Raw genomic sequence first — 44,338 nt, 5'->3', positions numbered from 1 at the left:
CAACGAGCGCCGAAGGCGATCGTAGGCGGAGCGCGGTCGCCCGACTTGCGGGCGACCGGTGGTTGGGTGGGGGCGACGGCCTACCCGTGAAGCCGCTGCCCCCACCCTTCCCGCTGCGCGGGCCCCTTCCCTCCCCCTGCGGGGCAGGGGGAGGGACTCACCGATTTACTCTGCCGCCCGCAATCCGCGCTCCAGCGCCTCGTCCACCGAGAAGCCCTCGGCCTGGAGCCGCCACAGCGTCTCGAAGGCGCCGCCGCGGCGGCGCAGCTCCGCGGGATGGCCGTCCTCGACGATGCGGCCGTCCACCAGCACCACGATGCGGTCGAAGCCCGCCAGCGTCGACAGCCGGTGCGCCACCGCCAGCACCGTGCGCCCCCGCATCAGGTCGTTCAGCGCCCGCTGGATCTCGATCTCGCTCTCGGTGTCGAGCGCCGAGGTCGCCTCGTCCAGGATCAGGATGGGCGCGTTCTTCAGGAACGCCCGCGCGATGCCGATGCGCTGGCGCTGACCGCCGGACAGCTTGACGCCGCGCTCCCCCACCGGCGTGTCGTAGCCCTGCGGCAGGTCTCGAATGAAGTCGTCGCAATATGCCGCGCGCGCTGCCAGCCGCACCTCCTTGTCGGTGGCGTCCGGCCGGCCGTAGCGGATGTTCTCCAGAACCGAGCGGTGGAACAGCGAGATCTCCTGCGGCACCGTGGCGATGGCCGCCCGCAGGCTGTCCTGGGTGACGGCGGCCACGCTCTGCCCGTCGATCAGCACCCGCCCCTCCTGCACGTCGTCGAGGCGCTGCACGAGGCCGACCAGCGTCGACTTGCCGGCCCCCGACGGCCCGACGATGCCGATGCGCTGCCCGGCCGGGATGCGCAGGGTGAAGTCCTCGAACACCGGACGGCCGTCGGGATAGGCGAACCCCACCCGCTCGACGCCGATGGCGCCGCCCAGCCCGATCAGCGGCGGCGCGCCCGTCGCGTCCGCCACCGCGTGCGGCTGGCCGATCACCCGCAGCGTCTCGGCGATGGCGCCGAAGTGCTGCGTCGTGCCGACCAGCGCGAAGGCGAGGTCGCGCGAGCCGTGCAGGATGCGGAAGGTCAAGGCGCTGACCAGCACCACGTCGCCCGCGGTGATGCGACCCTCGGTCCAGGAGAACACCGCCCACACCAGCATGCCGCCGGCCATCGCCCACAGACAGAGGTCGTGGACGACGCGGGTCTTCTCCAGGTAGAGCCAGCTGCGCCGCTGCGCCGCGGCCTCGGCGGCGAACCGGTCGGCCAGCCGCCGGCGCTCGCGCGCACGGGCGGAGAAGGCCTGCACCACCCAGACGTTCGACACCACGTCCACCAGCTCGCCGGCCACGGACGAGGCCCGGTCGGCGTAGGTCCGGTGCAGCGGCCGGCCGCGCACGCCGATGACGGCGATGCCGCCGGCGACCACGGCGGTGAACACCACCAGCGCCGCCGCCATCCGCCAGTCCACCATGCTCAGCACGATGACCGCGCCGATGAAGTCGGTGACGGGCGGCAGGATGTTCCAGGTGAAGGTGCCGATCAGCGCCCCCGCCGCCCCCGCCGTGCCGGTGATGCGGTTGCCCAGCGAGCCGGCGAAGTGCTCGGCGAAATAGCGCATGGGGTGGCCGGTCAGGTGGGTGAACAGGTCGAGGCGGATGTCCACTCCCACCCCGACGATGGTCCGGCAGCCCAGCCAGCCGCCGAGGCGCCACAGCAGGTTCTCGACGCCGATCAGCGCCACGAACATGGTGAGCGGCCCCCAGACGGCGGCGGCCGAGCGCTCCGGCGCCGCCATGGCGTCGACCAGCAGCTTCATGCCGTACTGCACGGCGACCGCACAGCCGGCGGCGCCGACGACCAGCACCAGCAGCCCGCCGAAATGCCAGGGCCAGCGGCGGACATAACGCAGGAAGAAGAGGATCGGCCGTTGCGGGAACGGTGCGGCGCGGGGCGTCGGAACGGCATCCATGGCGAAGGCCTCGTTGCGGATCAGGCGACGCGAAGGGTCTGGAGGCGCCGGGTCTCGATGCGGTGCTGCAGGCGCCGCAGCGCCTCGGCCAGCGGCCGGTGCACGGGGCGCTGGCCGTCCTCGCCGCAGTAGCCGAGCAGCCCGACCGGGCAATGCCGCTCGTTCGCCCAGCCGGGGTAGTCGAGGATCGGGTAGAGGCAGATGCCCTCCACCGGCACGCCGGCCTCGACGGCGGCCAGCACCTCCCCGGTGACGTACTCCAGCCAGGGCACGCGGGCGTCGCCCTCGGCGCCGGTCTCGGCCACCAGGATCGGCCGGCCGAAGCGCTCCCAGACGTCGGCCAGGATGGCGCGGAACGGCTTGTGGTGCGGGTCGCCCCGCCCGATGGTGCCGCCGCCGAGGAACCACTGGTTGTCGGAGTAGTGGTTGACGCCGATGACGTCCAGCAGCTCCGGCCGGCCGCCGAGACCGGGCCACAGCTCGCCCGCCGTCATGTCCCAGGACTGGTACTGCGCGCGGGTGTAGGCCGCCGCCTCCCCTTGGTCCTCCGGCCGCTCGGGCCGCGCCGCGACGTGGATCACCGGATCGACGTGCACGAAGCGGGCGCGCGGGTCCGCGTCGCGCACCGCCTCGATCCCGGCGATGGCGGCGCGGACCAGCTGGTGCTTCAGCTCCCAGCCGCGCCCCTCGGCGTTGGGGTTCATCATCGCCCGGTCGCCGCCGGCCCAGGACCAGTAGGCGATCTCGTTGACCGGGCAGAAGAAGGGCACGGCGTCGGTTTCCTCGCGCACCAGCCGCGCCACCGCACCGGCGAAGCGGGCGAAGCGGTCGACGAACTGCGGGCGCCAGACGTCGATGCCGTCCGGGAAGCCGTAGTGGCAGAGGTCCCAGATCACCTGCACGTCCAGCTCCCGCGCCGCGCGCAGCATCGGCAGAAAACTGGACCAGTCGTAGCGGCCGGGCGCCGTCTCGATCAGGTGCCAGCGCACGCCGTCGCGCACGGTGCGGATGCCGTGGCGGAGCATGCCGCGGTAGTCCTCCGCCGCCCAGCGGTCGTGGCCGGTCGCCGCGATCAGGTCGAGGCGCCGGCCGTCGTGCCGCCGGTGGGTGGAGCATTCGAAGCCGCCAAGGAACAGGCTCCGAAACAAGGTCGGCGTGAGCATCCGATGTCCCCCCCCGGATGGTTTTCGTCGCCTACTCGGCCGCGTTGACCCGCGTCCGTTGCACCGGGACGCTGCGCGCCAGATCGGACAGCTTCGCCGCCGCCTCGTGCAGGCTGCGGCCCTCCGCCTCGGCCTTGGCGATGCGGCCGTAGAGCGCCAGCGCCTGCGCGACGACCTGGTCCATGTTGTAGTAGCGGTAGGTCGCCAGCCGCCCGACGAAGTGCACGTTCGGCGTGGCGTCGGCCAACGCCTGGTACCGGCGGTACAACTCGGCGTTCTCCGGCTTCGGCACGGGGTAGTACGGGTCGCCCTCGGCCGAGGGGAACTCGTAGGTCAGGCTGGTCTTCGGGTGGGTCTGGCCGGTGAGGTGCTTGTACTCGGTGATGCGGGTGTAGGGCACGTCCTCGGCCGGGTAATTGACCACCGCCACCGGCTGGAAGGTTTCCCGCTCCACCGTCTCATGCCGGAACCGGAGCGAGCGGTAGGGCAGCTTGCCGTAGCGGCAGTCGAAGAACTCGTCCACCGGGCCGGTGAAGATCAGGTTCTCATGCCGGATCTCGCGCGCCACCTCGCGGTAGTCGCAGTTCAGCAGGATCTTGATGTTCGGGTGGTCCAGCATGGACTCGAACATGCGCGTGTAACCGTGCAGCGGCATGTTCTGGAAGCTGTCGCCGAAATAGCGGTCGTCGTCGTTGGTGCGCGTCGGCACGCGCGCGGTCACCGCCTTGTCCAGCTCCGAGGGGTCGAGGCCCCACTGCTTGCGGGTGTAGCCGCGGAAGAACGTCTCGTACAGTTCCCGCCCGACGGCGCCGACCACCACGTCCTCCGAGGTGCGGACCTCGGCCACCGGCTCGGCCCTGGCCTTCAGGAACTCGGCCACCCCGGCCTCGTCCAGGTCCAGGCCGTACAGCGTGTTGACGGTGGTGCGGTTGATCGGGATCGGCACGAGGCGCCTGTCCACATGCGCCAACACCTTGTGCTCGTAGGGCCGCCACCTGGTGAAGCGGGAGAGGTAGTCCGCCACCGGCTGTGAATTGGTGTGGAAGATGTGCGGGCCGTAGCGGTGGATGAGGATCCCGTCGTCGTCGTAGTGGTCGTACGCGTTGCCGCCGATGTGCGGCCGGCGGTCGATGATCATCACGCGCTTGCCCAAGCCCCGCGCCAGCCGCTCGGCCAGCACCGACCCGGCGAAGCCGGCGCCGACGATCAGGTAGTCGAAGCCGGCCCGCGTCACCGGCCGCGGCGGCGCGGCGGTGCGGCTCAGATCACGCATTCGATCAGTCCTTTCATCCGGCCCCAGGTCGAATCCCAGGACATGTCGCGCAGCACCGCGTCCACCCGGGCCAGCCACTCCGGCGACGTGCGGTCCACCGCCAGGGCCTTCCCGCAGGCGGCGACGAACGCGTCCGGCGTGGCGGCGATGTGGACGAGGCCGGTGTGCCCATAGGTCCGCACCACGTCGCGGACCGGCGTGGAGACCACCGGGCGGCCGGAGGCGAGGAACTCCGGCGTCTTGGTCGGGCTGATGAAGCGGGTGGACTCGTTCATGGCGAACGGCATCACCGCCACGTCCCAGCCGGACAGGTAGCGCGGCAGGTCGGCGTAGCCGCGCATGCCCGGATAGTGGATGTTCGCCGCCCGCGGCAGCGTCGCCGGGTCGATCTTCACCACCGGGCCGAGCATCACGAACTGCCACTGCGGCCGCAGCGCCGCGGCGGCGGCCAGCAGGTCGATGTCGAAGCGCTCGTCGATCACCCCGAAGAACCCCAGCCGTGGGCGCGGCAGCCCGGCCTGGTCCTCCGGCTCGTCCACCGCGCCGCGCGCCCGGGCGAAGTGGGCGACGTCGACGCTGGAGGGGAAGGCGTGCACGCTGCCGTGCAGGTCGCGCTTGGCCTCGTACAGGCTGACGCCGCCGGTGAAGACCAGATCGGCGCGCCGCATCAGCGCGCGCTCGCGGTCGATCAGGTCCGGCGGGGCGCCGCGGAAGGCCGACAGCTCGTCCATGCAGTCGTAGACCACCGCCGCCGCCGGCAGGTGGTCGGAGACCGCGAGGCTCATCGGCGTGTAGTACCAGAGGATCGGCCGCTCGATGCCGCGCTCGGCGAAGAAGCGTTCGAGCAGGCTGCGCTGCGCCGCTTCCGCGTCCATGCCCTGCGGGATGCGCGGCACCACCAGGGTGATGCCCACGTCGGTGCCGTAGGTGTCGATGGACGGCGCGGCGGCGTCGGTGGGGACCGGCTCCTCGACGAAGAACAGGCGATATTCGCGGGCGAAGCGGGTCATCAGGTGCTGCGGGCGCTGCTGCACGAACCCCCAGCGCAGGTGCGAGAAGCAGACGAAGTCGCGCGGGCGCCGCGATGCGTCCAGCATGTCGAAGGCCCGCACGGCACCGCCGACGGTCAGGTCCTCGCTTTCGGTGTATTTCATACCCCGGGCCTCTCTGAGCCGTTGATCCTCGCCTTTTTCGGCCGAGACCGAACGCGCGCCTCGCCGTTTGCTTACGGCGTCGGGGAACAGCGGTTACTCCCAAGGGTTCCCGTTGGCGGCGGTGCCGATGCGGGTTAACCCGCGTTTCCCAAGGGGATGGGGACGCTCCTCCACCGGTGGTGGCGTCCCCCGGGAATCCGCCTGGATTTCCGGGATTCCACAGCGGCCGGCAACGGCCGGCGGGTCATCGGCGGGCGGTTCTCGCCCGCAGGTTTGCGTCGCGGCGCACGCCTTCCGGCGTAGCACCTAATCGCCATCCCAATGGTCTGGGACAAATCGGAGACATGCCCCCGCTTCCCCCAACGCGATGTCGACCCGGCGGCACCGTGCGGGGATACTCGCGCGCGTCGCCCGCCTCTGCCCCGTCCCCTGCCGAGGATCCCCCGCGCATGCCGACCAGCCCCACCGCCCTGCGGTCTCCCGACGTCGTGACGATCTCCGCCGGCACCCTGACGCTCGACGTGGCGCCGCAGGTCGGCGGCTCCATCGCGCGCTTCGCGGGCGTGAGCGGCGGCCGGCCGATCGACTGGCTGCGCCCGGCCACGCCCGAGGCGCTGGCCGCCCGCGACCCGCTGGGCATGGCGAGCTTCCCGCTGATCCCCTACTGCAACCGCATCCGCGACGGCCGCTTCACCTTCGAGGGGCGCGAGGTGGCGCTGCCCGCCAACTACCACGCCTCGCGCCACGCCATCCACGGCGACGCCTGGCAGCGCCCGTGGACGGTGGTCGAGCACGGCCCGGCCATGCTGACGCTGGCCTTCGTGCACGAGGGCGAGCGGAGCGGCGGCGCCTGGCCCTTCCCCTACGTGGCGCGGCAGATCTTCGAGCTGACGCCGGCAGGGCTGACGGTGCGCATGGCGGTGGCGAACACCGGCCGGACGACGATGCCGCTCGGCCTCGGCCATCACCCCTACCTGCCGCGCACGCCGGAGACGACGATCACCGCCACCGTCGACGCCATCTGGGCCACCGACGCCGAGGTGATGCCGACGACGCTGAAGCGCACCCGGGAGACCGAGCGGATGGCCACCGGCCTGCGCGTCGCCGACGCGGAGATGGACAACAATTTCGTCGGCTGGGACCGCACCGCCATCGTACGCTGGCCGGAGCGGAACGCCGCGCTGCGCCTGAGCGCCGACGCGCCGCTGGATTTCCTGGTGGCCTACACGCCGGCGCATGAGGACTTCTTCTGCCTGGAGCCGGTCGGCAACTGCACCGACTGGCCGAACCTGACGCACCTCGGCACCGCCCAGGTCGGCGGCATGGTGCTGGCGCCGGGCGAGACGACGGAGGTGCGGTTCCGGTTGGAGCCCACCTGCCCGTAAGGCTTAACCGCCGGATCATTCCGGTAAGTGAGACTGACCTGACGCCCCCCAATCACTAGGTGTGGGCCGGATGTTCGTGGAGGTTGTAAGTGGGTAAGGAAACGGTTCTCGTGACGGGGGGCGCCGGCTACGTCGGCAGCCACGCGGCGTTCGCCCTGCTCGACGCCGGCTATCGGGTCGTCGTGGTGGACGACCTGTCCACCGGCCACCGCGAGGCGGTGCCCGCGGACGCCGTGTTCGTCCGGGCGGACGTCGGCGACCGCAACGCGGTGGCGGAGGTGCTGCGCGGCCTCGACGTTTCGGCGGTGATGCACTTCGCCGGGTCGATCGTGGTGCCGGAATCGGTGGAGAAGCCGCTCGACTACTACGCCAACAACACCATGAACAGCATGGCGCTGGTCCGCACCTGCATCGAGGGCGGGGTGAAGGCGTTCCTGTTCTCCTCGACCGCCGCGGTGTACGGCGCGCCCGACCGCGTGCCGATCGACGAGACCATGCCGACCAAGCCGGTCAACCCCTACGGCGCCTCCAAGCTGATGACCGAGCGCATGCTGGCCGACGCCTCGGCGGCGCACGGGCTGCGCTACGCCTGCCTGCGCTACTTCAACGTGGCGGGCGCCGATCCGGCCGGCCGCGCCGGCCAGTCGTCGCGCGTCGCCACGCACCTGATCAAAATCGCCTGCCAGACGGCGCTCGGCCTGCGCCCGCGCATGTCGGTGTTCGGCGACGACTACCCGACGCCGGACGGCACCTGCATCCGCGACTACATCCACGTCACCGACCTGGTGGCGGCGCACGAGCAGACGCTGACCCACCTGCTGGGCGGGGCGGACTCGTTCATCGCCAACTGCGGCTACGGCAAGGGCTACTCGGTGAAGCAGATCATCGAGACGATGGAAAAGGTCCTCGGCCGTCCGCTGCCGGTGGACATCGCCGGCCGCCGCGCCGGCGACCCGCCGGAACTGGTGGCGGACTCCACCCTGCTGCGCAAGACGGTCGGCTGGGCGCCGAAGCACGACGACCTGGAACAGATCATCCGCAACGCGCTGGACTGGGAAGAGTCGCTGATCCGCAGCGGCCGGCTGGTGCCGGCGGAGTAATGCAGCCCCTCTCCCCCTGAGGGAGAGGGGTTTGGGGAGAGGGGGGCGCCGGCAAAGCCGGCCACGTTTCTTTCCCCCTCTCCCCAACCCCTCCCCCGCGAGGGGGGAGGGGCTTTTGCGTTCACACCACGTCCATCTCCTCGCTGGGCAGGAAGCCGCCGACCTGCCGGCGCCACAGTTCGGCGTAGCGGCCGCCGCGCGCCAGCAGTTCGGCGTGGCTGCCGGCCTCCAGGATGCGGCCGCGCTCCATGTAGAGGATGCGGTCCATCCCGGTGATGGTGGACAGCCGGTGCGCGATGGCGATCACCGTGCGGCCCTTGAACAGCTCCCACAGCGCGTCCTGGATCAGGTGCTCGGTCTCGGAATCGAGAGCGCTGGTCGCCTCGTCCAGCACCAGGATCGGCGCGTCCTTCAGGAACGCGCGGGCGATGGCGATGCGCTGGCGCTCGCCGCCGGACAGGCGGATGCCCTGCTCGCCCACCACCGCGTCATAGCTCTGCGGGCGCTGCAGGATGAATTCGTGGCAGTGCGCCTTGCGCGCGGCGTCGAGCACCGACTCCTCCGTCGCGTCGGGGACGGCGTAGGCGATGTTGTCGCGGATGGTGCGGTGGAACAGCGCCGGCGCCTGCGGCACCTCGGCCACCGCGGCGTTCAGCGAATCCAGCGTCACTTCGGCGATGTCCTGCCCGTCGATCAGGACGCGGCCGGCCAGCGGGTCGTACTGGCGGCGCAGCAGCTTGACCAGCGTGCTCTTGCCGGCGCCCGAGGGGCCGACCAGCGCCACCTTCTCGCCCGGACGGATGGCGAGGGCGAGGTTGTCGAACACCGGCGTGCCGTCGCCGTGGGCGAAGCGCACGCCGCGGACGTCGATGGCGCCGGCCTCGACCTCCAGCGGCCGGGCGTGCTGACGGTCCACCACCTCGTGCGGGCGGACGATCACCGACAGGGCGCCGGACAGGTTGCCGAGGTTCTCGAAGAACCCGAGCATGCGGGTGGACAGGCTCCACACGTTGTTGCCGACGACGCTGGCCAGCGAGAACACCATGGCGAAGTCGCCCACCGTCATGCGGCCGGCCATCGCCTCCGACACGGCGATGCCGATCAGCGCGATCTGGAACACCAGCAGCGCGTTGAACAGGATGAACCACTGCTTCACCAGGAACCAGCGCAGCGCGTTGGAGCGCTCGGCCTCCTGCCCCAGCGCCTCGGACAGACGGCCGTGCTCGTGCTCGCGGCGGACGAAGGCGCGCACCAGTTCGATGTTGGATATCACGTCCACCATGTGACCGGTGGAGGCCGAAACCTGCTCGGAGAACGCCTTCGACAGCACCATGCAGCGCCTGGCCAGCCCCGCCGACATGGCGAGCTGGACCGCCGTCCATCCCACCAGCAGCACCGCGAAGAAACCGTGCGCCGCCCCCAGCAGGTAGAGGCTGACCGACAGCACGATGACGATGCGGATGATGTCGTTGGTCAGGATGTCGACCAGCTGCAGCGCGCTCTGCCCCGCCTGCTTGACCTTCTGGCCGAGGCTGCCGGCGAAGTTCTCCTGGAAATAGCGCGGCGAGTGCTCGGACAGGTAGGAGAACAGGTAGGACTGGATCTCGAAGCGCAGCGACGGCGAGGTGAAAATGTCGGTCACCTCGCGCGCCCGGTTGAACAGCGCCGAGCCGACCCACAGCCCGCCCAGCGCCAGGAACCAGAACAGCGCCCCGCCCTCCCAGCCGCGGCCGGCCGACAGCGCGTCCACCAGCGCCTTCAGCGCCACCGGCTCCATCACCATCAGCCCGATGCCGCCGGCCGCGGTGACATTGAGCAGAATCACCCGCCCGAGGAAGCGGCGGCGCACGAACGCCCATAGGAAGCGCCAGGGCGAGGCGGGCACGCCCTCGGGCGTCAGGTCGGTGTAGCGGATCGGCTCGGGGGCGAACACGCGGGAGGAACTCCGGCGGACGGGGACAGGGAGGGCAAGATCGCGCCGCAACGCCGGTTTGTCACGCTCTCCTGAGGTGCAAGGGCCTTGCGCCCGCCGCATGGCCGGGCCCTACGCCTCCGGCGCGTCGGCATCTCCGAGGGCTTCTCCGGGCATCACCTCCTCCACCCGCACACCGGCCTCGCGGCAGACCGCGGCGAGGCGGTCCGAGGGCAGCGTGTCGGTGACGAAGGTGTGGACCTGCGAGATGTGGCCGATGCGCACGGGCGCGGTGCGCTCCAGCTTCGAGCGGTCGGCGACCAGGATGACGTGGCGGGCGTTGGCGATGATCGCCTGGCTGACCCGCACCTCGCGGTAGTCGTAGTCGAGCAGGTCGCCGTCCTCGTCGATGGCCGAGGCGCCGACGATGGCGTAGTCCACCTTGAACTGGTTGAAGAAGTCGGTGGTCGCCTCGCCGACGATGCCGCCGTCCGCGCGCCGCACCACGCCGCCGGCGACGATCACCTCGATGTGCGGCTCCGGGCGCAGGCGGTTGGCGACGTTGATGTTGTTGGTGATGACCACGAGATCGGAGCGGCCTTGCAGCGCCCGCGCCACCTCCTCGGTGGTCGTGCCGATGTTGATGAACAGCGACGAGCCGTCGGCGATCAGCGACGCCGCGCGCTCGCCGATCCGGCGCTTCTCGTCGTGGGCGATCTGCCGGCGCGCCTCGTAGCCGAGGTTCTCGACGCCCGAGCCGGCAATGGCGCCGCCGTGCACGCGCTGGAGCAGCCGGCGCTCGCACAGGCCGTTGAGGTCCTTGCGGATGGTCTGCGGGGTGACCGCGAAGTGCTGGGCCAGGTCGTCCACCAGCACCCGGCCGGACGCGCGCGCCAGCGCCAGGATCTCGCTCTGACGGGGCGTCATGGGGTCCATCGGCGGTCCTTCTTATCGTCATCCCCGCGAAGCGCGGCCGTTGCACACCCTCCCCCTGCCCCGCAGGGGGAGGGAGGGACCCGCTCGAAGAGCGGGAAGGTGGGGGCAGCGGCGCGCACGAGAATCAACGCCTGCCGCGTACGCCGTTGCCCCCACCTTCCCACGCCTGCGGCGCGGGCCCCTTCCTCCCCCAGCGGGGCTGGGGGAGGGATTGGCAAAGCTCCCGCCTTCGCGGGGATGACGATAAAGAGAATGCGCACCGGGGAGCAAACCGTTTCGCGCCACGCCGCGCACGCAACGAAAAGCCCCCTTCCCTCGCGGGAAGGGGGCCTGACGCGTCAACCGGTCAGTGCTTCTTGAAGCTCTCGTTCAGCTTCTGCTCGGCCTCCAGCGCTCCGGCCGGAAGCTGGTGGGCGATGCCCTTGTGGCAGTCGATGCAGGTCTGGCCCTGCAGCGCGCCGTTCAGGTGGCGGTCACGCGCCCGGCTGCGCTGCTGCGTCACGTCCATGGTCTGGAAGTTGTGGCAGTTGCGGCACTCGCGCGAGTCCGTCTTCTTCATGCTGGTCCAGACGTTGTTGGCCAGCCGCGGGCGCTGTTCCTCGAACTTCTCGCGGGTGTTGATCGAGCCCAGCGCCCAGTGCAGCACCTCGTTCGACGCCTGGATCTTGCGCACGATCTTGTGGACCCACTCCTTCGGCACGTGGCAGTCGGGGCAGGTGGCGCGGACGCCGGTGCGGTTCGAGTCGTGGATGCTGCCGGTGTACTCCGCGTAGACGTTGTTCTTCATCTCGTGGCAGGAGACGCAGAACTCCTCGCGGTTGGTCATCTCCATGGCCCAGTTGAAGCCGCCCCAGAAGACGATGCCGGCGACGACGCCGACCAGCAGCAGCCCGGCCAGCGAATAGCGCGCGGACGGGCGCCACAGGGTGGCCCACAGGCGGCGGAGCGCACCGGGCCGGCGGCCGGCGATGGTTTCGGTGGTCATGGCCTGGGTCTCCTCAGCGCGCCGCGTTGGCCGGCGTGAAGCGGTTCTCGACCAGCGGCAGCGCGTCGGTCTGCGGCACGTGGCACTGCGTGCAGAACCAGCGGGTGCCGGCGATCTGGTCCAGCCGGTTGCCCTGGCGGTCCTGGTAGTGCGTCTCGCTGACCTTCGGCGCGTTCTCGCGGGTGTTGTTCGGCCAGTCGTGGCAGCGCAGGCACTGGTTGACCTTCAGGTCGATCTCGTAGCGGTCGACCTTGTGCGGGATCAGCGGCGGCTGCTGGCGATAGGCGCGGTCGAGCGGCTTGCCCTCGCGCACGGCGTGCACCTCGGGGGCGGCGTTGTTCTCCTCGATGGCGAGTTCGCCGCGCAGCGAACGCACGTCGCCGGCCCGCAGCGAGCCGGGCATGAGGGTGGCGGCCACCAGCACCAGGCCGACCGCCGCGGCAATGAGCTTCAGTCCAGTCTTCACGGTAGGTCTCCTTGACGAAGGGGTGCCGCTCCGGCGGCCGGACCTTGCCGGCCGACGCCGAGGACGAACACGCTCTGCGGGCATACATCGACGCAGCGGCCGCAGGCCGTGCAGTCGCGGGAAAGGATGAGGTCGCTGTCGGGGTTCTTCAGCGACGGGGTGATGACGTGCGGCTCGGGGCAAACCGCAAAGCAGTCCTGGCAGTGGTCGCAGGCGGCGCGGCGCGGCGCGCCGACCCGCACCCGGCCCCAACGGCCGATCAGTCCGTAGAAGGCGCCGACCGGGCACAGCGCGCCGCACCAGCCGCGCGGCGCCACCGCCAGATCGAACAGGAAGACGGCCGCCACCACGCTCCAGGCGAGCCCCCAGGTCAGCGAAGACCCGAAGACCAGCGCGCGGTGCGTCATGGTGACCGGGTTGACCAGCTCCCACGCGATGCTGCCGCCCACGGCGGAGGCCAGCAGCGCGCCGGCCAGCACCACGAGGCGCAGCCGCCGGTCGAGCCGCACGCCGTCGCGCCAGCCGAGCCGGCGGCGCAGCGCCGCGGCGCCGTCGGTGACGACGTTGACCGGGCACACCCAGGCGCAGAACAGCCGCCCGCGCAGCAGCGCGTACGCCGCCAGCACGATCGCGGCGCCGAGCAGCGCCGCCGTCTCCGGCACATGGCGCGCGACCAGCGACTGCAACACGATGAACGGGTCGCTCAACGGCAGCACGCCGAGCGTCAGGCTGGTCGCCAGCGTCCCCTTGACGATCCACACGCCGAGCAGCGGGCCGCCGAGGAACAGCGCCAGGAAGCCCAGCTGCGCGGCGCGGCGGGCGAGCAGCCAGCGGTGCGCGGCGAACCATCCCTTCGCCCGGATCGCCGCGGGCCCCGGCCGACGACGCGCGCTCATGGCCGGAACTCCCGGCCAGGGGCGCGGGGTAGCTCGGGCGGGGTGTAGCCGCGGTCGGGCAGGTCGATGATGCCCTCGACGAACGGCTTGTCGCCGTGCCGGGCCTTCTCCTCCCAGCCCAGCCCGTAGTGCGCGCCGATGCGGCCCTTCGCCAGCGCGGCGGGCAGCACCTTGATGGCGGCCTCCTCCAGCACGCAGGCGTGCTCGCACTTGCCGCAGCCGGTGCAGGCGTCGGTATTCACCACCGGGATCAGGTGGGCGTGCCGGCCGGTGCGTTCGTTGTGCCGCGTCTCCAGCCGGATCGCCTTGTCGATCAGCGGGCAGACCCGGTAGCAGACGTCGCAGCGCAGCCCCAGCACGTTCAGGCAGGTCTCGTGCCCGACCAGCACGGCGCTGCCCATGCGCGCCTTGTCGATGTCCTTCAGCCTCTTGTCGAGCGCGCCGGTCGGGCACGCGACGACGCAGGGGATGTCCTCGCACATCTCGCACGGCACCTTGCGGGCGTCGAAGTACGGCGTGCCGGCGGTGGCGGCGGCGCCCAGGTCGGCGAGCCTCAGCGTGTCGTACGGGCAGTCGCGCACGCACAGCCCGCAGCGCACGCAGGCGGACAGGAACTCGGACTCCGGCAGCGCGCCGGGCGGACGCAGGGCGGTCGCCGCCAGGGTCCGCGACGGTGCCGCCGCCCAGCCGAGCAGCAGCGCCAGGAACCCCGCCCCGCACGCCCCGCGGGCGGCGTCGGCGAGGAACCTGCGGCGGTCCACGGCTGGTTTGTCCGATGCCATTGCGAATGTCCTCTGTTTCCCTCCCCTGCCTCCGGCGGGGGAGGGTCAGGGTGGGGGCAGCGGCGTGTCGGGGAGGCCGCTGCCCCCACCCTTCCCAGGCTTCGCCTGGGCCCCTTCCCTCCCCCTGCGGAGCAGGGGGAGGGCGTCCCGGGTTCCTACGCCTTCACCACCTTGACGGCGCACTTCTTGAAGTCCGTCTCCTTGGAGAGCGGGCAGGTGGCGTCGAGCGTCAGCTTGTTGACCAACTGGCTCTCGTCGAAGAACGGGATGAACACCACGCCCTTCGGCGGCTTGTTGCGGCCCTGCGTCTCGACGCGGGTGAGCAGCTCGCCGCGGCGGGTCTGCAGCTTCACCGGCAGGCCGCGGCGCAGGCCGCGCGCCTTGGCGTCCTCGGGGTGCATGAAGACCACCGCGTTGGGCACCGCCTTGTGCAGCTCCGGCACGCGCCGGGTCATCGAGCCGGTGTGCCAGTGCTCCAGCACGCGCCCCGTCACCAGCCACATGTCGTACTCGGCGTCCGGGCTCTCGGCAGGCGGCTGGTAGGGCAGCGCGAAGATGTTCGCCTTGCCGTCCTTGTTGCCGTAGAACTTCACGCCCTCGCCCGCCTTGACGTACGGGTCGTAGCCCTCGCGGAAGCGCCACAGCGTCTCCTTGTTGTCCACCACCGGCCAGCGCAGGCCGCGGGCCTTGTGGTACACCCCGTAGTCGGCGAGGTCGTGGCCGTGGCCGCGGCCGAATCCGGCGTACTCCTCGAACAGCCCCTTCTGCACGTAGAAGCCGAAGTGCTTGGACTCGGTGTTCTCGAAGCCCGGCTGCAGCTGGTCCAGGCCGAACTTGTTCACCTGACCGTTCTGGTACAGCACCTCGAACAGGGTCTTGCCCTTGAACTCGGGGTTCTTGTCCAGCAGTTCCGCCGGCCACACCTCGTCGGTGGTGAAGCGCTTGGCGAACTCCATGAGCTGCCAGAGATCGGACTTCGCCTCGCCCGGCGCGTTGACCTGCTGGCGCCACACCTGGGTGCGGCGCTCGGCGTTGCCGTAGCCGCCCTCCTTCTCCATCCACATGGCGGTGGGCAGGATCAGGTCGGCCGCCATGGCGGAGACGGTCGGGTACGGGTCGGACACCACCACGAAGTTGTCGGGGTTGCGCCAGCCCGGATAGATCTCGTCGTTGATGTTCGGGCCGGCCTGCATGTTGTTGGTGCAGAGCGTCCAGTAGCAGTTCAGCTTGCCGTCCTTGAGCATGCGGCTCTGCAGCACGGCGTGGAAGCCGATCTTCTCCGGCACGGTGCCTTCCGGCACCTTCCAGATCGTCTCGGCCGTCTTGCGGTGCTCGGGGTTGGTCACCACCAGATCGGCCGGCAGGCGGTGGGCGAAGGTGCCGACCTCGCGCGCGGTGCCGCAGGCGGAGGGCTGGCCGGTCAGCGAGAACGGGCTGTTGCCCGGCTCGGAGATCTTACCGGTCAGCAGATGGATGTTGTAGACGAGGTTGTTGGCCCAGGTGCCGCGGGTGTGCTGGTTGAACCCCATGGTCCACAGCGACATCACCTTGACCTTCGGGTCGGCGTACAGCTCGGCCAGCGCCTTCAGCTGATCGACCGGCACGCCGGAGATCTGGCTGGTCTTCTCGGCCGTGTACTCCGACACGAACTGCTTGAACTCGTCGAAGCTGATCGGCGACGACTTGTTCGGGTCGGCGGCGTCCTTGGCGTCCTTCTCCAGCGGGTGGTTCGGGCGCAGGCCGTAGCCGATGTCGGTCACGCCCTTCTTGAAGTTGGTGTGCTTGGCGACGAACGCCTCGTTCACCCGGCCGGTCTGGATGATGTGGTTGGCGATGAAGTTGAGGATCGCCAGGTCCGACTGCGGCTTGAAGATGATCGGCAGGTCGGCCAGCTCGTAGGACCGGTGCTCGAAGGTCGAGAGCACGGACACCTTGCAGTCCTTGTGGCTCAGGCGGCGGTCGGTGATGCGCGACCACAGGATCGGGTGCATCTCCGCCATGTTCGAGCCCCAGAGCACGAAGGCGTCGGCGTTGTCGATGTCGTCGTAGCAGCCCATCGGCTCGTCGATGCCGAAGGTGCGCATGAAGCCGACCACGGCGGACGCCATGCAGTGCCGGGCGTTCGGGTCGATGTTGTTGGAGCGCAGGCCGGCCTTCATCAGCTTGACGGCCGCGTAGCCCTCCATGATCGTCCACTGGCCGGAGCCGAACATGCCGATGGAGGACGGGCCGTTCTTCTTCAGCGACGCCTTCCACTTCTGCGCCATGATGTCGAACGCCTCGTCCCACGAGACCGGCGTGAACTCGCCGTTCTTGTCGAACACGCCGTTCTTCTTGCGCAGCAGCGGCTTGGTCAGGCGGTCCTCGCCGTACATGATCTTGGAGAGGAAGTAGCCCTTGATGCAGTTCAGGCCGCGGTTGACCGGCGCGTCGGGGTCGCCCTGGGTGGCGACCACCTTGTCGCCCTTGACGCCGATCAGCACGCCGCAGCCGGTGCCGCAGAACCGGCACGCGCCCTTGTCCCAGCGGATGTCGTCCGGAAGACGGCCGGTCGGCTGAGCGACCGCCGTCGAGACGGGCAGCCCGGCCACCGCGGCGGTCGCCGCCACCGCATTGGCCTTAACGAAATCTCGCCTGGTGAACTTCATGAGGGCATCTCCTCAGACAGGTCGTCCGTCTCGCAGTGGTGGTAGACCAAGGCCGCCGACACGACGCCTTCGATCGCGGGGAATTGGCTCAGAGTGAGCGACGCCGGGACGCCGTCGGCGTCCTCGACGGTGACCACGAGGCGGCCGTCCGCCACCTCCTGGTGGATCTCGACGCCGGGCAGCGCCGCCAAGCCGCGCTTGGCGGCTTCGAGCCGCTCCGGCACGGCGTGGACCAGCACGCCGCAGACGTTGTGACCGGCCGGCGGGGCTGCCGCCTCCCGGTCGATGAAGCGCGTCAGCCGCATGCCGCGACCTCCCTCTCGTCCTGGTGCATCTCTTGGTTCGGGCGGACCGAAATCGCCTTGACCGGGCACGGACCGACGCAGGCGCCGCAGCCTGTGCACGAGGCGCCCGTGATCTCCGGCAGCCAGCGCCCCCGCCCCAGCGGGCGGAAGCGGATCGCCCGCGCCTCGCAATGGTCGCCGCACACCCGGCAGTCCACGCCGTTGACCGACAGGCAGCCGGCGCCGATGTCCGCCTTCAGGCCCCACGGCGCCCGCTCCCCGTCGCGCACCAGCGCGCCGGTGGGGCAGGCGTCGACGCAGGCGCTGCAGAACGTGCAGGACCCGGCCGCGAAATCGACGCTGGGGTAGCCGGCGCGGTCCTGCGTGATGATCTTCTCGGGGCAGGCGCGCTCGCACCGGCCGCAGCGGTCGCAGTCGTCGGCGAACGCGTCGGTCGTCCATGGCGGACGCACGGCGTCGGGATCGCCCCGGAACCGTCCGCGCAGGAAGTTGAACCGACTGACCGCGCCCATGGGCGAAACTCTCCCGTTCGCGGCCCGCGCCCCTTTCGGGTGCAGGCCGCGTTGACCCCGTTTCTCGTACCGTGATTCGTCGCCCAGGTTGTGCCGATGGCTCCACCGACACGCTTAGGCTTGAGGGACTATGGGCGCCGCCCAACCGCCCCAACCTTGACTTCGGTCAAGATCGCACTGGACGGTTTGTCGCACGTAAGCCGAAATACCTCAGCAAATCCGTCGAGTATTGCCGCCGCCCGATCAGGCGACGCGGCCTACCGCTCGCCCCCGCTCTGGCGCATCATGGCCGGGACAAACCGACCGCGACGGGAAGAAGGAATGGCGACCAGGATGCCCCACGACACAGACCTCGACCGCCGCCTCGCCGCCGGCGCCGCGGTGGCGCGCGAGGCCGGCCGCCTGGCCCGCCGCTACTTCGAGCGCCGCGCCGACCTGACCGTCGAGGTCAAGGGTCCGCAGGACCTCGTCAGCGTCGCCGACCGCGCGGTGGAGGAGTTGATTCGCGCCCGCCTGTCCGCCCTGTTCCCGGAGGACGCGGTGGTCGGCGAGGAGGCCGGCGGGCTGGCGGCGGCGCGGGTGTGGGTGGTCGATCCCATCGACGGCACGCAGAACTTCCTGCGCGGCCTGCCCTGGTTCGGCGTGGTGCTGGCACTGATGGTGGACGGCCGCACCGAGTTGGGCATCATCTACGACCCCAACACCGACGAGCTGTACACCGCCCGGCGCGGCGGCGGTGCCTTCCTGAACGGCGAGTCGATCCGGGTGTCCGGCTGCGCGCAACTGGACAAGGCGGTGATCGGCGTCGGCCACTCGCCACGCCACGCGCCGCACGTGTTCCTGGAGCCGTTCACGGCGGTGATCGAGGCCGGTGCGCAGACGCGCAACCTGCTGACCGCGGCCCTGCAGCTGGCGCACGTCGCTTGCGGGCGCCTGGACGCGACCTGGGACCCGTACCTGCTGCCCTGGGACGTGCTGGCGGGAATTCTGCTGGTGGAGGAAGCCGGCGGCGCGGCGGCGCCCTACCAGCTGCGCCCGGACTTTTCCGGCGGCGCACCGCTGCTCGCCGGAACGGCGGCACTGGTCGACGCGCTGCGCCCGCTTGTCACGGACCGCGCCGACAAGGAGTAGAAACGCGAGATGCCGGGCCCGCCGAAGCGGACCCGGCACGTTCTCGAGACCGCCGAATTAGGCGAGTTCGATGCGCTCGGCCTCGGGGCCCTTCTGGCCCTGACGCACGGTGATGCGCACGCGCTCACCGTCCTGCAGGCCGCTCAGGCCGGACCGCTCGACCGCCTTGACGTGCACGAAGACGTCCTTGCCGCCGTTGTCCGGAGCGATGAAGCCGAAGCCCTTGGTCACGTTGAACCACTTCACCGTGCCGTCGACGACTTCGCCGCCGCCGCCCTGGTCGCCGTAGCGGTCGTAGCCGCCGCCGCCGTAGCCGCCGCCACGCGACGGACGGTCGCCGTAGCCGCCACCGCCGCCGCCACGCGACGGACGCTCCTGCGCGGTCGACTTATCGACCGAGTGCAGGGCGGCGACCTGCGGGCCCTTCGGGCCGCGCGACAGGTCGCACACGACGGTCGTGCCCTCGGGCAGCGAGTCGTGACCGGCGAACTGCACGGCCGAAGCGTGCAGGAAGGCGTCCGGCGAGCCGTCCTCCGGCGTCACAAAGCCGAAGCCCTTCTCCGGGTTGTACCACTTCACAGTGGCGGTGATGTTGCGCTGGGTGATCTCGGGAGCAGAAGCGCGGAAACCACCGCGCTGGGGACGATCGTACATCGGGGTCTCGTAAAACGTAAAAAGATGCCGCAGCCGCTATGGATGGGCTGAACAACAATGCCTGTCGACAGCACCCGATGCAATCGTAATCGCGCCCTAGGCACAAAGAACATTCGAGGGTACGCCCCCTCTCATACCGGTGCATGGCCGCTGCATGGCGGCGATGGTGCTTGACCCGAGCGACGTTCGGCGTCATACCGACATCGAAACGGACGCCCGCCGCTGCGGCGGGGTGTTCCATGCGTGTCGTGATCGCGCGGAACCGCGGCCGGGATCCCTCCCGCCGCCGGTGCAAATCCGAGACGTACCTGCCCATACGGCCCGACCGGCACGCGCACGGTCCGGGGCCTAAGAAAGCGCGATCCGCTCAGCCGATTACGCAGACCCATCGCCCCCGCGCCGCGGGGGCACGGCGGTGCGCGCGACCCAAGGACACCATGACCTCCTTTTCCGACCTTTCGCTCCGTTCCGAGATCCAGGCCGCGCTGGCCGCCCAGGGCTACGTGACGCCGACGCCGATCCAGGCGCAGGCCATTCCGCCGGCGCTGCTCGGCCGCGACATCCTGGGCATCGCCCAGACCGGCACCGGCAAGACCGCCGCCTTCACCCTGCCGATCCTGCAGCGCCTGTCCACCGCCACGACCGGCCGCGGCGCGGCGCCGCGCACGCTGATCCTGACGCCGACGCGCGAGCTGGCCATCCAGATCGGCGACAGCATCGCCAACTACGGCGCTGGCCTGAGCCTGCGCCACGCGGTGATCTTCGGCGGCGTCGGCCAGAGCCCGCAGGTGGATGCGCTGCGGCGCGGCCTCGACATCCTGGTCGCCACGCCGGGCCGCCTGATCGACCTGATGAACCAGGGGCACGTGAAGCTCGACCGGCTGGAGGTCTTCGTCCTCGACGAGGCCGACCGCATGCTCGACATGGGCTTCATCCACGACGTCAAGCGCGTCATCGCCAAGCTGCCCAAGGAGCGGCAGACGCTGTTCTTCTCGGCCACCATGCCGAAGGAGATCACCGACCTCGCCAACCGCCTGCTGAAGGAGCCGGTCCGCGTCGAGGTCACCCCGGTCGCCACCACGGCCGAGCGCATCGACCAGAGCGTGATCTTCGTGCCGGCGACCGACAAGCGGCACCTGCTGCTGGAGATGCTGGGCAAGGACGCCGGCATGGACCGCGTGATGGTGTTCACCCGCACCAAGCACGGCGCCAACAAGGTGACCGAGCATCTGGTCAAGGGCGGCATCACCGCCGCCGCCATCCACGGCAACAAGTCGCAGAGCGCCCGCCAGACGGCGCTGGAGGGCTTCCGCGCCGGCACCGTGCGCGTGCTGGTCGCCACCGACATCGCGGCGCGCGGCATCGACGTGGACGGCGTATCGCACGTGGTCAACTTCGAGCTGCCGAACATCCCCGAGAGCTACGTGCACCGCATCGGCCGCACCGCGCGCGCCGGCGCCTCGGGCATCGCCATCGCCTTCTGCGACGACGGCGAGGAGCGCGCCTACCTGCGCGACATCGAGAAGCTGACCCGCAAGCCGCTGACCGTGCTCGGCACTCCGGCCTACCGCCGCCCGGCCCCAGCCGAGGCGCACGCCGGCTCCCGGCACAACCCGCCGCCGCATCGCGCCGAGCAGCACCGCGGCGAGCGCCGCGGCCCGCAGCCGCCGCGCCCGGGCCGCGCCGAGCAGGCCCGCCCGGCCCGCGCCGAGCAGCCCAAGCAGGCGAACAAGCCGGCAACCACGCAGGCCCGGCCACCGCGCAACGACCAGCCGCGCCAGGACCGTCCGCAGCACGCCCGCGGCGCCGCCCCGCGCGGCCGCGGCTCGGCGTTCGGCGACTTCGTGTCGGCGATCAACGGTCCGCGCTCGTCCGACAAGCGCTGAGCCCGGTGTCCACGCCCGTACCCGACTGCGAGAGCTGCGGAGCCTGCTGCGCCTATTCGTGGACGTGGCCGGCGTTCGTCGGCCCGCGCGACGGCGACGGCATCCCGCGGCACCTCGTGGAGAACGGGCGGATGCGCTGCGACGGCGACCGCTGCACGGCGCTGCGGGGGATCATCGGCGAGGAGGTCACCTGCGTCGTCTACGACGACCGCCCGCTGGTCTGCCGGGAGTTCACCGCCGGCAGCGACGCCTGCCACGCCGTCCGCGCCCGGTTCGGGCTGGACGGCGCGGCCGGCGGGTAACCGGCGTCAGTTCGCGGCCGCCGCCCGGCCGCCGCCGGAGCCGGCCATGCCGTTGTTCATGGCCCAGATCGCCGCCTGCGTGCGGTTCACCGCGCCGATCTTGCGCAGCAGGCTCTTCAGGTGGACCTTCACCGTGGCCTCGGTGATGCCCAGCTCGTTGGCGATCTGCTTGTTGCCGTGGCCGCTGGTCAGCCGCGTCAGGATCTCGATCTCGCGGTTCGACAGCGTGCGCCCGCCGATGCTGGTGGAGCCCGGCGAGCCCGGGCTTTGCGCCAGGATCTGCGCCATGTCGCGCGGGTACACCTTGCCGCCGGCCAGCGCGTAGCGCACCCACTGCGCCAGCGCGGTCGCCGAGGTGTCGGCGGTCAGGCAGCCGTCGGCGCCGGCGGCCAGCGCCTCGCGCAGCGTGGCGCCGCTGATCGTCGTGGCGAGCAGGAGGATGCGCGAGTCGGCGAACGCCGCGCGCAGCGTGGCGACGTCGTCGCCGACCGCCTGGCAGCCGGTGGCGTCGAACAGGATGGCGTCCGCAGCCGGGGCCGAACCCTGGGCAGCCTGGCGGGCGTTCGCGGCTTCGGCAGTCACGTCGAAACCCTCCTCACCCAGAAGGTGTCGCAGACCGCCCCGCTGGAGCCCGTTGGCCCCGATGATCATGACCGTCGGCACGTCTCACTCCTCTATCAGCATCGCTGGATGGGGACAGACTATCCGTTCTTGCGCCGCGGGCAACGAACCGGACGGCGAACCGGGGCACGCAGCCGCGATGCCCAGATCGGGGGACCTTCTCCAAATGTTCCCGGAAAACATCCTACCAAAGTAGTGCTTGCGCACTTTGCTGCGCTGCAACATACTCCGGGTGTTCGCCCTTCTTGGGCGTTTCCTCCCTAGACTACGGGCCGCCGCGCACGCGCAGCGGCCTCTTTTTTTGCCCAAACCTCAGTCCGCCAGGACGCGGTAGGCGATGTACCGGCGGGCGAGCGGGGCCGGCAACGGCAGCGGCCGCAGCCAGACCGGCGGCCGGCCGATCCACAGCCGCGCCAGCACGCCGCGCGGCTGCCCGCCCATCAGCCGCTCGACGCCCGCGCCGCTGCTGCGGCACAGCAGCACGTGCGTCACCGCGCGGCGGCGGGCGACCTCGCGCGCCTCGGCGTCGCTGCCCAGGAAGAAGCGGACGGTGTCGAGGATGGCGTCGGCGCCGCGATGGTACGGGCCGGCGACCGCAGCGCCGCCGGTGCGGTAGGCGATCTCCGGCCCGTCGAAGAGGTTGGTCATCAGCGTGGCGCCGGAGTCGGTCAGGAACGGCGCCACCTCGGCGTAATTGCACGGGCGTGGCGCGCCCAGCCCGACCGTCCCGCCCATCGGCGCCGCGATGGCCGCCGCCACCGCCCAGGTGCCGGCCGCCGAGACCACGAACACCGCCCTCCCCGCCAGCCGCCGCATCCGGCCGCGCTCCGCTCGGCACCACAGGAGCAGCGCCGCCAGCCCCTCCACCCAGGGGATGACGCTCACCGCCTCCAGCATCGCCACCTCGCGCACCGCCAGCACGCTGGAGACGAGGTAGACCGCCAGGAACAGCGCCAGCACCGCATGCCGCCGCGCGTCCGCGCCGCGGCGCCGCAACAGCACCAGCGCGGTGAAGATCACCGCCGGAAAGAACGGTCCCCAGTCCAGCACGAAGGCCAGCCGCTCGCCCCAAGTGGCGACGCTCAGCGCCCGGTCGGCCTGCACCGCCTCGGTCAGCAGCCGCTTCACCAGCGGGTCGACTCCGTCGTACGGGTGGACCAGCATGCCGGGGAACGCCGCCAGCGCGACTCCGGCCACCGCCACGCCGGCCACGGCCAGCGCGCCGAGCCGCCGCCGCGGAGTCGCCAGCACGCCGCGCGCCGCCGCGCGGTCGACGAGCCCCACCGTCATCAGCGACGCCAGCGCCAGCGCCGCGTGGAAGGCGGAGATGCGGTCCACCTCCAGGTCACCCAGTCCCCACGGCCCGCGCTCGGCCAGCAGCGCCAGCGGCAGCAGCGCCGCCAGCGCCGCCGCGTAGGCCAGCAGCGCGCGCGGCCGCTGCGGTCCGCAGAGTGCCCACAGCAGCCCGAGCGCCGTCCCCGCCGTGGCGGCGAGCAGCACGCCCTCGACCGAGGTCCACAGCGCCACCGTGACCGCCAGCGCCGCCAGGACCGGCGGTCCCCGCCGATCCGGCCCCACCGCGTGGCGCAGCAACGCCGCCAGCGTCGCCAGCAGCAGCAGCACGAGCAGCCCGTGATGGTCGGCCGCGCCGGCCGAGAACACGGTGTCGGCGCTCACCTGCAGGGCCAGCAGCAGCACCGCGCCGACGAACCAGCGGTCGTTCAGGACGGGCCGGGTCGCCACCGACAGCACCGGCACGCACAGCAGGTGCAGCAGCGGCCCCATCAGGACCGCCGCGCGCAGCAGCGCGTCATGATACGAAAGTACCAGGCCAGCCAGCCCGGCGCCGGCCAGCAGCAGCAGGTCCACCGGGTGCGTCCAGTGCAGCGACTGCCCGTAGGGCGCGTTCAGCCGGCTCAGCAGCGGGTCGAACCAGCCGCCGCGGTCGTGCAGTTGCTCGACCCGCATGACGCGGGCGTAGCTGTCGGCGTCGTAGAGCTGCGTCCAATTGCCGTCGGCGGCCAGCGGGCTGATGCCGAGCAGCACCAGCGCCACCTGCGCCGCCGCGACGATCAGCAGGCCCAGCGCCAGCGCCGCCGGCGCGTGCAGCAGCGGCCGGGCGGCGGCGGATTCGGCGGACGGCACCGCAGTGCTGGCCATGGCTGGGCTCGCGAAGGGAAGGTCGCGCAGCTTCAGCAAGGATCACGCCATGGCCAGCCTTGCCCCTCCCCCGCCTCCGGCGGGGGAGGATGGGTGGGGGCAGCGGCGTTGGCGGTGGGCGCTGATTCTCGTGCTGGCCGCTGCCCCCACCCAACCCTCCCCCAGCGGGGCTGGGGGAGGGCCAAGTCCGGAAAATCGGGAAACCCCGCCCCACCCTTCCCGATCCCGGGAAGCCGCGCTCAGCCGCCGGCCGGCACCACACGGCCGCCCGACGCCGGATGGCGGCCCGGCGGAACCGGCAGCGGCAGACCGGCGCGGGCCATGGCGCGGTCGACCACGTCGGCCGGCGCCTGGTCGATCAGCTGCAGCAGCAGATCGTCCACCTCGCGCTCGTCGATCTCGGCGCACTCGGTGAAGACCTCGGCGATGACCTCGGCCTGGTAGGTGGCGCGGCCGGCGTCACCGCCGTCGTAGCCCAGCTCCCGCGCCACCGCGATGGCGATGCGCACCGGCACCTCCAGCGCGCTGGGCAGCCGCGCCTTGCGGAACAGCGCCTCCAGGCCGAGCGGCCCGCCGTCCCAGGCCAACAGCCGCACCGCCTCCACCGCGATGCCGGCGCGCACCGACATGCCGGCGACGAACAGGCGGAACTCCCCGGCGCACAGCGCGCGGCAGAGCAGAGACCCGGTCAGCCGGTGGTTGGCGTCCAGGTGATGGGCGACCAGGTCGACGTCGTCGATCTCGTGCACCAGGGGCTGGAGCAGCAGCATGGTCGCCGCCTCCCGCCCGCGCTCCACCAGCTTGGCCGCCAGATGCGGCGACAGCTTGTGCGACGTGACCAGCGAGGCGCGGATCTCCTCCGACACGAAGGCGATCAGCCGCTCGACCAGCGCCATGGACAGGTCCGGGCGCGCCGCGATGGCCTCGGTCACCGCGCGCACGCCGCCGAAGCGGTCCACAGCGGTGTGCAGCGCCGGTTCCGGCACCGCCGCACCGGCGTTGCGCAGCAGGCGGGTGACGACCACCACGTTGCCGACCTCGACGATGGCGTTCGCCACCTTGGCCGACACGGTGCGCCGACCGGCGATGGCGAGCTGCTTGTGGGCGTCGCTCTCCGCGACGATGCGCAGCAGGAACTCGTCGCCCAGCGCCTCGGCGTGGCGCAGCACCGGGAAGGCCACGGCGCCGACGTCGCGGGCCAGCTGCTCGGCAAGGTCCTCGGTCAGCAGGGTGCTGTTGTTGATCTGCCAGGCGACCGCCTCGCGCACCGTGGCCTCGGCGTCGGCGGCGAAGCAGTGCAGGATCTCGGTGGCCAAACCGCGCTCGCCCTCCGTCAGCGCGCCGGCCTCCAGGTCGTGCACCAGCTTGGTCATGGTGACGATGCGGGCGGCGGCGGTCGGCGCCGCCGAGAGGTACGCGACGTCCTCCGACGTCAGGGCGTAGACGGTCACGGAATCTCTCCGTTCCCCCATTCCAGGCTGGCGGAGTCGTAGCGGATCAGGTCGCACCACGCGCGCTCCAGCCGGCGCAGCGTGCGGTAGGTGGCGTCGAACTCCTGGGCGTCAGCCTCGGTGCGGATCATCGCCTCGCTGCGCACCGCTTCCAGGCGGCGCAGCTCCTCGACCAGCCGCAGCCCCTGCGGCGACAGCTTGAGACGCGCCGTGCGGCGGTCGCGGGCGCTGGCGGCGCGGTCCACGTAGCCGGACTCGACCAGATGCTTGAGATTGTAGGAGGCGTTGGAACCCAGGTAGTTGCCGCGCTCCAGCAGATCGCGCACCGACAGCTCCTCGTTGCCGATGTGCATGAGCATCAGCACCTGCACGGCGCTGAGATCCTCCACGCCGATGCGCGCCAGCTCGATGCGCACCACGTCCTGGAAGCGGCGGTTCATGCTCTCGATGATGCGCGCCAGATCGTAGCAGACTCCCTTCCCGGCAAAGCGTCCCGGGCGGGCGGGTTCGACCGGCAACGTTTCGACGGCGGCGGTGCTCATCGGTGGCTCCTGGTGCTGCTCCGGCAAAGGGTTCGGCGGGTCTCCGGGACGGGCGACGGCCCGGAAACGCTGCCTCGACCGGTTTGCCGCAGATTCATTTCAAATTGTTGGGACATATTTCGGCCATCGGCGCCCGTCCGGCCCAAGGCAGCAAGGGTCCGCAAAATTTCCAACGTGCGCCTGCACGCGCATTGCTGGCGAAAGACGGAAGCCCGCATTCCGGCGACCGCCGACCGACTTGGTAAGTCATCGTCTTTCCTTTTGCGACACGCGTCGAAATGGGTCAGCATTACGAGACTTAAACGCGTCAACGGCATTCTGTCTACAATAATAAAATAACGTTCAGCGCAAATACTTATGCCGTGAAATTCCGTGATTTTGGTCGGCAGATGTTTCGGATATCAAAACATTGACGAGGGATAGAACGAAGCTCCCGCGAATCACAGACATTTCGAATTCCGAAACAACCCGCAAATGCATTGCACCGCATATCCATACGATTGCACAAGTATACGGATCACACTATTTTCCGTTGACCTTTGGCAACGGTGGTGCCTAGCGTCACCGACTTGGACTGTCCGTCGGCGACACCCGAAAGGCTTCGCACCTCCATGACGACCGCCTCCCCCTCTCGCGAGCCGGCGCCGTTGCGCGGCACCCTGCGGCAGATCGGCCACGGGCTGCTGTTCGCCGCGGTGCTCAACTGCTTCGCCAACGCGCTGATGCTGATCGTGCCGCTGTTCACCATGCAGGTGTACGACCGCGTGATGACCAGCCACAGCACCGACACGCTGGTCATGCTGCTGATCGTCGCCGTGGCCGGCCTGATGCTGGCCGGCGTGCTGGAGTACATCCGCGGGCGGACCTTCCAGATCCTCGGCGGAATCGTGGCGCGGCGCCTCAACGTGCCGGCGCTGCAGGCCGCCGTGGTGGACGCGCTGGGCGGCGGCAAGGGCACCAGCCAGACCATCCGCGACCTGAACGAGCTGCGCACCTTCCTCACCGGCTCGGCCATCGCCGTGCCGCTGGAACTGATCTGGGTGCCGCTGTTCCTGGCGGTGCTGTTCCTGCTGCACCCGGCCTACGGTGCGGTGGCGTGCTGTGCCGCGGTGCTGCTGATCGTGCTCAGCGTGATCACCGACCTCGCCACCCGCCGCCCGCTGGCCGAGGCCAACGAGGCCGCCGCCCGCACCTTCGCCGAGGTCGGCGCCACCGTCCGCCACGCCGAGGCGATCGAGGCCATGGGCATGCTGCCCGCCGTGTCGCGCCGCTGGCAGGAGTCGCAGGCACACATGAGCGACCTGCTCGACCGCGGCTCGTCGCGCGCCCGCGCGCTGGCGGCGGTGACGCGTTCGCTGCGCCTGATCCTGCAGATCGGCACCATGGCGATCGGCGTGCTGCTGGTGCTCGACAACGCCGCCTCGCCGGGCAGCATGATGGCGTCGGGCATGCTGATGAGCCGCCTGCTGCATCCCTTCGAGCAGCTGATCGACGGCTGGCGGCAATGGGTCTTCGCGCTGTCCGCCTACGGCCGCGTCCGCACCATGCTGACCAACAGCGCGTCCCGCCGCGAGACCATCCCGATGCCCCGCCCGGAGGGGCGGCTGAGCATCGACCGGCTCGGCTACATCCCGCCCGGCGCCGACCGCCCGGTGCTGCGCAACGTCTCCTTCGCGCTGGAGCCCGGCGAGGTGCTGGGCGTCATCGGCCCGTCGGGCGCCGGCAAGTCCACCCTCGCCCGCCTGCTGGTCGGTGTCTGGGAGCCGACGGCCGGCGGCATCTTCCTTGACGGCCACAGCACGTGGCTGTGGGAGCGCGAGAGCTTCGGCAAGCACGTCGGCTACGTGCCGCAGAGCGTGGCGCTGCTGGAGGGCTCGGTGCGCGAGAACATCGCCCGCATGCAGGAGGGCGACCCCGCCGCCGTGGTCGCCGCCGCTAAGCTGGCCGGCATCCACGAGATGATCGGCCGCCTGCCCTACGGTTACGACACGCCGCTCGGCGACACCACCGGGGGCCTCAGCGGCGGCCAGCGGCAGCGCGTGGCGCTGGCCCGCGCGCTGTACGGCAACCCGCGCCTGCTGGTGCTGGACGAGCCCAACTCCAACCTCGACAACCTCGGCGAGGAGGCGTTGATGCAGGCCATCGCGCGGGCCAAGGCGGACGGCACCACGGTGGTGATGATCACCCACCGCCCCTCCATCGTCTCGGCGGTGGACAAGCTGCTGGTGCTGAAGGACGGCATGGTCGAGCAGTTCGGCCCGCGCGCCGAGGTCATGCGCACCGTCACCCCCGCGGCGCCCAAGCCCGCCGTCCGCCTCGTCCGCGCCGGAGAGCAGCCATGACCATGGCCCTGACCGACGAGAACGTCCTCGACCCGGCGCTGCGCCGGGTGATGCTGTCCGGCGTCCTGGCGGTGGGGATCGGCTTCGGCGGCTTCCTCGGCTGGGCCTGCCTCGCCGACCTCGACGCCGCCGCCATCGCCTCGGGCATCGTCGTCGCCGACAGCCAGCGCAAGACCATCTCGCACCTGGAGGGCGGCATCCTCAGCGCCATGCTGGTGAAGGAGAGCGACGTCGTGCGCGCCGGCCAGCCGCTGCTGCGCCTGGACGACACCCAGGTGTCGGCGCTGATCGCCCAGATCCAGACGCAGCACTGGGCGGCGCAGGTCCGCCTCGCCCGCCTGCGGGCCGAGCAGGCCGAGGCCGCGTCCTTCGAGGTGCCGGCCGAGGTCGCCGCCGCGGCCGCCTCCCACCCGGCCGCCGCCGACTCGGTCGCCAGCGAGCGCGGCCTGTTCGCCGCCCGGCGCGAGCGCAACGACGGGCTGCTCGCCGTGCAGCGCAAGCGCATCGCCCAGCTGCGCGAGCAGATCGCCGCCGTCGACGCGCAGAGCGCCGCCAGCGCCGAGCGCCTGACGCTCACCGAGGACGAGCTGCGCATGGTGAAGACGCTCGTCGACAAGGGCTACGAGCGCCGTCCCAGGCTGCTGGAGATGCAGCGCCTCGTCTCCGACCTGAAGGGCCGGCTCGGCGAGCTGAAGGCCAACCGCGCCCAGGCCGAGCAGGGCATCGCCGCCGCCGAGCTGGAGATCCTCGACGTCGCCAACACCCGCCGCTCCGAGATCGCCGACGAGCTGCAGAAGACGCAGGCGGTGCTGGCCGACCTGACCGAACGGCTGCGCGCCGCCGGCGACGTGAAGCGCCGCCTGACCGTCACCGCGCCGCAGGACGGCCGGGTGGTCGCCGTGCACTTCCTCACCCCCGGCAGCGCCATCCCGAGCGGCGCGCCGATCCTGGAGCTGGTGCCGGAGCACGACGACCTGGTGGTCGAGGCCTCGGTCAGCCCGACCGACATCGACAGCGTGCGCGCCGGCCAGCCGGCGCACGTCCGCCTGACCGCCTACAAGCAGCGCAAGGTGCCGCCGGTGGACGGCGTGGTGATGTCGGTCTCGCCCGACCAGCTGAAGGACCAGCGCACCGGCGCCCCGTACTTCGCCGCCCGCGTCCGTCTGCTGCCCGAATCGCTGGCGAAGCTGGAGCGCGTGGCGCTCTACCCCGGCATGCCGGCCGAGGTGATGATCACGTCTGGCGCCCGCAAGGCCATCGACTACTTCATCTCCCCCATCACCGACAGCATGCGCCGCTCCTTCCGCGAGGAGTGACCGCCCTGAGAGCCCCTCTCCCCTTGCGGGAGAGGGGTTGGGGAGAGGGGTGCGCCGGCGCAGCCGGCCCGAAACCTTCCGCAATGCCCCCTCTCCCCAAACCCCTCTCCCGCAAGGGGAGAGGGGCTTTTTTTGCCTCTTTTAAAATCCCCTCTCCATTACCGGCCTGCATGTCCTCATCCGGTCACAATCATTTCAAAAACCGAAACATCCAATAAACATTCCGACACCGAACCCGAAATAGCTCAGAAACAGCGCACTCCCTAACAGCGAAACATCATCGATACTTGTGAGACATTTGGCGGTCACAGGTCATATGAGGCGATTCTCCTCTTGAGATTCTTCTACCTCCAACGAAGAATGCCTCTCGAAAGAATTAGAACACTCGCCTCCCCCACATAGCCAATAAGGAAACACGACCAATGGCCACGATTCCGGGCGCGTCCTACGACATGCACGTCGGCACCGACGGCAAGGACCACATCAACGGCGGCAGCGACGCCGACCTCATCCTCGGCATGGACGGCAAGGACCATCTCCAGGGTGGCAGCGGCAACGACCTGCTGTTCGGCGGGGCCGGCGACGACCACGTGCAGGGCGGCAAGGGCGACGACGTGCTGACCGGCCTCGGCGGCAAGGACCACCTGCAGGGCGGCGCCGGCAACGACACGCTGGCCGGCGGCGACGGCGACGACAAGCTGGACGGCGGCAAGGGCAAGGACTTCCTGGTCGGCGGCGACGGCCACGACAAGATCGAGGGCGGCAAGGACGACGACCACCTCCAGGGCAACGCCGGCAACGACACGCTGGACGGCGGCAAGGGCGACGACTTCCTCTCGGGCGGCGCCGGCCACGACAAGCTCAGCGGCGGCGACGGCGACGACACCGTGTCGGGCGGCGACGGCAACGACACGATCGACGGCGGCAAGGGCGACGACTTCCTGGTCGGCGGCGACGGCAACGACAAGGTCAACGGCGGCGACGGCAATGACAACATGCAGGGCAACGCCGGCAACGACGTCCTCGACGGCGGCAAGGGCGACGACTTCCTGTCCGGCGGTGCGGGCGACGACACGCTGATCGGCGGCAAGGGCGACGACACCATGCAGGGCGGCGACGGCCACGACACCTTCGTGTTCAGCGGCGGCGGCGGCCAGGACGTGGTGCTGGACTTCAAGGCCGGCGAGGACCTGCTGCAGATCTCCCGCAACATCAACGGCCTGCACATCCGCACCGCCGAGGACCTGGCGTCGCGCGTCAGCGACGACCACGGCAACGCGGTCATCGACCTCGGCCACGGCGACAGCATCACGCTGGTCGGCGTCAACGCCACCGACGTGCAGCACAACCCGAACCACTACTTCACCATCGGCTGACCCTGACGCCGGCGGCGCCCCCCGCGCCGCCGGCTTTTTTTTGAACAGGCACCATGACCCAGATCGCAGCTATTCGAAGCACCGAGGCCGTGGCGGCCGCCAGCCTGCACGCCCTCGGCGGCGGCTTCCTGCTGGCGGTCTGGGAGTCGCACGGAGCCGAACCGCCGTCCCGAATCACCCCGTCGGTGAACGGCGGCACGGCGCCGCTGCCCTACACCACGCTCACCGTCCGCACCTCGTGGGGGAGCCAGCGCAGCTACGCCGTGCTGCGCTGGCCCGGCGGGCGCGGCACGGCCGGCTTCCACGACCAGTCGGGCCGTCTGCTGGCCGAGGCCCAGGCCGGCGCCGGCCTGCCCGACTTCGACCCGGCGCTGCTGCTGGGCGGGCTGGACGCCCCGGCGCGGCTGCGCGTCGCCCGCCTGATCCTCGATTTCTGCCGCTCGACCGGTGCGCTCAAGCAGGACGCCGGCTTCGTCGCGGCCTGCCGGCGCGTGGTGCACGAGCTGTCGCCGCGCCCCTCCACGCTGACCGCCACCGCGCTGCTCACCGATACGCTGCTGCTGTGCGAGGGCAGCCTGTCCGCCAGCTTCGGCGCGGTGCTCGGCGTCGTCGCGCTGACCGGCGACACGCTGTCCCCCGTCGCCGTCGCCGCGCACGTCGGCACCGCCGCCGATTCGCGCGGCCGGCTGCCGCTGCACGTGGTGCTGGAGCGCGCGCTGGCCCGGCCGGAGACGCTGGTGGTGCTGATCGGCCGCAACGGCCTCGCCTGCCGCACGGTGACCGGCGCCACCGCCGCGCTGCCGACCCTGCTGGAGCACCTGGAGCAGCGCCGCGGCCTGCCCGCCGCCCTGCGCCAGCACCTCACCCGCTGCCTCGCCGAGCGCGGCCGCACCGAGGCCGCCGCCGGCGCCACCGCCTACGAGATGCAGGTGCTGCTGCCGCAGCCGAAGCGCCAGCTCGCCGATCCCGACCGCCCGGTGGGCGCCGCGGTGGACGTGGCGGTGCCGACGCCGGACGGCGGCCTGTTCCTCGCCGGCTGGGTGCACGACCCGCACGGGCTGGGCGCCGGCATGACCATCGTCTCCCCCTTCGGCGAAGAGCGCACCCTCGACGCCTTCCCGCACCGCTTCCCGCGCGAGGACGTGGCCAAGCTGTTCCGCACCGGCCCCGGCGAGATGCACGGCTTCGCCGCCTTCCTGCCCGGCCTGCCGGAGCCTGGCCCCGCGGTGCAGGTGCGTTGCGAGCTGCGCCTCGGCGGCGGCGGGAAGATCGCCCTGGTGCCGCCGCCCAGCCCGTCCTCGCCCAAGGAGGCGTGCGCGCTGGTGCTCGGCAGCGTCCCGCCGGCCTTCGTCACCGACGAGTTGATCGAGACGGTGCTCGCCCCCGCGGTGGCGCCGCTGCACGCCGCCCACCTCGCGGCCCGCACCGCGCCGACGGCGATCCGCTTCGGCACGCTGCCGGAGCGCCCGGCGGTGTCGGTCATCATCCCGCTATACCGGAACCTGGAGTTCCTGCGCTTCCAGCTCGGCGCCTTCGCCACCGACCCGGCGATGGCCGGGGCGGAGCTGATCTTCGTCCTCGATTCGCCCGAGCAGGCCAAGGAGGTCGAGCACGCGCTGCGCGGCCTGCACGGCCTGTACGGCCTGCCGATGCTGCTGCTGGTCAACGGCGCCAACCACGGTTACTCCGCCGCCAACAACGCCGGCGTCGCGGTCGCGCGGGCCAAGACGCTGCTGTTCCTCAACTCCGACGTGGTGCCCGACCGACCCGGCTGGCTGCCGCAGCTCGCCGCCGCGCTGGAGGCCCGCTCCGCCACCGGCATGGTCGGCCCGAAGCTGCTGTTCGACGACGAATCGCTCCAGCACGCCGGCCTGCTGTTCCAGCAGGACTTCGAGGGCCGCTGGTACAACCACCACTACTTCAAGGGCATGCCGCGCGACTTCGCGCCGGCCACCGTGGCGCGCGCCGTGCCGGGCGTCACCGGCGCCTGCCTGATGATGCCGAAGCCCCTGTTCGAGCAGGTCGGCGGCTTCACCGAGGACTACGTCATCGGCGACTACGAGGACTCCGACCTCTGCCTCAAGGTGCGCAGCCTGGGCCGCGAGATCCGCTACGTGCCGGAGGTCGAGCTGTACCACCTGGAGCGCCAGTCGATCACCCGCAACGCCGGCTACACCCGCGGCGTCGCCGCCCACTACAACCGCTGGCTCCACGCCGGCCGCTGGAGCGCGCTGATGAGCGACCTGATGTCCCGCGACTGGCCGGCCGACGACGCCGCGCCGGCCCCCGCCCCCCACAAGGCCAAGAAGCGGAAGGGCCGCCGATGAGCGCGCTCCCCTCGGGCAAGGTCGTCCTGCTGCGCGGCGCCCAGCGCAACGCGCCGCCCATCGAATGGCTGTGCGAGCAGGTCGCCCGCAACCGCTTCATCCCCGTCCCGCCGTCCGAACGCTGCTTCGTCGGCGACGGCGACTTCCGCGCGGTGGGCGCCGAGTTCCTCGGCCACTTCGTCCGTCTGGGCGGCCTGAAGCCCGCCGACCGCGTGCTGGAGATCGGCTGCGGCATCGGCCGCATGGCGCTGCCGCTGACGCAGTACCTGACCGGCGCCTACGACGGCCTCGACATCGTCGCGGACGGCATCGCGTGGTGTCGCGAAACGATCACACCGGCCTACCCGGAGTTCCGCTTCCACCACATCGACGCCGCCAACGCGCTGTACAACCCCGACGGCCGGCTGGACGCGGCGCGCGCGGCGCTGCCGATGCGCACAGGCGTCTACGACTTCGTCATCCTGACCTCAGTTTTCACACACCTGCGCCAAGCCGAAACCGAGCATTACGTGGCCGAGATCGCCCGCATGCTGCGCCCCGGCGGACGCTGCTTCGCCAGCTTGTTCCTGGTCGATCACGCCGCCCGCACGGCGCTGAAGGACGGCGCCACCCGTCCGGTCTTCGTGGACGGCCCCGGCCCGGAGTTCATCGCCGATCCGGACGCGCCGAACGGCGCGGTGGCCTACGACGAGGGCTTCTTCCTCGGGCTGTGCGCGGCCAACGGCCTGCGCCCGGCCACGCCGATCGTCCGCGGCGGCTGGAGCGGGCGGGAGAACGCCGAGAGCTACCAGGACCTTCTGGTGCTCGAAAAGACGGAGACGGTTCGATGAGCGCGCCCCGCGTTCTCTTCATCGCCCACAACCACCCGGCGCTGCACCCCGGCGGCACCGAGATCTTCGCGCACGACCTGTTCCGCGCGCTGAAGGCGGACGGCGTGCCGGCGCTGTTCCTCGCCTGCACCAACCAGACGCACCGCCAGCCGAAGCCCGGCACCAGCTTCCAGACGCTGGGCCGCAGCGCCGACGAGGTGATCCTCTGGGCCGGCCACTTCGACCATTTCTACCAGAGCCAGATCGACCTGCACGGCATCGTGCCCGACCTGTCGAACCTGCTGCGCTCCTTCAGGCCGGACGTCGTGCACGTGCACCACACGCTGCTCTTGGGCGTCGAGATGCTGTTCCTGATCCGCCGCGTGCTGCCGCGCGCCAAAATCGTCTACACGCTGCACGACTACTACCCGATCTGTGCCAACGACGGGCAGATGGTGACGCCGAAGACGCACGCGCTGTGCACCGGCGCCTCGCCCGACGCCTGCCACCGCTGCTTCCCCGAGCGCACGCCGGACAAGTTCGTGCTGCGCGAGAAGCACCTGAAGACCATGCTGGGCCTGGTCGACCGCTTCCTGTCGCCGAGCCGCTTCCTGCGCGAGCGCTACATCGCCTGGGGCCTGCCGGCCGAGCGCATCGACGTCATGCCGAACGGCCGCCCGGAGACCGAACGCGCCGCCCCGCGCGCCCTGGCCGACGGTGACCGGCGCGACGTGCTGGGCTATTTCGGCAACCTCAGCCCCTACAAGGGCATCCGCGTCGCGCTCGCCGCCGCCAAGCGGCTGGTGGACGCCGGCGAGACCGGCTTCCGGATGGAGGTGCACGGCGGTGCCCCGTTCCAGACCGACGGCTTCAAGTCGGACGTGGAGACCGCCATCGACGCCTGCGGCGGCCGCGTCACCGCGCACGGCCCCTACCGGCGGGACGAGATGGCCGCGCTGCTCGGCCGCGTCGATTGGGTGCTCACCCCGTCGATCTGGTGGGAGAACGCGCCCCTGGTGATCCAGGAGGCGTTCCAGCAGGGCCGCCCGGTCATCTGCTCCGGCATCGGCGGCATGGCCGAGATGGTGCGCGACGGCGTGGACGGCCTGCACTTCCGCCCCGGCGACCCCGTGGACCTCGCCCGCGTGCTCCAGCGCGCGCTGACCGAGCCCGGCCTGTGGGAGCGCCTCTCCGCCAACGTTCCCGCCGTTCCGACCATCGCCGAAGCCGCGCGCAAGCACCGCGCCCTCTACGACGTGCTGGTCGGCGTCCACACCGTCCTCGCCGAGAGAGCCTCCTGATGACCGACACCATGCTGCAGCCGGACCTCTCGGTCGCCGTGCTGATCGACGACGACACCCTGCTGCTGTTCGGCACCTGCGACCGCCCGGCGCTGTCCGGCGGCATCGCCACCGCCAACGGCGAGGCGGCGGGCCGTTTCGACGCCCACTGCTGGCCGCGCGAAGATGGCGGCCACTGGCTGCTGGCGGCGCTGCGCGCCCCCGACGCCGGCCGCCTGCAGACCGCCCGCCTCGCGGTGGACGGCATCGACGGCGAGGCCCTCGCCCTGCCCCGCCTGCGCGCCGTCAAGGTCAACCCCTGGGGCCTGCTCTCCACCCTGAAGGAGGAGCACGCCGCGGCCATGCCGGCGGCGCTCGACTTCCTGCTGCGGGTGCTGGCGCCGGCCGACGGGCAGCCGCTGTCGGCGCGGCTCGGCAAGTTCCTGTCGGCTTTCGTCGGCCACATCGCCCGGCCCGAGGGCTTCGCCGAGATCTTCGGCCGGCTGTCGGCCGGCAACGGCACCATGGTCCAGGGCTGGTCCTCCTCGCTGGAGGCCGGCCGCGCCGAGATGCTGGTGGAGACCGACGCCTGCCGCTTCTACCGCGCCGAGGTCGGCACCGTCCGCCGCCCCGACCTGCCGGACACCGCCTGGGGCGTCGTCGCCGTGGTGCCGGCCGCCGAGGACGCGCCCGAGCAGATCCGCCGCATCTTCTACCGTGCCGGTGGTCGCTGGTGCGAGCTGGAGCTGTTCGCCGAGCGCACCCTGCTGCCCGACGGCGTGGCGCTCGCCCACCTGCGCGACCTGCTGCCGCGCCTGAACGCCGACCCGGCCACGCTGCGCGCGCTGCGCCGCCGCATCACCGCGGTGTACGAGGGGCACGAGACGGTGTCGCGCCTGGAGGTGCCGGTGTGCGCCGCGCTCGACCGCGCCATCCGCGTGCCGGGCGTCGGCACGCTGGTCACCGGCTGGCTGCTCGACCCGCAGCGCAACGTCGCCTCGGTGATCCTGCACGGCCCCGCCTTCGAGGCGGCCATCGATGGCGACTGGTTCCGCACCCAGCGCAAGGACGTGACCGAGGGCTTCCTGCACGACGGCCGCTTCGCCGGCCGCCTGCCCGCCGACCGCCACGACCACGGCTTCCTGGCCTTCGTGCCGGAGTCCGCCGGCCTGCCGGAGGACGCCGCCTTCCACCTGGAGATCGCGCTGACCGACGGCGGCTGCGCCTACTTGCCGGTGCACCCCGTGGCGCCGAACGCGGAGTTGGTGCGGCACCTGCTCTGCCTGATCGACATCAACAACCCGGCCGCCGAGAGCCTGATCGAGCGCCACGTCGGCCCGATCGTCCAGGCCGCCGGCCGCGTCTCCCCCGACGCGCCCGCCGCCCCGGTGTTCGCCATGGGGCGCACGGTGGCGACGCCCAACGTCTCCGTCGTCCTGCCGGTCACCGACGGGCGCGAGGACGTCGACCTGCACCTCGCCCGCCTCGCCATCGACCCGGACTTCGCCCAGGCGGAGATCCTGGTCGCCGCCGCGGCCGGCAGCTCCGACCGCCTGGCGCTGACGCTGCGCCGCGCCGCCTCCTTCTACAAGCTGGCGGTCCGCCTCGTCCCCGCCCCGCAGGCGCACGACGCCTTCGAGGCGATGGCCGCCGCCCTGCCGCACGCCGCGGCGGAGCACGTGCTGCTGCTCTCCACCGCGGTGCTGCCGACCACGCGCGGCTGGCTGTCCGAGCTGGCCCGCGCCGCCGCGGCGCACCGCAAGCCGGCCATGGTCAGCCCGACGCTGCTGTACGAGGACTTCTCGATCCGCTTCGCCGGCGTGCGCGTCGAAGGCGACCGCCCGGTCGCCCAGTTCGCCGGCTACCCGCGCGAGTGGCTGAAGGAGCGCCAGCCGGTCGCCGTGCCCGCCGCCACGGTGGACTGCGCGCTGCTGCCCAAGCGCCTGATCGCCGAGGCCGGCGGCCTCACCGCCGGCTTCGTCGGCGCCGAGTACAAGAGCGCCGACTTCTGCCTGCGCCTCGGCAAGGCCGGGCACACCTGCCTGTGGGTGCCCACCGTGGCGCTGGTCGCCGTGGACGAGCAGGCCCGCAACGCCGCCCACGAGTACTGGCGCCAGACCGGCACCCTGGTCGACCGCTGGGCCTTCGACCGCCATTGGGCCACACGGCCTGCCAACACCGACCTGCGGGTGAGCACGCGATGAGCAACAACGACAAGAAGGTCCTGGTCATCAGCCACGGCCACCCGGCCTTCTCGCTGGGCGGCGCCGAGGTCGCGTCGTACAACCTGTTCCAGGGCCTGCACGACTTGCCGGGCTGGGAGAGCCACTACCTCGCCCGCACCGCGCCGCCGATCACCCCGCACGGCGGCTCGGCGCTGATGAGCCTGCGCCAGAAGGAGCGCGAGGTCCTCCTCTACGCCAACGACTACGACCACCTGCGCTGCTCGAACCGCAACCTGCCGGCGCTGGAGCAGGACTTCGTCCGCTACGTGCGCGACCTGCAGCCGGACGTGGTGCACTTCCACCACTTCCTCGGCCTCGGCGTCGAGAGCCTGCTGGCGCTGAAGCAGGCGCTGCCGGAGGTCCCCATCGTGGTGACCTTCCACGAGTACCTGTCGATCTGCCACCACCACGGCCAGATGGTGAAGACCAGCCGCAACGCGCTGTGCTACCGCGCCAGCCCGGCCGACTGCACCGGCTGCTTCCCGCACATCGGCGAGGCCGAGTTCTTCAAGCGCGAGCTGTTCCTCAAGACCTTCCTGGAGCTGGCCGACTTCTACGTCTCCCCCAGCCACTTCCTGATCGACCGCTACGTCGACTGGGGCCTGCCGCGCGAGCGCTTCTCGATGATCGAGAACGGCCTGACGGTGGAGGAGGTGGTGCCGCCCCGCCCGCTGCCGCGCGGCGGCCGGCGCAACCGCTTCGCCTTCTTCGGCCAGCTGACCGAGTTCAAGGGCGCCCACGTGCTGGTCGAGGCGGTGTCCCGCGTGTCGGCCAAGGTGTGGGGCGAGGACAGTGCCCTCATGATCTTCGGCGGCAACCTGGAGCGCCAGCCCGAGGCCTACCAGAAGAAGTTCCTGGAGATCACCGAGAAGGCCGGCGAGCGCGTGCGCTTCTACGGTTCCTACCGCTCGGCCGAGCTGCCGGGTCTGATGAAGGACGTGGACTGGGTGGTGATGCCGTCGATCTGGTGGGAGAACTCCCCGGTCGTCATCCAGGAGGCGTTCCTGCACGGCCGCCCGCTGATCACCAGCAACATCGGCGGCATGGCCGAGAAGATCACCCACGGCGTGGACGGCCTGCACTTCCGCAACGCCAGCGTCGAGGACCTGGTCGACCGCCTGACCGAGGTGCTGACCACCCCCGACCTGTGGGACCGCCTGCACATGCGCATCCGCCGCCCGATCGACCGGGTGGAGTGCGCCAAGCGCCACGTGGACATCTACGAACGCCTGCTGTCGGCGCGCAGCAAGGCCGCGGCGCCGGCCACGCCGAAGCGCGCCGTGGCGCAGAAGGCGTGACGTTGATCGCCACGCGTGCCCCCACCCCCTACCCCTCCCCCGCTGCGCAGGGGAGGGGGGATCGCCCTCCCCTGCGCAGCGGGGGAGGGAGGGGACCCAGGCGCAGCCTGGGGAGGGTGGGGGCAAGTGTGTTCGCCCTCCTCCTCGCCATCGCCCTCCCCGCCCACGCCGCCACCCTCGACATCGCCCCGGATGGCGCCCCGGAACCCGTTTTCACCTGGAAGACCGAGGCCTGCGAGCCCTGGGACGTCCCCGACGCCCCCGCCCGCGCGTGGCGCGGCGCCGACGGCGACGTGCATCTCCTGGCGAGCCACCACCGCGCCCGACTGATGTCCGGTCCCAACCTGGACACCCTGCGCCACGACTGCCGCGTCGTCTTCGAAGCCGCGCACGATCCCGCGCCGGAGCACGTCAACGACCGCGGCTGGCTGGTCTCCCCCTACACGCTGGACGGCCAGACCATCCACGCCCTGGTGCACAACGAGTTCCACGGCCACACGCGCCCCGCCCTGTGCCCCAGCAAGCGCTACGCGTCCTGCTGGTGGAACTCGATCACCGCCACCGTCTCCACCGATGGCGGCCAGAGCTTCGGCCCGCCGCGCTTCGTCGCCGGCCTGCCCTACCCCTACCAGGGCGACCTCGGCCACCGCGCCGGCCTGTTCAGCCCCAGCTCCGTCGTCGCCCGGCAGGGCTGGTACTACGCCATGCTGTTCGCGGAAGGCTTCGGCGCGCAGAAGCGCGGCGTCTGCGTCATGCGCACCCGCACCCTCGCCGACCCCGCGTCGTGGCGCGCGTGGGACGGCACAGGCTTCAACGTGCCGTTCACGCAAAGCACCGACAACCCGGAACTGCACGTCTGCGCCCCGCTGCCGCGGTTGTTCGGCACGGTGACCAGCCTCGTCCGCCATCGCGAAAGCGGCCTCTACGTCGCCCTCATGCAGGGCGGCAAGCCGGGCGGCGTCTGGGCCGCCACCTCCTCCGACCTGACCACCTGGTCGGAGCCGCGCCTGGTCTGGCAGGCGCCCGCCGCCTTCGCCCCCGACTGCGGCCAGCGCTTCGCCTACGACTACCCCTCGTTGCTCGACCCCTCCAGTCCTTCGCGCAACTTCGAGGACATCGGTGAGACCGCCTTTCTTTACCTCACCCGCTTGGCGCTCGACGGCTGTAAGCCGGGTACCGAGCGCGACCTCGTCCGGCTGCCGGTGACGATCCGGCAGACCCCGTCATCGACCAAGAGTCCCAGTCACTAAGAGTTCAGGGAGGCATCCTTGTCCAAGATCCTCGTCATGATCCCGTCCGGCGAAGTCTACGACCACGACTGCGTGCGTTGGTACGAGTACGCCGACATCCAGGCCAGCATCGACCACTACCACAACATCGGCGACGCCTTCGTCTACGACAGCTCGCTGAAGCTGCTGGATTTCGAGAAGCTCGACGTGCTGGAGATCCGCACGTTCGATCAGGCCGAGGTGGACCGGGTCAACGCGGAGTACGACTTCGTCTTCCTGCGCGGCTCCAACTACATCAACAGCGAGATGCGCTGGCCGGCGGCGACCGAGCAGGTGCTGTCCAAGCTGAAGATCCCGGTCCTGGCCTTCGGCGTCGGCGCCCAGGCGCCGGTGACCGGTAAGCTCCAGCTCTCCGAGGAGAGCAAGCGCATGTGGCGCCTGATCGCCGAGAAGTCGGTGACGCTCGGCGTGCGCGGCGCCTACACCGCCGAGGCGATGTGGGACATCGGCATCCGCAACACCCGCATCGTCGGCTGCCCGACCGCCTTCCGCGGCCTGAACCCCGACATGCGCATCGACCTGCCGCCGCTGGAGCGAATCAAGAAGGTCGGCGTCACCATGCGCCGCGAGGTCTCCAAGGCCTACGCCCGCGACGTCCAGGTCTACCTGACCAAGCACCGGCAGATGGTGAAGGACCTCGCCGCCCGCTTCGACACCGTGCTGATGATGCAGGGCGAGGTCGAGGAGAAGAAGCTGCTCTGGGGCACCGAGGAGCAGAAGGCCGAGGCCTGGGCCGCGCTCCACAATCAGGAGTGGCTGAAGCACTGGTACTTCGACGAGACCATGGACGAGCTGTACCGCAGCCGCCTGTGGTATTCGGACGTGGTCGCCGACTACGAGAGCCTCGTGCGCTCGAAGGACATGGTGCTCGGCTACCGCCTGCACGGCAACCTGATGGCGCTGTCGAACGGCGTGCCGTCGGTGTATTTCAGCTACGACAGCCGCACGGCGGAGTTCGCCGAGACCTTCGGCATCCCCTGCTACGACGTCTTCTCCGAGAAGCCGTTCGTGCTGGAGGAGTACTGGGACCAGTCGCTGTTCGAGCGGTTCAACCAGCGCTTCTACACGCGCTACCGCGACATGCGCGAGTTCCTGGACGAGAACGGCATCGCCCACCGCATGCCGGAAGTCACCGCGAAGCCGCGCGCCCAGCGGCAGGCGGCCTGAGCATGGGCGCCGCCACCGCTCCCCAGCTCGAGGGCCGTCTGGACGCGGTGGCGGGCCGCCGCGTCTACGGCTGGGCGTGGAACCGCTCCGCGCCGGACGAGCCGCTGGTCATCGAGGTGCGCTTCGACGGCGTCGACGCGCCCCTCGCCACCGTCACCGCCGACCAGCCGCGCGAGGATCTCGCCGGCGCCGGCATCGGCCCGCACGCCTTCGAGGCGGAGGTCGAGCTTCCCCCCGGTGCCGACCCGGCCCGCCTCGTGGTGGTCGCCAAGCCGCCCTCCGGCGGCGCCGAGCTGACGATGCGCCCGCGCAGCGAGACCGAACGCCTGCTGGAGGAGACGGTCACCCCGCACCTGACCCGCCTCGGCGCCGAGCTGGACTCGCTGCGCGGCGGCCTCGGCCGGGCGCTGCGCGACCTGTCGGCCCGGATGCCGGCCAACGACGCGGGAGCCGCCGAGGCGCTGGCGTCGCGCCTGGACGCGCTGTCCGACGCCCAGCGCACGCTGGACGAGCGGGTCGCCGGGCTGGAGGTGTTCCTGATGCGCCTCGACGGCTCGCTGTGGTCGCTCGCCGAGGAAGCCAAGAAGCGCAGCACCGGCACCGCCGACCGCCCCCTGCGGCTGGCCGTGGCGGCGCTGGGCGGCGCGGTCGCGGTGATGGCCGTGCTGATGCTGGCGCGGGTGTTCTAGACGTTCTTTTCGAAAGACGGGAGCCTTTTCCTTCGTCATCCCCGCGAAGGCGGGGATCCAGTGTTCGCGTCCGCGAGCCACATGAGTCATGTCGCCGCTATCGCGGCTCGTCCTGGATCCCCGCCTTCGCGGGAATGACGGTTTGGAACAGTGGCTGCCAGCCGGGAAACGCGTTCGTGCGCTAAATCCCGCCTCACGCCGCCCCGCCGATCTCCGCCAGCAGTTGATCCCGGAAGGTCAGCAGGAACTCCGCGCGCTCCTGCGCCCGCCGCCGCCCCGCCGCCGTCTGCATGGTCGCCGGCAGGCGCAGCAGCTTGGCCTCGAAATGGTCGAGCGCGTATTGCAGGTCGTCGAGCGGCCGGTCCTCGGCCAGCGGGTCGTCGCCGTGGAACAAGGCCCGCTTCATCAATCCCGAGGTCGCGAAGCAGCGCGCGATGCCGATGGCGCCCAGGCTCTCCAGCCGGTCGGCGTCCTGCACCAGACGCGCCTCCACCGTCCGCGGCGCGATGCCGGCGGAATAGCTGTGCGCCTCGATGGCGTGCCGCACCGCCGGCAGCAGCCCCACCGGGAAGCCGAGGGCGCGCAGCACCTCCTCCGCCCGCTCCGCCGACAGACGCGAGGCGCGGCTGCGGTCGGGATGGTCCTTCGGTACGTTCACCACGTCGTGCAGCAGGCTCGCGCCCAGCACCACCAGCAGGTCGGCGGGCGGCGCCCCAGACGCCTGCGCCTCCTCCGCCGTCAGGCCGCGCGCGGTGCGCCAGACCCGCATCAGGTGGTGGACGTCGTGCGCCGGGTCCTCGGCGACATTGGCCCGCAGCCAGCCGGCGATGGTGGTCTCCCAGGCGGCGACGTCGCTCAGCACCAGATCCTTGGGCATCGGCACAGGTCCTCAACAGTCGGACCTTTCCATATGGGATCGAATCCCGCGCCTGTCCCGCAACCTTCCGGAGTTTCCCCGGAATCGCCTCACCCCAGCCGGCGGGAGGTCACCGGCTCCAATCCGCCGCGCCACTCGGCGATCTCCGCCTCGACGCGCTCCACCGCGCGCTGGTCGCGGAAACGCTTGACCGCCCGGTTGTTGTCGCCGCGCATCTGCATGGCCTGCAGGCGCTCCGCCACCTCCGGCTCCGAGGCGACGGCCTGCCGCCAACGCTCCATGCGGATCGCCACCACCGCATCGACCATCGACTGCGCCGCCAGCCGGCCGCCCATCTTGACCGCCGCCGGGGCGAGGCGCGTCGCCGCGGCCTGCGCCACCTCGTCCGGAATGCGCGGGAACACGCCGCGCACCGCGTCGGCCAGCGAGCGCTTGAGGTCCTCGCCGCGCTTGCGCCCCTCCGCCGCCGGGCCGACCGAGGCGCGCGCCTGCTTGGCCGCGTGCCACGCCAGCACCGCGTCGCCGACCGCCTTGGCGTCGGCGTTCATGCTCACGCTGCCGTCCGCCTCCGTCGCCAGCCCCAGCTTGAGCAGCGAGGCCAGCGAGCGTTCCCGCAGCGGATCGCCGGCCAGCAGCCGGTCGCGCCCGACGCCGTCCGCCGCCAGCAGGATGCGCAGCAGGTCGAGGTCGCTGCGCGTCCAGCGCCGCGACGCGACCAGCCGCTCCGCGCGGTCGCGCAGAGGATCGGGCAGGCGGTCTTCGGACATGCGGGTCTCCTTGGGATGAATGCGGTGGGGTTCTAGACCGGTTTCCGGGCTGGCGGAAGGCCCATTCACAGCCGCACAATGCAAAAAGAAAAATGGAGCGAATACTTTGCTCAATTTATGCATGTCGGCGCAATGGAGGTAATCATCCGAATTATTAATTCACAATTAACCACGATCGGCGCTCTCTGACGTCCACGAGACACCCGCACCGCCACGGCACCGCAAAAGAGAGCCGTCATGCCCGTCACCACCCTCACCGAACTGCACGCCCTCGTCGCCCGTGTGAAGGAGGCGCAGCGCGCCTACGCCGAGTTCCCGCAGGAGACGGTCGATCTGAT

At 71.1% G+C, this 44,338-nt stretch carries 36 protein-coding genes; 16 read left to right on the top strand and 20 right to left on the bottom strand.

The window, feature by feature from the left end:
- Window positions 1–165: 165 nt before the first annotated feature.
- From TSO221_RS17035 to TSO221_RS17020, 4 genes are read right to left on the bottom strand one after another with little or no spacing between them, the layout of a single operon-like run.
- Window positions 166–1,974: an ABC transporter ATP-binding protein gene (locus tag TSO221_RS17035; RefSeq protein ID WP_109119708.1), complete on the bottom strand. Its 1,809-nt coding sequence runs from the start codon at window positions 1,972–1,974 to the stop codon at window positions 166–168.
- 20 nt (window positions 1,975–1,994) lie between these two features.
- Window positions 1,995–3,137 carry a beta-glucosidase gene (locus tag TSO221_RS17030; protein ID WP_109119707.1) on the bottom strand — a complete coding sequence of 381 codons (1,143 nt, stop codon included), beginning with the start codon at window positions 3,135–3,137 and terminating at the stop codon, window positions 1,995–1,997.
- A 31-nt stretch (window positions 3,138–3,168) separates the two neighbouring features.
- Window positions 3,169–4,410, bottom strand: a complete 1,242-nt coding sequence (glf, locus tag TSO221_RS17025) for a UDP-galactopyranose mutase (protein ID WP_109119706.1) — start codon at window positions 4,408–4,410, stop codon at window positions 3,169–3,171.
- Entirely contained in the window at window positions 4,398–5,564 is a 1,167-nt protein-coding gene (locus TSO221_RS17020) for a glycosyltransferase family 1 protein (RefSeq protein WP_109119705.1), read from the bottom strand. The genes glf and TSO221_RS17020 overlap by 13 nt, the downstream gene beginning before the upstream one ends.
- 449 nt (window positions 5,565–6,013) lie before the next feature.
- Between TSO221_RS17020 and TSO221_RS17015 the strand changes: the two genes are divergently transcribed.
- Both TSO221_RS17015 and galE read left to right on the top strand, forming a co-directional pair.
- Complete coding sequence (locus TSO221_RS17015) at window positions 6,014–6,949, top strand: aldose 1-epimerase (RefSeq protein ID WP_109119704.1); 936 nt, start codon at window positions 6,014–6,016, stop codon at window positions 6,947–6,949.
- Between the two features lie 110 nt (window positions 6,950–7,059).
- Window positions 7,060–8,049 (top strand): UDP-glucose 4-epimerase GalE, encoded by a 990-nt coding sequence (galE, locus tag TSO221_RS17010; RefSeq protein WP_247878093.1) that lies wholly within the window; start codon window positions 7,060–7,062, stop codon window positions 8,047–8,049.
- A 121-nt stretch (window positions 8,050–8,170) separates the two neighbouring features.
- Here the strand turns inward: galE and TSO221_RS17005 are convergent, their stop codons facing one another.
- The 9 genes from TSO221_RS17005 to napF form a co-directional block, all read right to left on the bottom strand.
- Window positions 8,171–9,982 carry an ABC transporter ATP-binding protein gene (locus TSO221_RS17005; protein ID WP_247878092.1) on the bottom strand — a complete coding sequence of 604 codons (1,812 nt, stop codon included), beginning with the start codon at window positions 9,980–9,982 and terminating at the stop codon, window positions 8,171–8,173.
- A gap of 111 nt (window positions 9,983–10,093) precedes the next feature.
- Window positions 10,094–10,888, bottom strand: coding sequence for a DeoR/GlpR family DNA-binding transcription regulator (locus TSO221_RS17000; protein WP_348770270.1), 795 nt, complete (start codon window positions 10,886–10,888; stop codon window positions 10,094–10,096).
- A 355-nt stretch (window positions 10,889–11,243) separates the two neighbouring features.
- Window positions 11,244–11,882, bottom strand: a complete 639-nt coding sequence (locus tag TSO221_RS16995) for a NapC/NirT family cytochrome c (RefSeq protein ID WP_109119700.1) — start codon at window positions 11,880–11,882, stop codon at window positions 11,244–11,246.
- 13 nt (window positions 11,883–11,895) lie between these two features.
- Window positions 11,896–12,348, bottom strand: coding sequence for a nitrate reductase cytochrome c-type subunit (locus TSO221_RS16990; protein ID WP_199229509.1), 453 nt, complete (start codon window positions 12,346–12,348; stop codon window positions 11,896–11,898).
- Window positions 12,345–13,244: a quinol dehydrogenase ferredoxin subunit NapH gene (gene napH / locus TSO221_RS16985; RefSeq protein WP_109119699.1), complete on the bottom strand. Its 900-nt coding sequence runs from the start codon at window positions 13,242–13,244 to the stop codon at window positions 12,345–12,347. Before napH ends, TSO221_RS16990 begins: the two co-directional genes overlap by 4 nt.
- A complete protein-coding gene (napG, locus tag TSO221_RS16980) occupies window positions 13,241–14,026 on the bottom strand; it encodes a ferredoxin-type protein NapG (protein ID WP_109119698.1) in 786 nt (261 codons plus the stop codon). Before napG ends, napH begins: the two co-directional genes overlap by 4 nt.
- A gap of 155 nt (window positions 14,027–14,181) precedes the next feature.
- Window positions 14,182–16,674, bottom strand: coding sequence for a nitrate reductase catalytic subunit NapA (gene napA / locus TSO221_RS16975; protein ID WP_109119697.1), 2,493 nt, complete (start codon window positions 16,672–16,674; stop codon window positions 14,182–14,184).
- Window positions 16,671–16,979, bottom strand: coding sequence for a chaperone NapD (locus tag TSO221_RS16970; protein WP_109119696.1), 309 nt, complete (start codon window positions 16,977–16,979; stop codon window positions 16,671–16,673). Before TSO221_RS16970 ends, napA begins: the two co-directional genes overlap by 4 nt.
- Window positions 16,970–17,491, bottom strand: a complete 522-nt coding sequence (napF, locus tag TSO221_RS16965) for a ferredoxin-type protein NapF (RefSeq protein ID WP_109119695.1) — start codon at window positions 17,489–17,491, stop codon at window positions 16,970–16,972. The genes TSO221_RS16970 and napF overlap by 10 nt, the downstream gene beginning before the upstream one ends.
- A 333-nt stretch (window positions 17,492–17,824) precedes the next feature.
- On the opposite strand from napF, the gene TSO221_RS16960 reads away from it, so the two are divergent.
- On the top strand, window positions 17,825–18,622 hold the full coding sequence (locus TSO221_RS16960) for an inositol monophosphatase family protein (protein ID WP_109119711.1): 798 nt from the start codon (window positions 17,825–17,827) through the stop codon (window positions 18,620–18,622).
- 57 nt (window positions 18,623–18,679) lie between these two features.
- Here TSO221_RS16960 and TSO221_RS36835 read toward each other — a convergent pair whose 3' ends face one another.
- Complete coding sequence (locus TSO221_RS36835; protein ID WP_109119694.1) at window positions 18,680–19,276, bottom strand: cold-shock protein; 597 nt, start codon at window positions 19,274–19,276, stop codon at window positions 18,680–18,682.
- 437 nt (window positions 19,277–19,713) lie between these two features.
- Here TSO221_RS36835 and TSO221_RS16950 point away from each other — a divergent pair, with 437 nt between their 5' ends.
- Together TSO221_RS16950 and TSO221_RS16945 are read left to right on the top strand one after the other, a co-directional pair.
- Window positions 19,714–21,162 carry a DEAD/DEAH box helicase gene (locus TSO221_RS16950; RefSeq protein WP_109119693.1) on the top strand — a complete coding sequence of 483 codons (1,449 nt, stop codon included), beginning with the start codon at window positions 19,714–19,716 and terminating at the stop codon, window positions 21,160–21,162.
- Between the two features lie 5 nt (window positions 21,163–21,167).
- Window positions 21,168–21,464, top strand: a complete 297-nt coding sequence (locus tag TSO221_RS16945) for a YkgJ family cysteine cluster protein (protein WP_109119692.1) — start codon at window positions 21,168–21,170, stop codon at window positions 21,462–21,464.
- Between the two features lie 6 nt (window positions 21,465–21,470).
- Here the strand turns inward: TSO221_RS16945 and TSO221_RS16940 are convergent, their stop codons facing one another.
- From TSO221_RS16940 to TSO221_RS16925, 4 genes are all read right to left on the bottom strand, one after another.
- A complete protein-coding gene (locus TSO221_RS16940) occupies window positions 21,471–22,046 on the bottom strand; it encodes a response regulator transcription factor (protein ID WP_158284119.1) in 576 nt (191 codons plus the stop codon).
- Window positions 22,047–22,397: 351 nt separating this feature from the next.
- Window positions 22,398–24,245: a hypothetical protein gene (locus tag TSO221_RS16935; protein ID WP_146208836.1), complete on the bottom strand. Its 1,848-nt coding sequence runs from the start codon at window positions 24,243–24,245 to the stop codon at window positions 22,398–22,400.
- 239 nt (window positions 24,246–24,484) lie between these two features.
- Window positions 24,485–25,696: a DUF2336 domain-containing protein gene (locus TSO221_RS16930; RefSeq protein ID WP_247878090.1), complete on the bottom strand. Its 1,212-nt coding sequence runs from the start codon at window positions 25,694–25,696 to the stop codon at window positions 24,485–24,487.
- On the bottom strand, window positions 25,693–26,238 hold the full coding sequence (locus tag TSO221_RS16925) for a MarR family transcriptional regulator (RefSeq protein WP_109119688.1): 546 nt from the start codon (window positions 26,236–26,238) through the stop codon (window positions 25,693–25,695). The genes TSO221_RS16930 and TSO221_RS16925 overlap by 4 nt, the downstream gene beginning before the upstream one ends.
- A 611-nt stretch (window positions 26,239–26,849) precedes the next feature.
- Between TSO221_RS16925 and TSO221_RS16920 the strand changes: the two genes are divergently transcribed.
- The 11 genes from TSO221_RS16920 (at window position 26,850) to TSO221_RS16865 (ending at window position 42,356) form a co-directional block, all read left to right on the top strand.
- Entirely contained in the window at window positions 26,850–28,580 is a 1,731-nt protein-coding gene (locus TSO221_RS16920) for a type I secretion system permease/ATPase (RefSeq protein ID WP_109119687.1), read from the top strand.
- A complete protein-coding gene (locus TSO221_RS16915; RefSeq protein WP_109119686.1) occupies window positions 28,577–29,896 on the top strand; it encodes an HlyD family type I secretion periplasmic adaptor subunit in 1,320 nt (439 codons plus the stop codon). Before TSO221_RS16920 ends, TSO221_RS16915 begins: the two co-directional genes overlap by 4 nt.
- Before the next feature lie 422 nt (window positions 29,897–30,318).
- On the top strand, window positions 30,319–31,272 hold the full coding sequence (locus tag TSO221_RS16905; protein WP_199229508.1) for a calcium-binding protein: 954 nt from the start codon (window positions 30,319–30,321) through the stop codon (window positions 31,270–31,272).
- A gap of 53 nt (window positions 31,273–31,325) precedes the next feature.
- Entirely contained in the window at window positions 31,326–33,599 is a 2,274-nt protein-coding gene (locus TSO221_RS16900) for a glycosyltransferase family 2 protein (protein WP_109119684.1), read from the top strand.
- Window positions 33,596–34,429: a class I SAM-dependent methyltransferase gene (locus TSO221_RS16895; protein WP_109119683.1), complete on the top strand. Its 834-nt coding sequence runs from the start codon at window positions 33,596–33,598 to the stop codon at window positions 34,427–34,429. Before TSO221_RS16900 ends, TSO221_RS16895 begins: the two co-directional genes overlap by 4 nt.
- Window positions 34,426–35,709, top strand: a complete 1,284-nt coding sequence (locus tag TSO221_RS16890; RefSeq protein WP_109119682.1) for a glycosyltransferase family 4 protein — start codon at window positions 34,426–34,428, stop codon at window positions 35,707–35,709. Before TSO221_RS16895 ends, TSO221_RS16890 begins: the two co-directional genes overlap by 4 nt.
- The gene (locus TSO221_RS16885) at window positions 35,709–37,892 is read left to right on the top strand and encodes a hypothetical protein (protein ID WP_109119681.1); all 2,184 of its coding nucleotides are present in this window, start codon (window positions 35,709–35,711) and stop codon (window positions 37,890–37,892) included. The genes TSO221_RS16890 and TSO221_RS16885 overlap by 1 nt, the downstream gene beginning before the upstream one ends.
- A complete protein-coding gene (locus TSO221_RS16880; protein ID WP_109119680.1) occupies window positions 37,889–39,211 on the top strand; it encodes a glycosyltransferase family 4 protein in 1,323 nt (440 codons plus the stop codon). Before TSO221_RS16885 ends, TSO221_RS16880 begins: the two co-directional genes overlap by 4 nt.
- A 128-nt stretch (window positions 39,212–39,339) precedes the next feature.
- On the top strand, window positions 39,340–40,461 hold the full coding sequence (locus tag TSO221_RS16875; RefSeq protein ID WP_247878089.1) for a hypothetical protein: 1,122 nt from the start codon (window positions 39,340–39,342) through the stop codon (window positions 40,459–40,461).
- An 18-nt stretch (window positions 40,462–40,479) separates the two neighbouring features.
- On the top strand, window positions 40,480–41,667 hold the full coding sequence (locus TSO221_RS16870; RefSeq protein ID WP_109119679.1) for a polysaccharide pyruvyl transferase family protein: 1,188 nt from the start codon (window positions 40,480–40,482) through the stop codon (window positions 41,665–41,667).
- Window positions 41,668–41,669: 2 nt separating this feature from the next.
- Window positions 41,670–42,356 (top strand): hypothetical protein, encoded by a 687-nt coding sequence (locus TSO221_RS16865; RefSeq protein WP_109119678.1) that lies wholly within the window; start codon window positions 41,670–41,672, stop codon window positions 42,354–42,356.
- A gap of 193 nt (window positions 42,357–42,549) precedes the next feature.
- Here the strand turns inward: TSO221_RS16865 and TSO221_RS16860 are convergent, their stop codons facing one another.
- A complete protein-coding gene (locus tag TSO221_RS16860) occupies window positions 42,550–43,233 on the bottom strand; it encodes an HD domain-containing protein (protein WP_109119677.1) in 684 nt (227 codons plus the stop codon).
- 89 nt (window positions 43,234–43,322) lie between these two features.
- The gene (locus TSO221_RS16855; protein WP_109119676.1) at window positions 43,323–44,000 is read right to left on the bottom strand and encodes a hypothetical protein; all 678 of its coding nucleotides are present in this window, start codon (window positions 43,998–44,000) and stop codon (window positions 43,323–43,325) included.
- Between the last annotated feature and the right edge of the window lie 338 nt (window positions 44,001–44,338).

The organism is Azospirillum sp. TSO22-1 (assembly GCF_003116015.1).
GTDB lineage: Bacteria > Pseudomonadota > Alphaproteobacteria > Azospirillales > Azospirillaceae > Azospirillum.
The sequence above is the reverse complement of the archived record's forward strand: the minus strand, read 5'-3'. Positions and strand labels throughout refer to the sequence as shown.

What these genes read in the sequence shown, in the direction of transcription:
- TSO221_RS17035 (WP_109119708.1), bottom strand. Translation starts at nt 1,974, where the DNA reads ATGGATGCCGTTCCGACGCCCCGCGCCGCACCGTTCCCGCAACGGCCG.
- TSO221_RS17030 (WP_109119707.1), bottom strand. Translation starts at nt 3,137, where the DNA reads ATGCTCACGCCGACCTTGTTTCGGAGCCTGTTCCTTGGCGGCTTCGAA.
- glf (WP_109119706.1), bottom strand. Translation starts at nt 4,410, where the DNA reads ATGCGTGATCTGAGCCGCACCGCCGCGCCGCCGCGGCCGGTGACGCGG.
- TSO221_RS17020 (WP_109119705.1), bottom strand. Translation starts at nt 5,564, where the DNA reads ATGAAATACACCGAAAGCGAGGACCTGACCGTCGGCGGTGCCGTGCGG.
- TSO221_RS17015 (WP_109119704.1), top strand. Translation starts at nt 6,014, where the DNA reads ATGCCGACCAGCCCCACCGCCCTGCGGTCTCCCGACGTCGTGACGATC.
- TSO221_RS17000 (WP_348770270.1), bottom strand. Translation starts at nt 10,888, where the DNA reads ATGACGCCCCGTCAGAGCGAGATCCTGGCGCTGGCGCGCGCGTCCGGC.
- TSO221_RS16995 (WP_109119700.1), bottom strand. Translation starts at nt 11,882, where the DNA reads ATGACCACCGAAACCATCGCCGGCCGCCGGCCCGGTGCGCTCCGCCGC.
- napH (WP_109119699.1), bottom strand. Translation starts at nt 13,244, where the DNA reads ATGAGCGCGCGTCGTCGGCCGGGGCCCGCGGCGATCCGGGCGAAGGGA.
- napG (WP_109119698.1), bottom strand. Translation starts at nt 14,026, where the DNA reads ATGGCATCGGACAAACCAGCCGTGGACCGCCGCAGGTTCCTCGCCGAC.
- napA (WP_109119697.1), bottom strand. Translation starts at nt 16,674, where the DNA reads ATGAAGTTCACCAGGCGAGATTTCGTTAAGGCCAATGCGGTGGCGGCG.
- TSO221_RS16970 (WP_109119696.1), bottom strand. Translation starts at nt 16,979, where the DNA reads ATGCGGCTGACGCGCTTCATCGACCGGGAGGCGGCAGCCCCGCCGGCC.
- napF (WP_109119695.1), bottom strand. Translation starts at nt 17,491, where the DNA reads ATGGGCGCGGTCAGTCGGTTCAACTTCCTGCGCGGACGGTTCCGGGGC.
- TSO221_RS16960 (WP_109119711.1), top strand. Translation starts at nt 17,825, where the DNA reads ATGCCCCACGACACAGACCTCGACCGCCGCCTCGCCGCCGGCGCCGCG.
- TSO221_RS36835 (WP_109119694.1), bottom strand. Translation starts at nt 19,276, where the DNA reads ATGTACGATCGTCCCCAGCGCGGTGGTTTCCGCGCTTCTGCTCCCGAG.
- TSO221_RS16950 (WP_109119693.1), top strand. Translation starts at nt 19,714, where the DNA reads ATGACCTCCTTTTCCGACCTTTCGCTCCGTTCCGAGATCCAGGCCGCG.
- TSO221_RS16935 (WP_146208836.1), bottom strand. Translation starts at nt 24,245, where the DNA reads ATGGCCAGCACTGCGGTGCCGTCCGCCGAATCCGCCGCCGCCCGGCCG.
- TSO221_RS16925 (WP_109119688.1), bottom strand. Translation starts at nt 26,238, where the DNA reads ATGAGCACCGCCGCCGTCGAAACGTTGCCGGTCGAACCCGCCCGCCCG.
- TSO221_RS16920 (WP_109119687.1), top strand. Translation starts at nt 26,850, where the DNA reads ATGACGACCGCCTCCCCCTCTCGCGAGCCGGCGCCGTTGCGCGGCACC.
- TSO221_RS16915 (WP_109119686.1), top strand. Translation starts at nt 28,577, where the DNA reads ATGACCATGGCCCTGACCGACGAGAACGTCCTCGACCCGGCGCTGCGC.
- TSO221_RS16905 (WP_199229508.1), top strand. Translation starts at nt 30,319, where the DNA reads ATGGCCACGATTCCGGGCGCGTCCTACGACATGCACGTCGGCACCGAC.
- TSO221_RS16900 (WP_109119684.1), top strand. Translation starts at nt 31,326, where the DNA reads ATGACCCAGATCGCAGCTATTCGAAGCACCGAGGCCGTGGCGGCCGCC.
- TSO221_RS16895 (WP_109119683.1), top strand. Translation starts at nt 33,596, where the DNA reads ATGAGCGCGCTCCCCTCGGGCAAGGTCGTCCTGCTGCGCGGCGCCCAG.
- TSO221_RS16890 (WP_109119682.1), top strand. Translation starts at nt 34,426, where the DNA reads ATGAGCGCGCCCCGCGTTCTCTTCATCGCCCACAACCACCCGGCGCTG.
- TSO221_RS16885 (WP_109119681.1), top strand. Translation starts at nt 35,709, where the DNA reads ATGACCGACACCATGCTGCAGCCGGACCTCTCGGTCGCCGTGCTGATC.
- TSO221_RS16880 (WP_109119680.1), top strand. Translation starts at nt 37,889, where the DNA reads ATGAGCAACAACGACAAGAAGGTCCTGGTCATCAGCCACGGCCACCCG.
- TSO221_RS16865 (WP_109119678.1), top strand. Translation starts at nt 41,670, where the DNA reads ATGGGCGCCGCCACCGCTCCCCAGCTCGAGGGCCGTCTGGACGCGGTG.
- TSO221_RS16860 (WP_109119677.1), bottom strand. Translation starts at nt 43,233, where the DNA reads ATGCCCAAGGATCTGGTGCTGAGCGACGTCGCCGCCTGGGAGACCACC.
- TSO221_RS16855 (WP_109119676.1), bottom strand. Translation starts at nt 44,000, where the DNA reads ATGTCCGAAGACCGCCTGCCCGATCCTCTGCGCGACCGCGCGGAGCGG.